51 protein-coding genes (2 of these 51 running past the window's edge) are annotated in these 55682 nt (G+C 73.5%); 21 read left to right on the top strand and 30 right to left on the bottom strand.

The window, feature by feature from the left end; genetic code table 11:
* From FGE12_RS27625 to fumC, 3 genes are all read right to left on the bottom strand, one after another.
* Positions 1–861, bottom strand: the 5' portion of a protein-coding gene (locus tag FGE12_RS27625) for a DUF952 domain-containing protein (RefSeq protein WP_153869624.1). 51 nt of this gene lie to the left of the window's left edge; 861 of the gene's 912 nt are visible here — the first part of the coding sequence; the start codon lies at positions 859–861; its stop codon lies beyond the left edge, outside the window.
* An 8-nt stretch (positions 862–869) separates the two neighbouring features.
* Positions 870–1481 (bottom strand): ATP-dependent Clp endopeptidase proteolytic subunit ClpP, encoded by a 612-nt coding sequence (gene clpP / locus FGE12_RS27620; protein ID WP_153869623.1) that lies wholly within the window; start codon positions 1479–1481, stop codon positions 870–872.
* 110 nt (positions 1482–1591) lie between these two features.
* Positions 1592–2989 carry a class II fumarate hydratase gene (gene fumC, locus FGE12_RS27615; protein ID WP_194798338.1) on the bottom strand — a complete coding sequence of 466 codons (1398 nt, stop codon included), beginning with the start codon at positions 2987–2989 and terminating at the stop codon, positions 1592–1594.
* Positions 2990–3190: 201 nt separating this feature from the next.
* Here fumC and FGE12_RS27610 point away from each other — a divergent pair, with 201 nt between their 5' ends.
* The 3 genes from FGE12_RS27610 (at position 3191) to FGE12_RS27600 (ending at position 5147) form a co-directional block, all read left to right on the top strand.
* A complete protein-coding gene (locus FGE12_RS27610) occupies positions 3191–3661 on the top strand; it encodes an MOSC domain-containing protein (protein ID WP_194798337.1) in 471 nt (156 codons plus the stop codon).
* 116 nt (positions 3662–3777) lie between these two features.
* Entirely contained in the window at positions 3778–4593 is an 816-nt protein-coding gene (locus tag FGE12_RS27605) for a hypothetical protein (RefSeq protein WP_153869621.1), read from the top strand.
* Between the two features lie 125 nt (positions 4594–4718).
* Positions 4719–5147 carry a hypothetical protein gene (locus tag FGE12_RS27600; RefSeq protein WP_153869620.1) on the top strand — a complete coding sequence of 143 codons (429 nt, stop codon included), beginning with the start codon at positions 4719–4721 and terminating at the stop codon, positions 5145–5147.
* A gap of 251 nt (positions 5148–5398) precedes the next feature.
* Here the strand turns inward: FGE12_RS27600 and FGE12_RS27595 are convergent, their stop codons facing one another.
* Entirely contained in the window at positions 5399–5767 is a 369-nt protein-coding gene (locus FGE12_RS27595; protein WP_153869619.1) for a PspC domain-containing protein, read from the bottom strand.
* Positions 5768–6042: 275 nt separating this feature from the next.
* On the opposite strand from FGE12_RS27595, the gene aceB reads away from it, so the two are divergent.
* Positions 6043–7701: a malate synthase A gene (gene aceB, locus FGE12_RS27590; RefSeq protein ID WP_153869618.1), complete on the top strand. Its 1659-nt coding sequence runs from the start codon at positions 6043–6045 to the stop codon at positions 7699–7701.
* Between the two features lie 97 nt (positions 7702–7798).
* Positions 7799–9085 carry an isocitrate lyase gene (gene aceA, locus FGE12_RS27585; RefSeq protein WP_153869617.1) on the top strand — a complete coding sequence of 429 codons (1287 nt, stop codon included), beginning with the start codon at positions 7799–7801 and terminating at the stop codon, positions 9083–9085.
* A 73-nt stretch (positions 9086–9158) separates the two neighbouring features.
* On the opposite strand, the gene FGE12_RS27580 is transcribed toward aceA, so the two are convergent.
* The 3 genes from FGE12_RS27580 to FGE12_RS27570 form a co-directional block, all read right to left on the bottom strand.
* Positions 9159–10796, bottom strand: coding sequence for a methyl-accepting chemotaxis protein (locus tag FGE12_RS27580; protein ID WP_153869616.1), 1638 nt, complete (start codon positions 10794–10796; stop codon positions 9159–9161).
* Positions 10793–11632: a phosphate ABC transporter substrate-binding protein gene (locus FGE12_RS27575; protein ID WP_153869615.1), complete on the bottom strand. Its 840-nt coding sequence runs from the start codon at positions 11630–11632 to the stop codon at positions 10793–10795. The genes FGE12_RS27580 and FGE12_RS27575 overlap by 4 nt, the downstream gene beginning before the upstream one ends.
* A 130-nt stretch (positions 11633–11762) precedes the next feature.
* On the bottom strand, positions 11763–12980 hold the full coding sequence (locus tag FGE12_RS27570) for an MFS transporter (RefSeq protein ID WP_153869614.1): 1218 nt from the start codon (positions 12978–12980) through the stop codon (positions 11763–11765).
* Between the two features lie 141 nt (positions 12981–13121).
* On the opposite strand from FGE12_RS27570, the gene gcvA reads away from it, so the two are divergent.
* Positions 13122–14021, top strand: coding sequence for a transcriptional regulator GcvA (gcvA, locus tag FGE12_RS27565; RefSeq protein ID WP_153869613.1), 900 nt, complete (start codon positions 13122–13124; stop codon positions 14019–14021).
* Positions 14022–14082: 61 nt separating this feature from the next.
* Here the strand turns inward: gcvA and FGE12_RS27560 are convergent, their stop codons facing one another.
* The gene (locus FGE12_RS27560) at positions 14083–15582 is read right to left on the bottom strand and encodes a pyridoxal-dependent decarboxylase (protein WP_153869612.1); all 1500 of its coding nucleotides are present in this window, start codon (positions 15580–15582) and stop codon (positions 14083–14085) included.
* 174 nt (positions 15583–15756) lie between these two features.
* On the opposite strand from FGE12_RS27560, the gene FGE12_RS27555 reads away from it, so the two are divergent.
* Positions 15757–16782 (top strand): arginine N-succinyltransferase, encoded by a 1026-nt coding sequence (locus FGE12_RS27555; protein WP_153869611.1) that lies wholly within the window; start codon positions 15757–15759, stop codon positions 16780–16782.
* A gap of 3 nt (positions 16783–16785) precedes the next feature.
* Here FGE12_RS27555 and pssA read toward each other — a convergent pair whose 3' ends face one another.
* The 4 genes from pssA to FGE12_RS27535 form a co-directional block, all read right to left on the bottom strand.
* A complete protein-coding gene (gene pssA, locus FGE12_RS27550; protein ID WP_153869610.1) occupies positions 16786–17430 on the bottom strand; it encodes a CDP-diacylglycerol--serine O-phosphatidyltransferase in 645 nt (214 codons plus the stop codon).
* A 61-nt stretch (positions 17431–17491) separates the two neighbouring features.
* Positions 17492–18520 carry an inorganic phosphate transporter gene (locus FGE12_RS27545; protein WP_153869609.1) on the bottom strand — a complete coding sequence of 343 codons (1029 nt, stop codon included), beginning with the start codon at positions 18518–18520 and terminating at the stop codon, positions 17492–17494.
* Positions 18520–19146: a DUF47 domain-containing protein gene (locus FGE12_RS27540; protein ID WP_153869608.1), complete on the bottom strand. Its 627-nt coding sequence runs from the start codon at positions 19144–19146 to the stop codon at positions 18520–18522. Before FGE12_RS27540 ends, FGE12_RS27545 begins: the two co-directional genes overlap by 1 nt.
* 157 nt (positions 19147–19303) lie before the next feature.
* Positions 19304–20314, bottom strand: a complete 1011-nt coding sequence (locus FGE12_RS27535) for a lasso peptide biosynthesis protein (RefSeq protein WP_153869607.1) — start codon at positions 20312–20314, stop codon at positions 19304–19306.
* A gap of 72 nt (positions 20315–20386) precedes the next feature.
* Between FGE12_RS27535 and FGE12_RS27530 the strand changes: the two genes are divergently transcribed.
* The gene (locus FGE12_RS27530) at positions 20387–23530 is read left to right on the top strand and encodes an ABC transporter substrate-binding protein (protein WP_153869606.1); all 3144 of its coding nucleotides are present in this window, start codon (positions 20387–20389) and stop codon (positions 23528–23530) included.
* Here the strand turns inward: FGE12_RS27530 and FGE12_RS27525 are convergent.
* On the bottom strand, positions 23527–23907 hold the full coding sequence (locus FGE12_RS27525) for a hypothetical protein (protein ID WP_153869605.1): 381 nt from the start codon (positions 23905–23907) through the stop codon (positions 23527–23529). The genes FGE12_RS27530 and FGE12_RS27525 overlap by 4 nt on opposite strands.
* 184 nt (positions 23908–24091) lie before the next feature.
* Here FGE12_RS27525 and FGE12_RS27520 point away from each other — a divergent pair, with 184 nt between their 5' ends.
* Positions 24092–24544 (top strand): hypothetical protein, encoded by a 453-nt coding sequence (locus FGE12_RS27520; RefSeq protein ID WP_153869604.1) that lies wholly within the window; start codon positions 24092–24094, stop codon positions 24542–24544.
* Positions 24545–24608: 64 nt separating this feature from the next.
* The gene (locus FGE12_RS27515; protein ID WP_153869603.1) at positions 24609–24890 is read left to right on the top strand and encodes a hypothetical protein; all 282 of its coding nucleotides are present in this window, start codon (positions 24609–24611) and stop codon (positions 24888–24890) included.
* Here the strand turns inward: FGE12_RS27515 and FGE12_RS27510 are convergent.
* The 10 genes from FGE12_RS27510 to FGE12_RS27465 all read right to left on the bottom strand — a co-directional run bounded on the left by FGE12_RS27510 (position 24887) and on the right by FGE12_RS27465 (position 32702).
* Entirely contained in the window at positions 24887–25351 is a 465-nt protein-coding gene (locus FGE12_RS27510; RefSeq protein ID WP_153869602.1) for an FBP domain-containing protein, read from the bottom strand. The genes FGE12_RS27515 and FGE12_RS27510 overlap by 4 nt on opposite strands.
* A gap of 111 nt (positions 25352–25462) precedes the next feature.
* Positions 25463–26086 carry a DedA family protein gene (locus FGE12_RS27505; RefSeq protein ID WP_153869601.1) on the bottom strand — a complete coding sequence of 208 codons (624 nt, stop codon included), beginning with the start codon at positions 26084–26086 and terminating at the stop codon, positions 25463–25465.
* 16 nt (positions 26087–26102) lie between these two features.
* Entirely contained in the window at positions 26103–26507 is a 405-nt protein-coding gene (mscL, locus tag FGE12_RS27500; RefSeq protein ID WP_153869600.1) for a large conductance mechanosensitive channel protein MscL, read from the bottom strand.
* Between the two features lie 125 nt (positions 26508–26632).
* Positions 26633–28756, bottom strand: coding sequence for a glycogen debranching protein GlgX (gene glgX / locus FGE12_RS27495; RefSeq protein ID WP_153869599.1), 2124 nt, complete (start codon positions 28754–28756; stop codon positions 26633–26635).
* 105 nt (positions 28757–28861) lie between these two features.
* Complete coding sequence (locus FGE12_RS27490; protein WP_153869598.1) at positions 28862–29482, bottom strand: hypothetical protein; 621 nt, start codon at positions 29480–29482, stop codon at positions 28862–28864.
* An 81-nt stretch (positions 29483–29563) separates the two neighbouring features.
* Positions 29564–29878 carry a divalent-cation tolerance protein CutA gene (gene cutA, locus FGE12_RS27485; RefSeq protein ID WP_153869597.1) on the bottom strand — a complete coding sequence of 105 codons (315 nt, stop codon included), beginning with the start codon at positions 29876–29878 and terminating at the stop codon, positions 29564–29566.
* Complete coding sequence (locus FGE12_RS27480) at positions 29875–30963, bottom strand: radical SAM protein (RefSeq protein ID WP_194798336.1); 1089 nt, start codon at positions 30961–30963, stop codon at positions 29875–29877. Before FGE12_RS27480 ends, cutA begins: the two co-directional genes overlap by 4 nt.
* Positions 30964–31033: 70 nt before the next feature.
* Positions 31034–31294 (bottom strand): anti-sigma factor, encoded by a 261-nt coding sequence (locus tag FGE12_RS27475; protein WP_153869596.1) that lies wholly within the window; start codon positions 31292–31294, stop codon positions 31034–31036.
* Between the two features lie 99 nt (positions 31295–31393).
* The gene (locus FGE12_RS27470; RefSeq protein WP_228531156.1) at positions 31394–32053 is read right to left on the bottom strand and encodes an RNA polymerase sigma factor; all 660 of its coding nucleotides are present in this window, start codon (positions 32051–32053) and stop codon (positions 31394–31396) included.
* Positions 32054–32087: 34 nt separating this feature from the next.
* The gene (locus tag FGE12_RS27465; RefSeq protein WP_194798335.1) at positions 32088–32702 is read right to left on the bottom strand and encodes a DNA-3-methyladenine glycosylase; all 615 of its coding nucleotides are present in this window, start codon (positions 32700–32702) and stop codon (positions 32088–32090) included.
* Positions 32703–32827: 125 nt separating this feature from the next.
* Between FGE12_RS27465 and FGE12_RS27460 the strand changes: the two genes are divergently transcribed.
* Complete coding sequence (locus FGE12_RS27460; RefSeq protein ID WP_153869595.1) at positions 32828–34378, top strand: 4-alpha-glucanotransferase; 1551 nt, start codon at positions 32828–32830, stop codon at positions 34376–34378.
* Here FGE12_RS27460 and FGE12_RS27455 read toward each other — a convergent pair whose 3' ends face one another.
* Positions 34379–34678: a hypothetical protein gene (locus FGE12_RS27455; RefSeq protein WP_153869594.1), complete on the bottom strand. Its 300-nt coding sequence runs from the start codon at positions 34676–34678 to the stop codon at positions 34379–34381.
* A 137-nt stretch (positions 34679–34815) separates the two neighbouring features.
* On the opposite strand from FGE12_RS27455, the gene FGE12_RS27450 reads away from it, so the two are divergent.
* The 6 genes from FGE12_RS27450 (at position 34816) to FGE12_RS27425 (ending at position 44500) form a co-directional block, all read left to right on the top strand.
* Positions 34816–37038, top strand: a complete 2223-nt coding sequence (locus FGE12_RS27450) for a POTRA domain-containing protein (RefSeq protein ID WP_194798334.1) — start codon at positions 34816–34818, stop codon at positions 37036–37038.
* Entirely contained in the window at positions 37035–41675 is a 4641-nt protein-coding gene (locus tag FGE12_RS27445; RefSeq protein WP_153869593.1) for a translocation/assembly module TamB, read from the top strand. Before FGE12_RS27450 ends, FGE12_RS27445 begins: the two co-directional genes overlap by 4 nt.
* Positions 41676–41789: 114 nt before the next feature.
* Positions 41790–42479 carry a MotA/TolQ/ExbB proton channel family protein gene (locus FGE12_RS27440; protein WP_153869592.1) on the top strand — a complete coding sequence of 230 codons (690 nt, stop codon included), beginning with the start codon at positions 41790–41792 and terminating at the stop codon, positions 42477–42479.
* Positions 42480–42483: 4 nt separating this feature from the next.
* Positions 42484–42921 carry a biopolymer transporter ExbD gene (locus tag FGE12_RS27435; RefSeq protein WP_153869591.1) on the top strand — a complete coding sequence of 146 codons (438 nt, stop codon included), beginning with the start codon at positions 42484–42486 and terminating at the stop codon, positions 42919–42921.
* 11 nt (positions 42922–42932) lie between these two features.
* Complete coding sequence (locus tag FGE12_RS27430) at positions 42933–43727, top strand: energy transducer TonB (protein WP_153869590.1); 795 nt, start codon at positions 42933–42935, stop codon at positions 43725–43727.
* A 137-nt stretch (positions 43728–43864) separates the two neighbouring features.
* Complete coding sequence (locus FGE12_RS27425) at positions 43865–44500, top strand: DUF2378 family protein (protein WP_153869589.1); 636 nt, start codon at positions 43865–43867, stop codon at positions 44498–44500.
* A 3-nt stretch (positions 44501–44503) separates the two neighbouring features.
* On the opposite strand, the gene FGE12_RS27420 is transcribed toward FGE12_RS27425, so the two are convergent.
* From FGE12_RS27420 to FGE12_RS27410, 3 genes are all read right to left on the bottom strand, one after another.
* Entirely contained in the window at positions 44504–45400 is an 897-nt protein-coding gene (locus FGE12_RS27420; protein WP_153869588.1) for a YXWGXW repeat-containing protein, read from the bottom strand.
* Positions 45401–45579: 179 nt separating this feature from the next.
* Positions 45580–46506, bottom strand: coding sequence for an ROK family protein (locus FGE12_RS27415; RefSeq protein ID WP_153869631.1), 927 nt, complete (start codon positions 46504–46506; stop codon positions 45580–45582).
* 1 nt (position 46507) lies between these two features.
* A complete protein-coding gene (locus FGE12_RS27410) occupies positions 46508–47881 on the bottom strand; it encodes a phosphomannomutase/phosphoglucomutase (RefSeq protein ID WP_153869587.1) in 1374 nt (457 codons plus the stop codon).
* Between the two features lie 186 nt (positions 47882–48067).
* Between FGE12_RS27410 and FGE12_RS27405 the strand changes: the two genes are divergently transcribed.
* Positions 48068–49966, top strand: coding sequence for a penicillin-binding transpeptidase domain-containing protein (locus tag FGE12_RS27405; RefSeq protein WP_370459170.1), 1899 nt, complete (start codon positions 48068–48070; stop codon positions 49964–49966).
* A gap of 31 nt (positions 49967–49997) precedes the next feature.
* Here FGE12_RS27405 and FGE12_RS27400 read toward each other — a convergent pair whose 3' ends face one another.
* Positions 49998–50789: a glutathione S-transferase family protein gene (locus FGE12_RS27400; RefSeq protein ID WP_153869585.1), complete on the bottom strand. Its 792-nt coding sequence runs from the start codon at positions 50787–50789 to the stop codon at positions 49998–50000.
* Positions 50790–50802: 13 nt separating this feature from the next.
* On the bottom strand, positions 50803–51321 hold the full coding sequence (gene yjjX / locus FGE12_RS27395; RefSeq protein WP_153869584.1) for an inosine/xanthosine triphosphatase: 519 nt from the start codon (positions 51319–51321) through the stop codon (positions 50803–50805).
* Between the two features lie 72 nt (positions 51322–51393).
* Between yjjX and FGE12_RS27390 the strand changes: the two genes are divergently transcribed.
* A complete protein-coding gene (locus FGE12_RS27390) occupies positions 51394–51672 on the top strand; it encodes a hypothetical protein (RefSeq protein WP_153869583.1) in 279 nt (92 codons plus the stop codon).
* Between the two features lie 85 nt (positions 51673–51757).
* Here the strand turns inward: FGE12_RS27390 and FGE12_RS27385 are convergent, their stop codons facing one another.
* Positions 51758–53638, bottom strand: a complete 1881-nt coding sequence (locus FGE12_RS27385; protein ID WP_153869582.1) for a serine/threonine-protein kinase — start codon at positions 53636–53638, stop codon at positions 51758–51760.
* A 269-nt stretch (positions 53639–53907) separates the two neighbouring features.
* Here FGE12_RS27385 and FGE12_RS27380 point away from each other — a divergent pair, with 269 nt between their 5' ends.
* Together FGE12_RS27380 and FGE12_RS27375 are read left to right on the top strand one after the other, a co-directional pair.
* Positions 53908–54834 (top strand): lipoate--protein ligase family protein, encoded by a 927-nt coding sequence (locus FGE12_RS27380; RefSeq protein WP_153869581.1) that lies wholly within the window; start codon positions 53908–53910, stop codon positions 54832–54834.
* Positions 54835–54908: 74 nt separating this feature from the next.
* Positions 54909–55682: the 5' portion of an efflux RND transporter periplasmic adaptor subunit gene (locus tag FGE12_RS27375; RefSeq protein WP_153869580.1), read on the top strand. It continues 549 nt past the right edge of the window; 774 of the gene's 1323 nt are visible here — the first part of the coding sequence; its start codon is at positions 54909–54911; the stop codon falls past the right edge of the window.

The raw sequence follows: 55682 nt of genomic DNA, 5'->3' as shown, positions 1-55682 counted from the left end.
GCGCGCTGCCTCGGCGCCCTCGAGCCGCTCGACCAGGTGCAGGCCCACGTCCAGGCCGCAGGTCCCCCCCCCTCCCGTCACCCGCTGGCCGGAGTCGACGAGTCGCGCCTCGACCGCCTCCACGCCCAGGGCCCGCAGCTCCTCGAGCGCGCGGGCATGGGTCGTCGCACGGTGTCCCCGCAGCTTCCCCGCCGCGGCGAGCAGGAGCGACCCCGTGCACACGCTGGCGAGCAGGCGGTTGTCCGGAACCTCTGCGAGCCACTCCCGGAGCGGAGCGTCCTCCACGAGGGCTCGGGTCCCGGGGCCCCCCGGAACCACCACGACGTCGTACGCGTGGAGGGGCGGGCGGACGCGCTCCACCTCGACGCGCGCGCCGCTCTGGGCCCAGACGACGGGCCCCGTGTAGCCCACCACCTCGCAGCTCGCCGAGGGGTCGATGCCCATCGAGCGGATGCGGGAGAGCGGGTCGAGCACCGCGACCAGGTCCAGCAGCGTCATCCCCTCGAAGGCGACGAGCGCGAAGCGGGTCCCGGTGACGCGGTCAGGCCCTGCCGCAGCCACCTCCGGAGCGAGCCGCGCGCGGATGGCGTCGCGCGGGAGGGGCCCGTGGATGTGAGGCATGGGGCCGCGCGGGGTGAGAGCCTCCTCCACGCGGACGTCGAGCCGGCGCGGGTCCACCTGCAGCGCGGTGAGGGGCGTGCCGGGAGCGAAGTACAGGCGCGCGCTCTCGAGGAGCGCGGGTCCGTAGGAGGCGTGGATGAAGCCTTCGCGGGCGAGCGAGGGCGGGGCATAGGGCGCCCCGCTCTCCTGCTCCAGCCCTGCAGCGGCTGCGCTGGGCAGCAGGTGGTAGAGCCAGCGCAACGGCCGGGTCAGCGGGACTCGGTGGGGGTGGGCGGCGCGAAGGGCTGGCGCTCGACCACCTCGTCGATGATGCCGTACTGGCGCGCGTCCGCTGCGCTCATGAAGTAGTCGCGCTCGGTGTCCTTCTCGACGCGCTCGATGGCGTGGCCCGTGTGCTTCACGATGAGGCCGTTGAGGTACGAGCGCAGGCGCAGGATCTCCTTCGCCTGGATGTCGATGTCCGTGGCCTGGCCCTGCGCACCGCCGAGGGGCTGGTGGATCATGATGCGCGCGTTGGGCAGCGCGTAGCGTTTGCCCTTCGCCCCGGCCAGCAGCAGCAGCGCGCCCATGGAGGCGGCCTGGCCCACGCAGATGGTGGCCACCGGCGGGCGCACGTACTGCATGGTGTCGTAGATCGCGAGCCCCGCGGTCACGCTGCCGCCCGGGCTGTTGATGTAGAGGCTGATGGGCTTCTCGGGGTCCTCGCTCTCCAGGAAGAGGAGCTGCGAGACGATGACGTTGGCCACGTCATCGTTCACCGGGGTGCCCAGCATCACGATGCGGTCCTTGAGGAGCCGGCTGTAGAGATCGTAGGCCCGCTCGCCGCGGTGGGTGTTCTCGATGACGTAGGGGATGTTCATGGCTCCCCTACGCTAACCGTCCCCCGCGCCGGATGCGCGCCCGTTGTGCAGCAGTGGGGCCGGGCCGTGCGCTGGACCACGCTTGGCCCGCCCCCCTGCCCGCTCGGCTGCTAGAGGTTGCCGGTCATCTTCTCCGGGCGCACCCACTGGTCGAACTGCTCGGCAGTGAGCAGCCCGAGCTCGACCGCGACCTCCTTGAGGGTCTTGCCCTGCTTGTGGGCGGTCTTCGCGATCTTCGCCGCGTTGTCGTAGCCGATGTGCGGGTTGAGCGCGGTGACGAGCATGAGCGAGCGCTCGAGGTTCTCCTTGATGCGCGGCATGTTCGGCTCGATGCCCACGGCGCAGTTGTCGCGGAAGCTGCGCGCCCCGTCTCCGAGCAGCCGGCAGCTCTGCAGGAAGTTGTGGATCATCAGCGGCTTGTAGACGTTGAGCTCGAAGTTGCCCGAGGCGCCGCCGAGGCTGATGGCCACGTCGTTGCCCATCACCTGCGCGCAGAGCATGGTCATCGCCTCGCACTGGGTGGGGTTCACCTTGCCCGGCATGATGGAGCTGCCCGGCTCGTTCTCCGGGATGGTGATCTCGCCCAGGCCCGAGCGGGGGCCGCTCGAGAGCCAGCGGATGTCGTTGGCGATCTTGAAGAAGGCGGCCGCGAGCCCCTTGAGCGCGCCGTGCGCCTGCACCACGGCGTCGTTGGCGGCGAGCGCCTCGAACTTGTTGGGGGCGGTGACGAAGGGCAGGCCGGTGAGCTGGGCGATCTCCTTCGCCACGCGCTCGGCATAGCCCTTGGGGGCGTTGAGGCCGGTGCCCACGGCGGTGCCGCCCAGGGCGAGCTCGCACAGGTGCGGCAGCACGCGCTCCAGGTGGCGCAGCGCCTGGTCGATCTGCGCGACGTAGCCGCTGAACTCCTGGCCGAGGGTGAGCGGGGTCGCGTCCTGCAGGTGGGTGCGGCCGATCTTCACCACGCTCTCGAAGGCCTTCGCCTTTTGCGCGAGCGTCTCGCGCAGCGCCTTCACCTGGGGCACCACGCCGCGCACCACCGCCTCCACCGCCGCGACGCTCATCGCGGTGGGGAACACGTCGTTGGAGCTCTGGCCCTTGTTGACGTCGTCGTTGGGGTGCACCTTGCGCGACTCGCCGCGCTCGCCGCCCAGCAGCTCGGAGGCGCGGTTGGCCAGCACCTCGTTCACGTTCATGTTCGTCTGGGTGCCGCTGCCCGTCTGCCAGACGATGAGGGGGAACTCCTCGTCGTGCTTGCCGGCGAGCACCTCGTCCGCCGCCTTCACGATGGCCTCGCCGCGCTCCTTGGCGAGCGTGCCGTTCTCCACGTTCACGATCGCCGCCGCCTTCTTCACCAGCACGAGCGCGCGGATGAGCGCCAGGGGCATGCGCTCGGAGGAGATGTCGAAGTTCTGGCGGCTGCGCTGCGTCTGCGCGCCCCAGAGGCGGTCGGCGGGGACCTCGATGGGGCCGAAGGTGTCCTTCTCGATGCGAACGTTCTTGGTGCTCACGGTGGGAGCCTCCCTGAAAAGGTATTGGACGCCTGGCGCCATAACACGCCGCTCCCGGCCCGGGCGGTCCCTCTGGCGCGCCGGGTGCCTGCGCCGAACGCTCGGGGCATGAGCAGAACTCATCGCGGCTGGCGGCCCGCCGCACCCGCGCCGGGCAGGCAGGCTGCGCCCGCGGCCCGTGCGCTAGCCTCGCGCGAAGCGATGAGCTCCCCTGCCCCCGACCTCCCCCGCGTCCGCGCGCTGCTGCTGGCCCAGGAGCGCGGCACCCCGATGCGCCGCGTGCCCGAGGCGCTCGCGCTCGCCGGGCAGGGCTTCGCGGGCTGCCGCCACACGCGCCGCGCGCTCGGGCACAAGCGCCAGCTGCTGCTGTTGGACGAGGCGTCGCTCGCGCAGCTGGGGCTCGAGGTGGGGCAGCTCAAGGAGAACGTGGTCGTGGCGGGGCTCGCGCTGCAGGCGCTGCCGCCGGGGCAGCGGCTCGCGCTGGGGCCCGAGGTGCGCGTGGAGCTGAGCGAGCCGTGCGTGCCCTGCTGGAAGCTCGATGCGCTGCGGCCCGGCCTCCTCCAGGAGAGCTGGGGCCGGCGCGACCAGCACGCGCGCGCGGTGCTGGGAGCCGTGCTCTTGCTCGACGTCAACCCGGACGCGCCGCGGCCCATCGTCCCCAAGCTGCCCTGACGCGAAGGGCCCGGGCGCCCTGCCCCATTGCCCCGGGAGGGGAAGATCCGCTAGCAACGCGGGACGGCGGCGCATCCTGGCGCCCCCGTTTCCGGATTCCCGAGGGGGGAGAGGCAATGCAGAAGAAGGTCCTGATTGGCGTAGGCGTGGGCTGTGGCGTGGTGCTGCTGCTCATCGTGGGCGTGGTGGTGGCTGGCGGCCTGTACGTGAAGCACAAGGTCGAGGACACCACGGCGGGGCTCTCGCGCGTGAACGAGCAGCAGGCGTCGCTCGCCGCGCTCGACAAGCGCTTCCCCTTCAAGGACCCCGGCGAGGACGAGCTGCTCAAGCTCGACGAGAAGCGGCTCGAGGCCTACTTCGCCATCCGCGAGGAGGCGCTGCCGGTGTTCAAGTCCTACGAGGAGAAGAGCAAGGCCTTCGAGAAGAAGCACGGGAAGGCGGACTCCGAGCACGTGGACCTCGGCGCGAGCATGGAGGCGATGAAGATCCTGGGCGGGCTCGTGGCGGACATGCGCGCCTCCTACATCTCGAGCCTCGAGAAGCACGCGATGTCCCCGCGCGAGTTCCACGCCATCACCCGCACGCTCTACTCGACCTACGTGGCCGGGGCGATGCAGGGCCTGCAGGCGGCGACGGCGGCGCAGCGCGGCACGCTGGAGAAGGAGCTCGAGGCGCTCGACACGAAGCTCGAGGACGAGAAGCTGGACGACGAGACGCGCACCGGGCTGCAGGCCCAGCGCGATGCGATCCAGCAGCAGCTGGACGCGGCGGACCAGATGGTCGCCGAGCAGGCGCCCCCCAGCGAGAAGTCGCGCGAGGCGCTCGCCGCGAACACCTCGCTGCTGGAGAAGAACAAGGAGCGCATCCAGAACGCCGCGAACCCCGCGTTCGACGTCTTCCTCTTCAGCAACGACGAGGACCCGGGCCAGTAGCCCCACAGGCACCTGCATGCGCCGCTGGGCATCCAGCGGCGCTGACGCTTTCCCGCGGCAGCGAATGGGGTGGCCGCCGCGGGGAAGACCGGGTCTCCTACGGAGCTCCACCCCTGGAGGAATCCATGCGTCACCTGCTTCGCTCCTGCGTCGTTTCCATCGCCCTGCTCGGTGCAGTGGCCTGCGGCCCCGACAGCGCGCCCGCGTCCACCCAGAGCGCCGTAATCGAGGGTCAGGGCGACCTGCTCACCGGCGCCGACGGCGGAAGCTCCGGCAAGGTCGTCGTGTGCCACATCCCGCCCGGCAACCCCGCCAACGCGCACACCATCGTGGTGGGCGCGCCCGCGGTGGCGGCGCACCTGCGCCACGGCGACTCGCTGGGCGAGTGCTCCACCCCGGGGGGGGGCGGCGGCAACACCCCGGACGGCGGGGGCAACGGCGGCGGCGGTGGCGACCAGTGCCAGGCGGCCGAGGCGGCCTGCTCGGACACGGCCCACTGCTGCGCCGGGCTCGCCTGCAACGAAGCGGGCGTCTGCGTGACGGTGATCAACTAGGCCACCCCGGCGAGGGCTCGCGCGCGGCCGCCGCATCGCCCGCGCGGGCCGCGCTGCCCTGGCCCCGCCCGCGAGGGCCTCACTTCACCGCTGCGCCTGACCCCGTGCGCGGGGTCGCTCCGGCCGCCGCCGTCCCCGGATTCCTCTCGGGGCCGCGGCGGCCGATGCATGCCGTGGCGGCGCCGGCGCTGCTCCGGGGCTTACCCCCGAAGCGGCGCTGCGGCCGCTCCGGGCTTGCGCTCCTGCAGACCTCAGAGCCGGGTGGGGCCCTGCGGCTCCGCGACCGCGGGGCCGACGCGGGTGAGGTTCCCCAGCCAGTCCATCAGCCGCTTGGCGGGGGCCCTGCCGGTGGCGTTGGGCGGGGTGAGCACCCAGAGCAGGAAGTAGATCGAGAGGAAGAGGCCGCCGGAGAAGGCGAGCCCGACCACGAAGGCGATCTGCACCAGGGCGGCGTCCAGGCCGAACTGGCGCGCGAGCGCGGTGCACACGCCGGCGAGGGTGCGCCCGCCGCCGCGGTGGAGACCCGCCGTCTGACCCTGCACCGCGTGGCAGTGCGGGCACGTCGTGGCCTCCGGCTCCAGATCCAGGGCACAGGCCGAACAGCGCTTCGTCGTCTCCATCGCATCGCTCCGTCAGGGCCCAGACAGGGTGGGTCGGTGAGAGGGGCCCCTGCCCTTGTTACGCGCTGCCGCCGTGCCCATTGCCTAGGGCCCGGGGATCACCAGCGCCTGCCTGCCCGCCTGCCCTCCCGGTGCTTTACAGATTTATAGATTGTCCTGTTGACGGGCTTACACAAATTGACGAGATGCATTAACTCAGGCTTCCATCTGCCGGCGTCGTGCCGCAGTTTGCCGCTGGAAGAGCGATTTACAACGCAACACGTCAGGAGCCCAGGATGAGCGCAGCCGCCCCCGTACTCACCTCTCCCTCCATTGGAGCCACCGGTGGCTCTGTCCCGGCGCCGCAGGTGGCCGGCGTGGTGCTGAAGGGGCCGATGCTCGCGGACTACGCGGGGGTGCTGACGGCGGAGGCGCTGGAGTTCGTGGCGCGCCTGCAGCGCACCTTCAACGCGCGGCGGGTGAGCCTGCTGGAGCGGCGCCGGGCGGTGCAGGCGCGGCTGGACGCGGGCGAGCCGCTGCGCTTCCTGGAGGAGACGCGCAGCGTGCGCGAGGGCGACTGGAAGGTGGCGCCCCTGCCCCAGGACCTGCTGGACCGGCGCGTGGAGATCACCGGCCCGGTCGACCGCAAGATGGTCATCAACGGGCTGAACTCGGGCGCCAACGTGTACATGGCGGACTTCGAGGACGCGACGAGCCCCACCTGGGACAACGTGGTGCGCGGCCAGCAGAACCTGAAGGACGCGGTGGCGGGGACCATCGAGTTCACGGCCGAGGGCGGCAAGCGCTATGCGCTGCACGAGAAGACGGCGGTGCTCTTCGTGCGGCCGCGCGGCTGGCACCTGCTCGAGCGGCACGTGGAGGTGGACGGCGAGCCGATGAGCGGCAGCCTCTTCGACTTCGGGCTCTTCTTCTTCCACAACGCGCGCGCCCAGCTGCAGAAGGGCACCGGCCCCTACTTCTACCTGCCGAAGATGGAGAGCCACCTGGAGGCGCGGCTGTGGAACGACGTGTTCCACCTGGCCCAGGCGGAGCTGGGGATCGCCAAGGGCAGCATCAAGGCGACGGTGCTCATCGAGACGCTGCCGGCGGCCTTCGAGATGGACGAGATCCTGTACGAGCTGCGCGAGCACTCGGCGGGGCTCAACTGCGGGCGCTGGGACTACATCTTCAGCTTCATCAAGAAGCTGCAGGCGGACCCCGCGAAGGTGCTGCCGGACCGCAGCCAGGTCACGATGGACAAGGGCTTCCTCGCGGCCTACTCGCAGCGGCTCATCCAGATCTGCCACCGGCGCGGCGTGCACGCGATGGGCGGGATGGCGGCCTTCATCCCCATCAAGGGCGACGAGGCGGCGAACCAGGCGGCGCTCGCGAAGGTGCGCGCGGACAAGGAGCGCGAGGCGGGCAACGGCCACGACGGCACCTGGGTGGCGCACCCCGCGCTGGTGCCGGTGGCGCGCGCGGTGTTCGACGCGCGGATGCCGGGGCCGAACCAGATCTCCAACGCCCGCGAGGACGTGCGCGTGGGCGAGGCGGACCTGCTGCAGGTGCCCAGCGGCAGCCGCACCGAGGAGGGACTGCGCCACAACATCCGCGTGGGCGTGCAGTACCTCGCCGCGTGGCTGGGGGGCCTGGGCTGCGTGCCGCTCTACAACCTGATGGAGGACGCGGCGACGGCGGAGATCAGCCGCGCGCAGGTGTGGCAGTGGATGAAGCACCGCGCCCCGCTCGAGGGCGGCCAGGTGCTCACGCCGGAGCGCTTCCGCGAGGTGCTCGGCGAGGAGATGGCGCGCATCCGCCAGGAGGGCGCCGGCGAGCGCTACGGCGAGGAGCGCCTGGAGCAGGCGCGCGCGCTCTTCGAGCGGCTGTCCACGCTGCCCACCTTCGAGACCTTCCTCACCCTGCCCGCCTACGAGGCGCTGCTGACCCTGTCCTGAGGGACGGAGTTTGCGCCGCGCAGGCGGCCTGACCACCTTCGCCGTCCGAGTTTCCGAACCTTCACCGCATCAACCGCAGCAACCGCGAGGAGAAGCCATGTACGACGCCGTCCCCACGACCCCTGACAACTCCCCCCACGCGAAGCTGCACGCGAAGCGCTTCGAGGGCATCACCCGCACCTACTCGCAGAAGGACGTGGAGAAGCTGCGCGGCTCGGTGCGCATCCAGTACACGCTCGCGGAGATGGGCGCGCGCAAGCTGTGGGAGCTGCTGCACACGGAGGACTACATCAACGCGCTCGGCGCGCTCTCCGGCGGCCAGGCCGTGCAGATGGTGCGCGCGGGCCTGAAGGCCATCTACCTGTCCGGCTGGCAGGTGGCGGCGGACGCGAACACCGCGGGCCAGATGTACCCGGACCAGAGCCTGTACCCGGTGGACTCGGTGCCGAACGTGGTGCGCAAGATCAACGCGTCGCTGCGCCGCGCGGACCAGATCGACCACGCCGAGGGCAAGGACGGTGAGCGCTACTGGTTTGCGCCGATCATCGCGGACGCGGAGGCCGGCTTCGGCGGCCCGCTCAACGCGTACGAGCTGATGAAGGCGATGATCGAGGCGGGCGCCGCGGGCGTGCACTTCGAGGACCAGCTGGCGAGCGAGAAGAAGTGCGGCCACATGGGCGGCAAGGTGCTGGTGCCCACCAGCCACTTCATCCGCACCCTGACGGCGGCGCGGCTCGCGGCGGACGTGATGGGCGTGCCCACGCTGGTGGTGGCCCGCACGGACGCGGACAGCGCCAAGCTGCTGATGAGCGACGCGGACGAGCGCGACCACGCCTTCATCGAGAAGGGCAGCCGCACGGCGGAGGGCTTCTACCGCATCAAGGGCGGGCTCGAGTGCGCCATCGCGCGCGGCCTCGCGTACGCGCCGTACGCGGACCTGGTGTGGTGCGAGACCAGCACCCCGGACCTGGACCAGGCCAAGAAGTTCGCCGAGGCCCTCCGCGCGAAGTACCCGGGCAAGCTGCTCGCCTACAACTGCAGCCCGTCCTTCAACTGGAAGAAGAACCTGGACGACGCCACCATCGCCAAGTTCCAGCGCGAGCTGGGCGCCATGGGCTACAAGTTCCAGTTCGTCACCCTGGCCGGCTTCCACTCGCTCAACTACTCCATGTTCGAGCTCGCCCGCGGCTACAAGGACGGCGGCATGGCCGCCTACAGCAAGCTGCAGCAGGCCGAGTTCGGCTCCGAGAAGGACGGCTACACCGCCACGCGCCACCAGCGCGAGGTGGGCACCGGCTACTTCGACCAGGTCGCCGAGGTCATCTCCGGCGGCCAGGCCAGCACGCTCGCGCTCACCGAGAGCACCGAGGCGCACCAGTTCTAGGCGGCGCGCGCTCCTGAAGTGCACGCGGCGGTCCGGGTCTCGTGCCCGGGCCGCCGTTTCACTTCGGGAGGACTCAGAGGCGGAAGCGGGTGAGGGACTCGGTGAGCTGCGCGGTGACGGTGCGCAGCTGGGCGGCCGAGGTGTGCATGGTGGTGACGGCGGCGGCCGCCTCGTCGGTGGTGCGCGACAGCTCGCTCACCGCGCCGAAGATCTGCCCCACGCCCTGGTGCTGCTGCTCGACGACGGCGGCGATGCGCTTGAGGCCGCTGCTGCTCTCCTCGAGCAGCGCGGCGAGCTCCTCGAGGCGCGCGCCGCCGGTGCGCACCTGCTCGAGCCCGGACTGCACGCGGGCGCGGCCCTGCTCGGTGATGCTCACGGTGTTGCGGATGGCGCCCGCCGTGAGCTGCATCTGCTTGCGCACCTCGAGCGTGGCCTGCACCGACTGGTCCGCGAGGCTGCGGATCTCGCTCGCCACCACCTTGAAGCCCTGGCCCTGCTCGCCGGCGCGCGCCGCCTCGATGGCCGCGTTGAGCGCGAGCATGTGGCTCTGGCCGGCGAGGTCGCGCACGGTGTCGGTGATGGCCGAGGCCTTCACGCTGCTCTCGGCGAGGTCCACCACGCGGTGGGCGATCTCGTCGATCTGCCCGCGGATGTCCTGGATGCCGCGCAGGCTCGCGGTGAGCGCCTCCATGCCGGAGCGCCCTACTTCATCCGCGCGGCGCGCGGAGCCGAGCACGTCCGCGGCCTGGCGGGCGGCGAGCGCGGAGGTCTGGCTGATCTCCTGCGCCGTGGCGCTGGTCTGCGAGAGGGCGGCGGCCTGGCGCTCGATGCTCAGCGCCTGCTCGTCCGCGGCGGCGGCGAGGCGCTCCACGGCCTGGGCGATGCCGAGCCCCGCCTCGCGCACCGCCTGCAGCAGCCCGCGCAGGTTGCCCACCATGGCGCCGAGGCTGCGGGTGAGCTGGCCCAGCTCGTCCGGGTGCGGGCTCTCCATGCGCACCGAGAGGTCCCCCTCCTCCACCTGGCGCGCGAGCGCGACGAGCGCGCGCAGCGGGCGGGTGATGGAGCGGCCCACGGCGGTGAGGAACACCCAGAGGAAGAGCGCGAGCGCGAGCCCCGCGGCGGCGAGCGCGAGGCGGGTGCGCCACAGCGCCTCCTCCACTCCGGCCTCGAGGCGCGCGGCGCGCAGGCGCAGCGTGTTGGCGGCCGCCTCGATGAGCTCCGAGAGGCGCTCGAGGCGGCGCGTGGAGGAACCGCTCACGAAGCGCGCGAGGGCCTGGGGCCGCTCGGCGTCCGGCACAGCGAACACCTGGGTGCGCACCGCGCGCGCGTACTGGCCCCAGGCCTCGCGGGCGTCCTGCACGTAGAGGTGGGCGTCCGGCGCGTTGGCGACCGAGAGCGCGCGCTCGAAGCGGGCGTCCACGCCGGCCGCCACCTCCTCCCACTCGCCGCGCAAGAGGCGCGCGCCGTCCGCGGTGGTGGGGGCGAGCATCAGGTGCAGCACGGCGCGCGAGGCGTTGAGCTCGCCGAGCAGGGACTGGAGGGTGTCGTAGGTGGCGGCCTCGTCCTTGAGCTGCCGGTGCCGCGGGCCTCCCACGCGGAACTCCTGCAGCGTGCGCACCTGCACGGCGTGGCTGCCGGCGAAGGCGAGCAGGATGACCCCGGTGAGCACCGTGAGCTTGCGGCGCATGTTGAGCTGGCGCAGGAGGGTCATGGGCTCACGTGCACGGGGACGAAGGAGCGCGCGACGATGGCCTGCCCCTCGGGAGACATGACGTGGTCGAGGAAGGCCTGCAGGGGCCCCTCGGGCACCTCGCGCGTGGCGAGCACGAGCGGGCGCGAGAGCAGGTAGTCCGCCGTGCGCACCGAGTCCGCGGTGGGCGCGACGCCCTCCACCTGCACCGCGCGCACGCCCTGCGGCGGAACGGAGAGCGAGCCGAAGGCGATGGCGCGCGGGTGCGCGGCGACGTAGGCCACCATCTCGCGCACGTCCGCGATCTCGTGGGCGGGGGCGAAGGCGGCGCCCTCGAGGACCTTCTCCCGGAAGAAGTCCGCCGTGCCCGAGCCGGTCGCGAGCTTGGTGGTGACCCGCTCCACGGGCACATCCGCGCCGCCCACGTCCTTCCAGCTGCGCGCCTTGCCGGTGAAGAGCTCCTTGAGCTGCGCGCGGCTGAGCGAGGCCACCGGGTTGTCCGGGTGCACGAAGATGGCGAGCGCGTCGTAGCCGATGATGACGTAGTAGGGGTGCTGCGCCTTCTCCGAGCTCTTGAGCGCGCGCGCCACGCCGGAGAGCATCACCTGGCCCTTCATCGCCGCGGCGAAGCCCGCGCTGGAGCCCACGTAGCCGTCGTAGGTGAGTGGCACGCCGCCGCGACGCACGAAGCTCTCGCTGAGCGGCGGCAGCACCGTGTCGCTCAGCGTCCCGGAGCCCGCGTAGCTGAGGTGGTCCACCCCGCGCGCGGCCGGGTCACAGCCGCTGCCACCGAGCAGGAGGAGCAGGCTGGCGGCGAGCCCGCGGACCAGGGCAGTGGAGGAGCGGGGAGGGGGCACGTCCGGGCCAGTGTAGCGGAGGCCGCCGCGCGACCGAATCCCCCCCACCGGCCCGGGTCCCCAGCGAGGGGGCGTGCGGCGCGCACCTCTCGCACACGGTGCGAGCGGGTGCGGGCCGCGTTGACCGGGCTCACCGGCTGTCCGGGGCTGCGGGCGCCGCCGCGGGGCGCGGCAGGGCGAGCGCGAGCGCGACGCCGAGCGGCAGCAGCGCGGCGAGGCCGAGCACGGGGCGCGCTCCCCAGCGCCCCAGCAGCGCGCCCGCGGCCCCGTTGCCCAGCGCCATGCCCAGCGCCCAGCAGGCGCTGTAGAGCGAGAAGCCCTCGGCCTGGCGCGTCCGGGGCAGCGCGCTCTGCAGCAGGAAGGTGAGCGTGCCGGAGAGGGGCGCGAGGAAGAGCCCCGCCAGGGTGAGCCACAGGGCGAGCGAGGCCAGGGAGCCCGCGCCCACCAGCGGCAGCAGCGCCGCTCCCCAGAGCGCGAGCAGCCCGAGGGCGCGGCGTGCGGCTGCCGCGGCGCCCGGCTCCCGCGTGCTGGCCGCTGCCGCGAGCCCACCCACGGCGCTGGCCGCGGCGAGCAGCGCCGCGAGCACGCCCCAGGCCGCCGCGCGCGCGCCCACCTCCTCGAGCCGCGGCGGCAGCCCTGCGTCCACTGCGCCCCAGCTCGCCCCCAGCACCAGCGAGAGCGCGAGCACGCGCGGCACGCCGGGCAGCCGCCACAGCGCCGCGCCCGCGCGCGGCGCCGGCTCGGCCCGCGGAGCTTCGGACTCGAAGCCCGGGCAGAGCAGGCTCCCGGCGAGCGCGCAGCCGGCCATCAGCCCCAGCGCGAGCAGCGGCGAGCCGGCGGCTGCCACCGCTCCCACGGCGAGCGGCCCCAGCACCCACTGCAGCTCGGTGAGGACGGCGTCGAGCGCGAAGGCACCCGGGCGCTGGGCCTCGGGCAGGGTGGCCGAGAGCAGCGCGCGCACCCCGCCCGGCACGCCCGCCGGCAGCACCCCGAGCAGCAGCGACGCGGCGAGCAGCAGCGGCAGCGGGGCGCGCAGTGCGGCGAGCGCCGCGAGGCCGAGCGCTCCGAGCGCGAGCCAGTGCAGCCCCTCGCGCACCCCCTGCTGCAGCGGCGCGCGGTCCAGGCGCCGGCCGCGCCACGGCGCTGCCACCGCGAGACCTCCCGCGTACACGCTCGCCATCCACGCGCCCTTCGCGTACGAGCCGGTGCAGGCGTGTCCCACCAGCAGCAGCGCGAAGGCAGCCATGGTCCCCGGCAGCCGCGAGAGCAGCGCGAGCGCCACCCAGCGCCGCCACGCGCGCTCGCGCCAGAGGTCTCTCGCCGGTAGCTGGAAGGTGATGGCGGCCACGGTGCTTCTCCCCTGCCCTGCCCCGAAGCGGAGAGAAGCTCACGCGTCGCGAGGGCGAGGGGAAGAATGCGAGCCGGGCCTCGTCGGGACAATCGAGTAAGGTGCCCGGCATCGGTGAGCTTTTCTCACAGGAGTGAGCCCATGTCCTCCCTGCCCCCGCTCAATGCCCTGCGCACCTTCGAGGCCGCCGCCCGCCACCGGCACCTCGGCCGCGCCGCCCAGGAGCTGCATGTCACCCACGGCGCGGTGAGCCGGCAGGTGAAGAACCTGGAGGCGCACCTGGGCGTGCGGGTGTTCGCGCGCGCAGGCCGCGGGCTCGAGCTCACCGAGGCCGGGCGCGAGCTGTACGAGCGCGCCACCCGCATCTTCGAGGAGCTGGCGGTGGCCGTGGAGCGCGTGTCCTCCCACCCCACGCCCACGGTGCTGCGCGTGGGCGCGCCCCGGGCCTTCAGCGCCCGCTGGCTCGCGCCGCGCCTCGGCGACTTCTGGGATGCGCATCCGTGGATCGAGCTGCGCCTGGACAGCTCGCGCGACGAGGCGGACCTCGGCCGCGGCGAGGCCGACGTGAGCATCCGTTTCGGCGAGGGGCCCTGGCCCGGCGTCCAGGCGGATCCGCTCGGCACCGAGCGCCTGTTCCCCGTGTGCGCGCCCGCGCTGCTGCACGGAGCGCGGCCGCTGCGGGAGCTCACGGACCTGCAGCGCCACACGCTGCTGCACTTCACCGACACCCCGGACTGGGAGAACTGGCTGCGCACCGTGGGGGCGCGCGGGGTGGATGCGCGGCGCGGGCCGCGCTTCAGCGAGCTGAGCGCCGTGCTCGCCGCGGCGGAGGCGGGACAGGGGATTGCGATTGCGCGCACCTCACTGGTGCGCAACGAGCTGCGGCGCGGGCGGCTCGTGCGGCCCTTTGCCGGGGAGAGCGCGGACGGGCGCAGCTATGTGCTGCTGGCCACGGCGCGGGCGCTGAAGCAGCCGAAGGTGGCGGCGTTCCGCGCGTGGCTGTTGCGGCAGGTGGCGGCGGATGGGGTGGAGGCGGGGTGACGCGGGTGGGAGTCCGGCACCCTCACCCCGACCCTCTCCCAGAGGGAGACGGAGGACGCGGTCAGGCCAAGCGCTGGAGTTCGTCCCAGGCTGCGCGCACGTGGCGCTCCTGGGTGGTGGTGGCGCCGATGGCCATGCGCAGCACGTAGCGCGGCGGCGTGCCCGGCAGCACCGTGTGGGTGAGGAAGGCGCGGCCGCCGGCGTTGAGCTGCTCGAGCAGGTGGCGGTTGCGCGCGTCGCACTCCGCAGCGGACTCACCGTCTCGCGGGGCGAGCCGGAAGCAGACGAGCGAGAGCGCGCGCGGCGCGGCGAGCTCGAAACGGGCGTCCGCGCGCACCAGCGACTCGAAGAGCTCGCCCAGGCGCAGGTGCTCGCAGATGTGGGCCTGCAGGCCTTCCACCCCGTAGTGGCGCAGCACGAACCAGAGCTTCAGCGCGCGGAAGCGCCGCCCCAGCGGCACCTGCCAGTCCCGGTAGTCGATGACCTGGCCGCTCGCGCTCGCAGCGTTGCGCAGGTACTCGGGCGTCACGCTCAGCGCGTCCAGCAGCGCCTGGCGGTCGCGGGTGAAGAAGGCGTCACAGTCGAAGTTCGTGAGCAGCCACTTGTGCGGGTTGAAGGCGAAGGAGTCCGCGCGCTCCACGCCGCTGAGCCAGCCGCGCTGCTCGGGGCACACCAGCGCGGCGCCCGCCCAGGCCGCGTCCACGTGCAGCCAGGCGCCGCGCGCCGCCACCCCCGTGCGCTCGAGCACCTGCGCCACCTGCAGCAGCGGGTCGAAGGCGCCCGACGACGTGGTGCCCAGCGTGGCGCAGACGAAGAAGGGCACGCGGCCTGCCGCCTGGTCGCTGCGGATCTCCCGCTCGAGCGCCTCGGGGTCCAGCGCGTGCCCTGCGTCCGTGGCCACCTGGCGCACGTGCACCGGGTCCTGTGCGTCCTGCGCCACGCCGCACAGGAGCGCCGCCTTGAGGATGGAGGAGTGCGCCTGGGTGCTCGCGTACGCCACGAGGGGGCCCTTCATGCCGCCCCCGCGCACGGCGACGCGGCGGCGCGCGGCCACCATCGCCACGAGCGCCGCTTCGCTCGCGGTGCCCTGGATGACGCCGCCGCCCGTGGGGGCGGTGGAGCGGAAGGAGGCGGGCAGGCCGAGCAGCTCGGCGAGCCAGTCCAGCACGCGCGTCTCCAGCTCGGTGGCCGCGGGGCTGGTGCTCCAGAGCATGCCCTGCACCCCGAGCCCCGCCGCGAGCAGCTCGCCGAGCACCGCGGGCCCCGAGGCGTTCGCCGGGAAGTAGGCGAAGAAGGAGGGGCTCTGCCAGTGGGTGAGCCCCGGCAGCACCACCTGCTCGAGGTCCCTGAACACGGCCTCCCAGCCCTCGGGGCCGCCGAGGCCCTGCTGCGGCGCGTGCAGCGGGAGCTTCGCGGCCGTCTCGCCGGGGGCCACCTGGGCGCGCACCGGGAAGGACTCGAGGCGGCGCCAGTAGTCTGCGACGAAGTCCACCATCCGGTGGCCGAGCGCGCGGAACTCCTCGGGGGTCAGGTGCGGGGGCGGGGACGGGGCGTCGGACATGTCCTGTCCCATAGCGCTCCCCCACCCCGCCCGGCGAGCGGCAGATGGGCGCGGCGTGGCTTATGCCGCACTGCGCCAGGCGCGCCTCGCGCTTCTGGATGACGTGGAGGGGGGGTGGTGTATGGTGCGACCCCTTCCGGGCCCCCCTCTGCTGGCGGCGCCCCCGGTGCACCCATGCTCGTCCTGCGCGACGTCCAGAAGACCGATCTGCCGGGCCTCAAGCGCCTGGCTGCCGTGCTCAACACCGTCAACCTGCCCAACAACGAGGAGACGCTCGAGGCGATCATCGACAAGTCGGTGAAGAGCTTCGCGGGGAAGGTGAAGAACCCCTTCGAGCGCGAGTACCTCTTCGTGCTCGAGGACGTGCGCAACGGGCTGCTCATCGGCACGTCGATGATCATCGCGCAGCACGGCACCTACGAGGCGCCGCACATCTACTACGAGGTGAGCGAGCGCGAGCACTACTCGGCGAGCATCGACCGGCACTTCCGGCACAAGGTGCTCTCCATCGGGTACAACTACGAGGGCCCCACGGAGATCGGCGGCCTGGTGGTGGACCCGCCCTACCGCGCGACGCCGGACAAGCCGGGCAAGCAGCTGTCCTACGTGCGCTTCCTCTTCATCGCGATGCACCGGCGGCTGTTCCGCCCCAAGGTGCTCGCGGAGCTGCTGCCGCCGCTGCTCCCGGACGGGCGCAGCCTCTTGTGGGAGGCGTGCGGCAAGAAGTTCACCGGCCTCACCTACCACGAGGCGGACCGGCTCAGCCGGCAGAACAAGGAGTTCATCAAGGAGCTGTTCCCGTCCTCGGACGTGTACACGAGCCTCTTCCCCGAGCGGGTGCAGAAGGTGCTGGGCGAGGTGGGCCCGAACACCAAGGGCGTGCAGCGCATGCTCGAGCGGGTGGGCTTCCGCTACGTGGAGCGCATCGACCCCTTCGACGGCGGGCCGCACTTCGAGGCGAACACCTCCGACGTGACGCTCATCCGCCGCTACCGCACGCTGAAGCTCGCGGAGGAGGACTTCGAGCTGGAGGGCGACGACGTGATGGTGGCCTTCGAGCACGACAGCGGGCGCAACCGCTTCCGCAGCGTGCGCTGCAGCGCGCGCCTGGACAACCAGGCCATCTACCTGCCGGCGAAGGCGAAGCAGGCGCTGGGCGCGGAGCCCGGCGCGAAGCTCAGCGTCATCCCCTTCGAGTAGTGCTCAGGGCTTGGGGATGCGCAGCGTCTTGCTGATCATGGCGCTGCCGCTCGCCACGTAGAGCAGCGTGAGCGGGTGCAGCTCGAGCGAGCCGAGGCTCCACACGCCGCCGGGCAGCGCGTCCCCGAGCCGCCCCTTCCAGGCGCACACCGCGAGCACCGCCACCAGCGCGAGGCTGGTGGGGATGGGGGTGCCCTCGAAGTACTTCACCTTGCCGGTGCCGGCGCTCAGCTGCTCGGCGGTGATGTTGAAGCGCGCGAGGCGGCTCACGCCGCAGCCGACGAAGTAGAGCAGCGCGGCCACGTCCAGCTCGCCGCGCAGGCCCACGGCGAAGGCGAGCGCCGCGGGGGCGACGCCGAAGGAGATGACGTCCGCGAGGCTGTCCAGGTCCGCGCCCAGGGGGCTGCTCTTGTAGCGCCAGCGCGCGATGCGCCCGTCCAGGGCGTCCAGCACGAAGGCCACGGGCAAGAGCGCGAAGGCGGTCCACAGCGGCCCCATGTGCCCGCTGACGAGGTACTGCATCAGGGCGAAGATGGCCGCGGTGCCGGCGAAGGCGTTGCCCAGCGTGACGAAGTCCGCGAGCGCGAAGGTGCGGATCATCGAGAAGTGACGACGGGGCCGCTTGGCTTCGGGCTCGCTCGACGACATCCGCGGGTGCCTCCGGGTGGGGGTGGGTGCGAGGGAAGATAGGGCGTGCGGCCCGCGGGGCCTAGCCCGAGATGAGGGACTCCAGGGCGCGCGTGGCCCAGTAGACGCCGAAGCCCATGAGGGCGGCGGCCGGGATGGTGAAGATCCAGGCCCACACGATGCGGCCGGCCACGCCCCACTGCACGGCGCGCGCGCCGCGGGTGGAGCCCACGCCGACGATGGCGCCGGTGACGGTGTGGGTGGTGGAGACGGGGATGCCCAGCTTGGCGAGCGCGAGGATGGTGACGCCGCCGCCGGTCTCCGCGCAGAAGCCGCCGATGGGCTGCAGCTTGGTGAGGCTGTGGCCCATGGTCTTCACGATGCGCCAGCCGCCGAAGTAGGTGCCCAGGCCGATGGCCAGGTGGCAGGAGACGATGATCCACCAGTCGATGTGGAAGGGCTTGTCCTTCCAGATGGTGCCGAAGAGCACCACGGCGATGATGCCCATGACCTTCTGCGCGTCGTTGGTGCCGTGGCTGTAGGAGAAGATGGCGCTGGAGACGAGCTGCAGGCGGCGGAACCACTTGTCCACGCGCATGGGGGTGCTCTTGCGCACGGCCCAGGTGGACAGGATCATCATCACGGTGCCGAGCACCATGCCGATGAGCGGCGAGAGGACGATGAACATCGCGATCTTGCCGATGCCCGAGAGCACGAGCCCGGGCACGCCGACGGCCGGGAGCGCGGCGCCGATCATCCCGCCCGCGAGCGCGTGGCTGCTGCTGGAGGGCAGGCCCCACCACCAGGTGAGCAGGTTCCAGACGATGGCGCCCATCAGCGCGGCAAAGATGACGGTGAGGACCGCGGTGGAGCCCTGGGCCTTGAGCAGCTCGAAGTCGAGCACGCCCTTGCCCATGGTGTTGGCGACCTTCACCTCGCCGCCGAAGGCCGCGACGAAGTTGAAGAAGGCCGCCCAGGCGACCGCGATGCGCGGGGAGAGCACGCGGGTGGACACCACCGTGGCGATGGCGTTGGCCGCGTCATGGAAGCCGTTGATGAAGTCGAAGAGCAGCGCAACGGCGACGATGGTGATGACGGCGGCGAGCAGCATCAGCTGTGCTCCAGGACCACGCCCTCGATGATGTTCGCCACGTCCTGGCAGCGGTCCGTGGCGGTCTCGAGCAGGTCGTAGACCTCCTTCCACTTGATGACCGTGAGCGCGTCCAGGCCGCTCTGGAAGAGGCGGGCCATGCCGGCGCGCAGCACCTCGTCCGCCTGGCTCTCCACCTTCTTGATCTCGCGGCAGCCGGCGAGGATCTGGTCCGGCTTCTTGATGTGGCGCAGCTCGCGCACCGCGGCCTGCACCTTCTCGCAGGCGATGATGAGCAGGCGGGCGAGCTCGATCGCGTCCTCCCGGGGCGCGGGCAGCTCGTAGTAGTTGAGCCGCGCGGCGACCGCGTCCGTGAGGTCCAGCACGTCGTCGATGCGGCCGAGGAGGCGGTGGATCTCGGCGCGGTCGAAGGGGGTGATGAACTGCTTGTGGAGGCGGTTGTAGGCCACGTGGGTGACCGAGTCCCCCTTGTGCTCCACCTCCTTGATCGCCTTCACCCGCTCGGCGAGACCCGTGAAGTCCTGCAGCAGCGCGTGCAGCAGCCGCGCCCCCTCCACCGTGACCGCGCACTGGGCATCGAAGTCGTCGAAGAACTCGTCCGACTTGGGCATCAGCTTCTCGAGCATGCGGCCTCCCTGGCGGCTGCTCCGGGGGTGCCCCGGGGCAGCGTCAAAGCCGGGCGCGTTCTACAGCGGCGTTGCGCCGTTGTGACAAGAAAACCCGCCCCCTCGGGCCGCCCCCTGCACTTGTCACACGGGCGTCACACAGCCCGGGTGGCGCTCCTTATCGGTCCCCCGGGCGGCGCGTGATGCGGTGCGCGCCTGCGAGCAGGGCGAGCCAGCGCTCGCCGGCGAGGCGCGCGGGGGCCCCGGGGGTGGCCAGCGCGAGGGGCAGGTGGGTGTCCGGCGTGACCTCGTCGAGCGAGGTGGGGTCCAGGTCCAGGGTGGCGCCGCCTCCGAGCCCCACGCGCACCCAGGCGTGCGGGTAGGCGCGCCCGTCCTCCAGGGCGAGCAGCCCGTGCACGAGCGCCACCCGCTGCCCCCGGGCCGCCGCGAGGCGCGCGAAGCGCAGCGCGTGGGCGAGGCAGCCCCCCGCGCCCCCCTCGTCCGCGGCGGGGTCGAAGTCCGCGGCCGAGGGACGCTTGTCGGGCAGCGCGGCGTGGACCTCGCGGGCGAGCGCGCGCGCAGGGCCCTCGCGCCAGGCACTGAGCGGTGGGGCGGGCTCGGTGGGCGGGGGCCACGGCGGCGAGAAGGCGAGTGCGCCGGTGGCGCCGCCCGCGATGGGCAGGCCGCGCGAGAAGAGGTCCGGCGGGGGCTGCAGCCGCAGGCGCGCGCCCACGCGCTGGAACTGCGCCGTGCCCACCTGCAGCGCCTGCAGCTCGCCGTCCGCTGCGTACTGCGCCTCGAAGGGCTCGCCCAGCAGCGTGCCCGCGACGGCGTGGGGCCCCCGCGCTCGCGCGCAGTGGGGCCCCACCCGGCCGGTGAGCTCCTCGCGCGCCTGGATGCAGCCGGGGGCGGGCGGGCCGTGCCACAGCCAGAGCGCCTGCGGGTGCACGCCGCCCGGTGCGAGGAGGCCCTGCGCGTCCACCGCCAGCACCTCCTGCTGCGTGCGCGCGCCGACCTCGTCCCCGCGCGTGTGCAGGTGCACGGAGCGGTAGCGGAAGGTGCGCCCGCCCTGCTCCAGGGAGAGGGTCACGGTGCCCACCGGCACGCCGCGCCAGCTGAAGAGGAAGCGGGCCTCGGCGGGCGGGGGAACCGCGGTGAGGAGCAGGAGGGTGGGCAGGAGCGCGAGCACGGGGGGCGGAGCGGCAGTGTGCCGGCTTCTTGGGCGCGGCGCGAAAATGCGGCTAGCGTGGGCCGCACGTTCATGAACACCAAAGGCTACCTCTTCGCCTTCGGCCTCGGCGGAGGGCTCGTCGCGGGCCTGCTGCTCGGCGGTCTGGTCCACGCGCTCAACGGCCAGCCCCTCACCGGCAGCGGCTGGGCCACGATGCTGCTCGCCACGCCCGTGCTCTTCCTGAGCGCGGGCTACTTCTTCTGGTACCGATGGAGCAGCCGGCGCTCGCGCAGCCGCGCGCGGGTGCTGGCGCGGCTCGCGCAGGGAGACCTGGCGACGACGGCGCGCGGCGACTTCGAGGGCCAGGCGGAGGTGCGCCGGCTCATCCTCAGCCTGCGGCGCGCTCTGGGGCAGGTGCAGCGGGTGACGGGCAACGTGCACCGCACCTGCAACGCGGTGGGCGAGCAGGCGCGCCAGCTGCTGGAGGCGGCGCGGCGGCAGGGCGGCGCGGTGGACCGCACGCTCTCGAGCGTGGGCCACATGGGCAACAGCCTGCAGGCGGCGGGCAAGCGCGTGGGGCAGCTGGAGACCTTCGCGCAGGACACGACGACGGCGCTCGCGGAGATGACCGAGCGCATCGAGCAGGTGGCGAGCGCGCTGGGCACGCTGGACGGCTTCGCGCACCGCACGAGCGACCTGGTGCAGCTGATGTCCGAGCGCGTGGGGCACATCGCGGCCTCGGGCGATGCGCTGGCGCGCTTCGCCTCGGAGGCCGAGGACTACGTGGCCGCGGTGGAGGGCGGCATCGAGAGCGTGCGCCGCCGCGCGACCGAGACGAACGAGCTGGCGGTCGCCGTGACCGAGACGGCCGAGCGCGGCGAGGCGCTGGTGGGCGACGCGGTGCAGGGCATGTACCGCGTGGAGGAGACGGTGCGCCGCGCGGCGGAGCTGGTGGACTCGCTGGGCACGCGCTCCACGGAGATCGGCCGCATCGTGGACGTCATCCAGGAGATTGCGGACCAGACGAACCTGCTCGCGCTCAACGCCGCCATCATCGCGGCGCAGGCGGGCGAGCACGGGCGGGCCTTCGGCGTGGTGGCGGACGAGATCCGCGGCCTGGCCGAGAGGACGGCGCGCTCCACGCGCGAGATCGGCAGCATGGTCACCGGCGTGCGCGAGGCGGTGGACACGGCCGTGGCGCTGGTGAGCGACGGGCGCGAGATGGCCACGGTGGGCGTGCAGCTGGGAGACCGCGCGGCCGGTGCGCTGAAGGAGATCCGCACCATCACCCGGCGCACCTTCGCCGCGGTGGAGGCGACGGTGGCGGAGACGCAGCGGCTGGACGAGCAGGGCTCGGGGGTGTCCGAGGCGAGCCGGCGCGTGGCGCGCCAGGTCTCGGACGTGACGCGCTCGGCGGTGGAGCAGGCGGGGCACGCGCGCGAGCTGGTGCGCCAGACGCAGGAGATGGCGCGGCTCGCGCAGAGCGCGAGCCAGAAGGCGGAGGGCCAGGCGCGCACGGGCCGCGACCTCTCGGACTCGGTGCTGCGGCTCACCGCCGCCATCGATGAGATCCGCGGCGCGCACGGCGTGCTCACCCAGGGCGACGCGAGCATCGGCGAGGAGGTGGCGCAGGTGCGCGAGGACGCGCGCCGGGTGCTGGTGGTGGGCGACGGGCTGAGCCGCACGGTGGAGCAGCTGGGGCACGAGGCGGAGAGCCTGGAGGAGGAGGTGTTCCGCTTCCAGCTGCCCACGGCGCGGGTGGGCGGCACGCTGCGCGCGGGCATCCACCAGGCGGCGGAGCTGGACGCGGTGCACGGGCTGGACCCGCTCTTCACGGTGGCCAACCAGCTGGTGGAGGTGGCCGCGTGCCTCTACGGCACGCTCCTGCGGCTGGAGGACGGCATCCTCGCGCCGGACCTGGCCGAGCGCTGGGAGGCGGACCCCACGGCGCGCCGCTACCGCTTCCACCTGCGGCGCGGGGTGAGCTTCACCGACGGCAGTCCCCTCACCGCGCGCGACGTGAAGCGCCACTTCGAGCGCCTGCTGGACCCGGCCGTGCACAGCCCGGACGCGTGGATCCTCAAGGAGGTGGAGGGCGCGGCGGCCTTCAGCTCAGGGCAAGCGCGCGAGGTGAGCGGCCTCGAGGTGCTGGACGAGAGCACGCTCGAGGTGCGCCTCGAGACCCCCAAGGCCTTCTTCCTGCACCTGGTGACGCTGCCGGCCATGGCGGTGGCGAAGCTGGACGGCCGCGGCCAGCTGCTGGGCACCGGCCCCTTCCGGCTCGTGCGCCTGGGGGCGGACGGCATCGAGCTGGAGCGCAACCCGACGTACTACGAGCCGGGCCTGCCGCTGGTGGACAGGGTGCAGATGCAGCTGCTGCCCACGCGCGCCGCGGCGATCGACGCGCTGCGCGCCGGCCGCCTGGACGTGGTGACGTACCTGTACGCGGAGCACGTGGAGGCGCCCGGGCTCGAGGGCCACCAGGTGGTGGCGAGCACCGCGCCCTCCACCTGGTTCCTCGCCTTCAACCTGAAGGACCCGAGCTTCCAGGACCCGCGCGTGCGCCAGGCGCTGCGCGCGGGGCTGGACCTGCAGGCAGCGGTGGAGCGCTTCCACTCCGGCGCGCGCACCGCGCGCACGCTCACCCCGCCCCAGCTGCTGGGTGAGACGGGGCTCGCGGCATCGCCGCGCCCGGACGTGGCGCAGAGCGAGCGGCTGCTGCGCGAGGCGGGCGTGCGCACGCTCAAGCTGACCCTGCACTACCCCGCGGGGCGCGACACGCGGGCCGAGGACGCGGTGCTGTTCGCGCCGCTGGTGGAGGCGCGGCTCGTGGAGCTGGACCACGTGGAGCTGCCCGCGGAGGAGTACCGCCAGCGCGAGCGCAGCGGGCGGCTCGGGCTGTGGCGCGCCGGGTGGATCGCCGACTACCTGGACGCGGACTCCTTCCTCTACTTCCTGCTGCACTCGAGCGCGCAGACCGTGTACCCGCTCGGCTACCGCAACGCGGAGCTGGACGCGCTGCTGAGCGAGGCGCGCGTGTCCGTGGACCCGGAGCTGCGCTACCAGCTGTACCGGCGCGCCGAGAAGCTCCTGCACCAGGACTGCCCCGTGGTGCCGCTGTACCACGAGCGCCTCTACGCGCTCGCCACCGCGGCCACCCAGGGCCTGCGCCTGCACCAGACGCCGCCGCAGGTGCGCTTCGAGAGCCTGTGGCTGGACCCCGAGGTGGACTAGGGCGAGGCGGGCGAGGCACTGCGCGCGGCACGGCCCCGGCGCAGCAGGTGGGCGGCCGCCACGCAGCAGGTGAAGGCGAGCGCCGGCGTGACGAGCACGTAGCCGAGCACGCCCACGAGGAAGAGCCCCCACGCGAAGGCGCGCACGGCGCGCTCGCCGCGGCGCTGCGCGAGCGCGAGTGCGGCGAGCAGGCCGAGGTCCACGAGCGCGACGAGGGCGCAGGTGCCCGGCGCGTGGAGCAGCACCCACAGCCCCGTGTGGCGCAGCAGGGGCAGCTCGAGCCCGAGCGCCGCCGCGCCCCCGAGCAGGCCGAGGAGCGGAAGGAGCAGGAGCAGGAGGAAGCCGTCGTCCCACAGGCGCTGCATCGCGTGGCGCATGGGGCGCGAGCATAGGTGCGGGACAATCGGGTGCGCCAGGTCGCCGGGAGGGCGAGCAGGACGGCCGTGGGGCGTGCCCTGCAGGCCGATGGCGGGCTCCGGGCGCGGGTGCCACGGGAGCGCCGGGCCCCGCGCGCGCGTGCCTGATGCCCGGGCGCAAGCGGGGTCCGATGGAGCGCCTCCCATGCGTCGCTTGCCCCTCGTCCTCGCCGCTGCCCTCACGCTCGCCCTGCTCCCCCGCGCGCTCGCGCAGAAGACCGCGGCCCCCTCCGGCCCCGCCCCTTGCGTGCTCGAGTACCAGCGCGCCGACACCATGTGGGCCGCCATCGGCCGGCCGGATGGAGCCCTCGGCACGGAGACGATCTCGCTGCAGCCCGGACAGACGAAGGTCTTCGTCACCGACTGGAAGTACGAGAAGAAGCGCAACGACGGGACGAACTACTACGGCAGCCACCTGCGGCTGGCCACGAGCCGCGGCCCGGGGGCGGTGCGGATCGTCGTGGTGGGCAACCCCATCTCCGAGGTGCAGGGAGCCGTGATGCAGGCGCTGGGGGGCCCCAATAAGGGACAGGCGACGCTCCAGCCAGGAGTGCAGGCCCAGTTCCGCCACGACCTGCAGGAGGTGAGCTGCCCCTGAGGTCGCACCCCGCTCGCCCGGCCGGAAACTGGCGCGGTGCTACAGGCCTGTCACTGTGGCGCGCATGCACTTCACCCCCCGCCAGCGCCGCTGCCTCACCGTGTGTTTCGACGGATTCCCTGCTGCCCCCGCGGAGGTGAGCGCCGCCGGGCTCTCGTTCGAGAGCAGCGCGGCGCTCGCCGAGGGCACGCCGCTGAGCGGCACGCTGGAGGTGGACGGCGAGCGCTTCCCCTTCGCCGGGCAGGTGAGCTGGGCGCGCGCAGGCAATGCGCGCCTGAGCCTGCGCGGGCGCACCGCCGTGCGCTTCACCGAGGCGCCCGACGCGCTCTGGGCGCGCCTGGGCTAGGCGGCGCCCAGCCCCAGCGCCTCGCGGGCGAAGCGGTGCATGCGCTCGAGCAGCGCGTGCGAGAGCTGCACGGGGCTCTTGCCCGCGAGGTTCGCGCTGGTCTCCAGCTTCTCCTTGCAGCGCAGGTCCAGGCAGAGCAGCACGCCCACGCGGTGCTTGCTGCTCACGTCCACGCAGAGCATCCCGATGTCCATGGACGAGCCGTAGGCGTGGCACCAGTCGCACACGCGCGTGGCGAGCCCCTTGTCCGCCTGGTTGTCGCGGCTGAACGCGACGCCCACGGGCTCCCGGCTGCCGGGCCGGGCGAAGACGAGGTTCACGTGGAAGCCGGAGCGCTCGGTCCACGCGAAGTAGTCCGGCACGTAGAGCGGGTAGCTCACGCCGCGCGGCGGCTCCAGGTGGCGGCGGTCGCGGGGGCGGAAGGCCTGCAGCAGCTGCTGCTCTGACTCGAGGCGGAACATGGCGCCGCGATTCTCGGGAGCTTCCGCGCTGCCTTGCAACCGGAGCGTGGGGTCGCCGCTGTCTGCAGTCCCGCTCCCCGTCCCGCTCCAGTCCCCCTGCTCTGGCCGCGGCTACGAGGCCTGCCGCCGGGCGCGGCTGCGGCGCACGAGCGCGCGCGCGACGAAGAACACCGCGACCCCGGCCACCGCGATGAGCACCCAGTGCTGGTAGCGGTTGAAGAGCGCGGTGAGGCGCTCGAGGTTGCCGCCCACCGCATAGCCCGCCCAGAGCACGAGGCCGGTGTGGGCGGTGGCGCTGAGCAGGCCGAGCACGAGGCAGCGCCGGATGGGCATGCGCGAGGCGCCCGCGGCGATGAACACCGCGCCCCGGATGCCGGGCAGGAAGCGGTTGATCAGCAGCAGCCAGCCGCCGCGCAGCCGCATGCGGTCCTGCAGGGACTCGAGCTGCGCGTGGGTGAGGCCGAAGAAGGCGCGGCTGCGGTCGCGGTCGAAGCGGCGCGCGAGCCAGATGCCGATGCGGTAGTTGCACAGCAGGCCCAGCGCGCTGCCGGCGAGCACCGCGAGGAACACGCCCCACCAGGGGTGGTCCCCGCGCACCGCGTACACGCCGCCCAGCAGCACCACCGAGTCGCCCGGGAAGGGGGGCACCACGTACTCGAGCATCGCGGCGAGGGCGAGCACGAGGTAGGCGAAGGGGCCCACCGAGGACATGAAGTGGTCGAGTTGCTCGATCATGGGGAGCGAGTACGCCTCATACCGTAGGCAGGGGGCTGGTGCAGGCGCGGCAGCGGCGGGCGGCGAGCGGCACCGGCTCGAGGCACTCGGGACAGGCGCGCGTGGAGGGGACGGCCACAGGCGCGGGCTCCGCGCGCGCGAAGCGCTCGAGCACCTTCTTCACCAGCAGGAAGAGCACCAGCGCGATGAGCAGGAAGTCCACGATGGCGCCGAGCAGGTGCCCGAGCTGCAGCTTGAGCGGGGACACCGTCCACGCGCGCCACTCGCCGCCAGGCAGCACGGCGTTGAGCAGCGGCATGAGCAGGTCGTCCACCACTGCCGTCACGATGCGCGTGAAGGCGTTGCCGATGACCACCGCCACTGCGAGCTGCAGCGCGTTGCCCTTCACCGCGAACTCGCGGAACTCCTTCACCATCTTCATGTGCGGAGCCTCCGGGAGCGCGGGGTCGCGGAGCAAGGGTCCTGTGTCAGGGCTTGCGACCGCGCGACAGATGCACGGCATCGCGCCCTTCCCTCTCCCAGGGGGAGAGGGAGGACACGTTCGGGCTACAGGCGCGCGCCGCGCAGCACCGCCATGCTGCGGCCGGTGAGCTCGAGGGCGCCCGCGATGGGCTCGCCGCTCTTGCGGTCGTCCGCGGTGTCGATCTCCAGCACCCACTGCTCGCCCTCGGCGGGGGGCGGCAGGGCGAAGCGCACCGGTTCGTGGTGGGCGTTGAGCAGCACGAGCAGCGCATCGCCCTTCACGCGCTGGCCGCGCTCGTCCGCGGTGGGGATGGCGTCACCGCCGAGCAGGAACGAGAGCGAGCGGACGAAGGGCTTCTGCCAGTCCTCGGGGGCCATCTGGGTGCCGTCCGGACGGAACCACTCGAGGTCCTTGTACTCGCTGTCCCACAGGTGCGCGCCCTTGAAGAAGCGGCGGCGCTGCAGCACGGGCTGCCCGTCGCGCAGGCGGATGAGGCGGCGGGTGAAGTCCAGCAGCGCCTGGCGGCGCTCGTCCAGGTTCCAGTCCACCCAGGAGATCTCGTTGTCCTGGCAGTAGGCGTTGTTGTTGCCGCCCTGGGTGCGGCCCATCTCGTCGCCGGCGACGAGCATGGGCACGCCCTGGCTCACCAGCAGCGTGGTGAGGAGGTTGCGCTTCTGGCGCTCGCGCAGGGCGACGACGTTGGCGTCGTCCGTCTCGCCCTCCACGCCGCAGTTCCAGGCCTGGTTGTCGTCCGCGCCGTCGCGGTTGTGCTCGCCGTTGGCCTCGTTGTGCTTGTGGCTGTAGGTGACGAGGTCGTGCAGGGTGAAGCCGTCGTGCGCGGTGACGAAGTTGATGCTGGCCTGCACGCGGCGGCGCGCGCCCTCGTAGAGGTCCGCGTTGCCGGTGAGGCGGTAGCCCATCTCGGCGGCCTGGTTCTCGTCCCCCTTCCAGTACTTGCGGATGGCGTCGCGGTACTTGCCGTTCCACTCGCGCCAGGGCGCGGGGAAGGCGCCCACCTGGTAGCCGCCGAGGCCCACGTCCCAGGGCTCGGCGATGAGCTTCACGCGGCTGAGCACCGGGTCCTGGGCGATGACCTGGAAGAAGGCGGCGCTGCGGTCGAAGCCGCCCTCCCCCGTGCGGCCCAGGGTGGTGGCGAGGTCGAAGCGGAAGCCGTCCACGTGCATCTCCTGCACCCAGTAGCGCAGGCTGTCCACGATGAGGCGCGCGGCCTCGGGCTTGCTCGCGTTGAGGCTGTTGCCGCAGCCGGTGAAGTCCAGGTAGTGGCGCTTCTCGGGCATGAGCCAGTAGTAGCTCGCGTTGTCCACGCCCTTGAGGCAGAGCGTGGGCCCCAGGTGGTTGCCCTCGCAGGTGTGGTTGTAGACCACGTCGAGGATGACCTCGATGCCGGCCGCGTGCAGGGCCTTCACCATGAACTTGAACTCGTTCACCTGCGCGCCCGGGGTGCGGTTGCTCGCGTAGCGCTGCTCGGGGGCGAAGTAGCCCAGGGTGCTGTAGCCCCAGTAGTTCTGCAGCCCCTTGTCCCCGAGGAAGGAGTCGTCCGCGCTCTCGTGCACGGGCAGCAGCTCCACGGCGGTGACGCCCAGGCTCTTGAGGTGCTCGAGCGCGGCCGGGTGGGCGAGCCCCGCGTAGGTGCCGCGCAGCGCCTCGGGCACGGCGGGGTGCAGCTTGGTGAAGCCCTTCACGTGCATCTCGTAGATGACGCTCTTGCGCCAGGGCACGTCCGGGCGGCGGTCGTTGCCCCAGTCGAAGAAGTCACTCACCACCACGCTCTTGGGCACGCCCGCCGCGCTGTCCTGCTCGTCGCGGGCGAGGTCCTGGTCCTTGTGCCCCAGGGTGTAGCCGAACACGGGCTGCTTCCAGTCCGGCTCGCCGTGCAGGGCCTTGGCGTAGGGGTCCACCAGCAGCTTGTGGGGGTTGCAGCGGTGGCCATTCTGCGGCTCGTAGGGGCCGTGCACGCGCAGGCCGTAGAGCTGGCCCGGGGCGAGGCCCGGCACGTAGCCGTGCCACACGAAGTCGGTCACCTCGGGCAGGGCGATGCGCTCGAGCTCCCGGGTGGGATCCTGGGGGTCGAAGAGGCAGACCTCGATTTTGGAGGCCACCTGCGAGAAGACGGCGAAGTTCACCCCCATGCCGTCGTACGTCGCCCCCCGGGGAAACGGCTTGCCCGGCCACACTTCGCGTTCCATCGAACCCACCCTGAAGAAGCTCTTCGCCCGCGGGCGCGGCGTGCGCCCGTGGGCGAAGGTGGGGGCGGGTGGGCCCGGCCACAAGCCCACCTGACCAGCAGTGGACTAGCGGTGCGCCTGGCGCAGGTCCTCGCGGCGCTCGCGCCCGTCCTCGCGCCGCTCGCGCAGGCTCTGGGCGACCTCCCAGTGGGCGCGGGCGGAGAAGTCCGCGAGCAGCGAGCGCTTCTCGCGCAGCGCGCCGCGGCCCAGGCGCCCGCTCAGCGCGGCGAAGTCCTGGCGGAGGGCGCGCACGCGGCGCAGGTCCGCGCTCTCCACGCGCGCGTCGCGCTGGTCGTCGCGCAGGTCGCGGCGATCATCCCGGCGGGACTCGGCGCGCGCGGGAGGCAGGCCGCGGCGGTCCCCCTGCAGCTCGCGCTCGGAGCGCACGACCTCCCGGCGCTCGTCGCGCAGCTCGCGGAAGCCCTCGGCGAGCTCGCGGTCCATCTGGCGCAGCGCCTCGCGCTCGAGCGAGAGGAGCTGGCCGCGCTCACCGCGGGCGAGCGCGGCGTCGTAGCGGCGCAGCAGGGTCGCGGCCTCGGCGCGGTCGCGCCGGTCGTCGCGCAGCTCGCGCCCGTCCTGGCGCAGCTCGTGGCGGTCCTGGGGCAGCTCGCGGGGCTGCGAGGCCGAGGCCGCGGTGGAGAGGAACATCAGGGCGACGAGGGAGCTCTTCAGGAGGAGAGGGCGCATGTCCTCTCAGACGGAGAAAGGGTCGCGGGATTCACATCACCCGAGCGACTTCGCTTCCCCGTGTGGGCACGCGTGTGCGCCTCAGCGCGCGCCCGCTACCCACGCGAGGTAGGGCGCGTGGCCCGCCTCCACCGCGAGCGCGAGCACCTCGGGGACTTCGTACGGGTGCAGCGCGACGACGCGCGCGCGCAGCCGCTCGAAGCGCTCGCGCGTGCTCTTGAGGAGGAGCAGGACTTCGGCCTCGTCCTCCACCCTCCCCTGCCAGCGGTAGATGGAGCGCAGCCCGGGGACGATGTTGCCGCAGGCCGCGAGGTCCTCTTCCACGAGCGTGCGCGCGAGCGAGGCGGCGACGTCCGTGTTCGGGCAGGTGACGAGGACGAGCTGGACGTCGGTCATGCCGCGGGCTCGAACAGGGTGCCGCCGCGCTGGCTCGCCTCGAGCGTGCCGCAGGCCGCGCCGATGTCCTTGCCGCCCGAGTAGCGCCGCGCGATGGGCGCGCCGAGGCACTGCAGGTGGTCGCGGAAGCGGCTGAGCTCCTCGGGCGTGGGCGGCAGGTACTTGCCGGTGGGGTCGGTCACGTCGATGAGGTCCAGCTTGATGGGGATGCCCTCGAAGGCGGCCTTGAGCGCGAGCGCGTCCTCGAGCCCCGTGTTGAAGCCGCGGATGGCCACGTAGGCCACCATCGCGCGCTCCTTGCGGGCGAGCGCGTACTCGCGAATCGCGGCGATGAGCTCGGGCAGCGGATGGGTGCGCTCGATGGGCAGCACCTGCACGCGCTTCTCCGGGATCGCGCTGGTGAGGCTGAAGGCGAGGCGGAAGGGCTGCTCCTCGCGGGTGTAGCGGCGGATGGCGGGCACCACGCCGGCGGTGGAGAAGGTGATGGCCTTGCCGCTGATGGCGAGCCCCGCCGGGTGGCAGAGGATGCGCGCCGCGCGCAGCGTCTCGGTGTAGTTGAGCAGGGGCTCGCCCATGCCCATGAAGACCGCGCCGCGCACGGGGCGGTCCGCCTCGGCGCGCACCTGCATCACCTGGTCCACGATCTCCCAGGTGCGCAGGTTGCGCTGGAAGCCGAGCTTGCCCGTCATGCAGAAGTCGCAGGCGAGCGCGCAGCCCACCTGGCTGCTGATGCACACCACGTACTTCTCCTCCGTCCCGGGCACGAAGAGCGGGATGCGCACCGCCTCCACGCGCCCGCCCAGGGGGCTCTCGAAGAGGTACTTCACGAAGCCGTCCTCGGCGCGGCGGCGCTCCACGATGCGCAAGGAGGGCAGCTCGGCGTGGGCGCGCAGGTGGTCCGCCACGCGCTTGGGCACCTGGGGCGCGGTGGCCACCGCCTCCACGTCCGCGGCGCCGTGGGCGAACACCCGGGCGAAGACCTTGGCCACCGCCGTGCGCGTGGGCGCGAGCGGCTGCAGCGCGGCCTCCAGCTCCGGCAGCGAGAGGGACTTGAGGTTGAGGGGGGCGGCGGGGGCGAGGCTCACGGGGAGCCTTCTACAGGCTTTGCGCCCGCCGCGTCAGGGGCGCCGGAGCGCCCGCGCTCAGGTTCCGGGCTCAGGTTCCGGAGGTGCCCGAGGTCCCGGACGGCTTGCACTTGGCGCGCAGGAACTCGGTCAGCTTGGCCGACACCTCGGCAGGCATCTTGCGGGCGAGCGCCTTCTTGCAGAGCCCGGGGGTGGCCCGGTAGCTGCGCAGGAAGTCCACACAGGGCGGGCAGCCGGACAGGTGCTCCTGGAGGTGGCGCTCCTCCTCGGCCGGCATCTCGCCGTCCAGGTAGTCGAGCAGCAAGTTGATCGAGTCTTTACAGGTGTACATCCAGACCTCAGCTGCCGTCTGCCGTGTGTGCAGGTTGATGCGTCGAGCCCCTCAGCGTTTCACGGGGTCCTGCACGCGCCACTTTCGAGCCCGATATTTTCAGGCCTCACTGTAGAAGCGGTCGATCTCTTCCCGAAGGGCCAGCCGGGCGCGGTGCAGCCGGCTCTTGATGGCGGGAATAGAGCTCCCGGTCACCTGTGCAATTTCTTCGTAGCTGAGCCCTTCCACGTCTTTCAAGAGGAAGACCTCCCGGTAGCCCTCGGGGAGGTGGTCGGTCGCCTGCTGGATGGCCTGCCCCAGCTCGGCGTCCAGGGCCTTCTCCTCGGTGCCGCGGCTCCACTCGTTCGAGGGGTAGCCGGTGAGGCTGCCGCGCTCGGTGAACTCGGGGGTCTTGAGCTCGTCCTCGTGGGCCTGGACGACGCGCCGGTGGCGCAGGCGCATCAGGGCGTGGTTCGCCGCGATGCGGTGCACCCAGGAGCCGAAGGCGGCGTCGCCCCGGAAGTCCTTGAGGTGCTGGTAGGCGGAGAGGAAGGTCTCCTGGGTGATCTCGGCGGCGTCCGCCTCCGAGCGCGTCATGCGCAGGGCGAGGCCGAAGACGCGGTCCTTGTGGCCCTCGACCAGGGCCTCGAAGGCGGCCATGTCGCCGTCCTGGGCGCGCGCGAGCAGGTGGCGGTCGGCGGCCCCCGGGTCTGCGTCCGGATTCCCGTCTGCGCCGGGCGGGGCGAGCAGCTCGCCCATCTCTTTGTGTAGGTCGGACATCTGGCGTCCAAGCTCCCAGCCGCGGTGTGAGCCGTCAAGGACGCTTTGCGCGGCGTCCGGAGGGCGCCTTGCTCACGTGAACATTGCCGCGAATCCAGAGCCGGTACGGCTCGGCGGCCCACGCGCCCGCATAGTCCACTCCCACGCGAGGGCCCCGCTCGACCCCGGACTCTCGGACGGGATCGCCCTTCAGCAGGTACAGCGGGGGGCCGAGCAGGCCGAGCCGGTTGTGGGAGAGGTCCAGCCCCATGCTGCGGCACAGGCGCCCGGGGCCGTCCGTGCGGGCGCCGGGAGCAAAGCCCTCGAGCGGCTCGAGCGCGCGCACGAGCACCGCGGCGGCGTAGCCCTCGGGGCCCGTGACGGCGTTGAAGCAGTGGTACATGCCGTAGATGAGGTAGACGTAGGCGCGGCCGGGCGGGCCGTAGAGGACCTCGGTTCGCTTCGTGCGCCCCTTCGCGGCGTGGCAGGCGAGGTCATGCTCGCCCACGTAGGCCTCCGTCTCCACGATGCGCCCCACCTTGCGCGGGGCGCCCGGGGACCCGGAGCCCTCCAGGACCAGGTGCGTGCCCAGCAGCTCGCGCGCCACGGTGAGCGCATCGCGCGCGTAGAAGGACTCGGGCAGGACGTTCTGGGAGGAGCGCGGGGACACGGGGCCTGTTCAACGTTGCCCTCCCTGGCCGGCCGAGCAATGGCGCCCGCCTGCCGGCCCGCTGCAGTGTCCAGCCGCACACCCCCCCAGTTCCCAGCTCCACAGGGCTGGTACAGATTGGCCCCATGCCCTCCTTCGGCCGGCTCTCCGGTCTGCTCCTCCCCCAGTTCTCGCTCCGCAGCCGCACCGACTTCGGCATCGGCGACTTCGGCGCGCTCGACGGCCTGTTCCGCTGGATGCAGGCGGGTCGCCAGCGGCTCCTGATGCTGCTGCCCCTGCTGCCCACGGCGCCCGGCGACCCCAGCCCCTACGCCACGCGCTCGGCCTTCGGGCTCAACGCGCTGTTCATCGACCTGGAGCAGCTGCCGGACTTCCACGCCACCGGCGGCGAGCGGGCGCTGGACGACTCGGAGCGCGCGCGCCTGGAGGAGGCCCGCAGCGCGCCGCGCGTGCGCTACGACCTGGTGTTCCCGCTCAAGAACGGGGCCTTCGCGCGCGCCTTCGAGCACTTCGACGCGCAGGAGTGGAGCACGAAGAGCTTCCGCGCGCGCGCCTTCGAGCGCTGGCGCGCGGAGCAGGGCGAGTGGCTCGCGAGCTACGCGCTGTTCAGCGCGCTCAGCGAGGAGCAGCAGCAGCGGGCCTGGTGGGAGTGGCCGGAGGCGCTGCGCGCGCGCCGGCCCGAGGCGCTCGCCGAGGCCGGGCGGCGCCTGGAGCGCCGGGTGCGCTACCACGCCTGGCTGCAGTGGGAGGCGGAGCTGCAGTGGGACGCGGCGCGCGCCCAGGCCCGCGCGCGCGGCATCCTCCTGTGCGGCGACGAGCCCTTCATCATCGGCCAGGACAGCGCGGACGTGTGGGCGCACCCGGACATCCTGCGGCGCGACGCGCGCCTGGGCGTGCCCCCGGACGACTTCAGCGCCACGGGCCAGGACTGGGGCCTGCCCTACTTCGACTTCGCCCGGATGCAGAAGGACGACTACGCGTGGCTGAAGAAGCGCGCGGCGAAGGCGGCGAGCTACTACGACCTGCGGCGCGTGGACCACGCGGTGGGCTACTTCCGGCAGTGGATCCGCGACGAGCGCACGCCCAAGGGGCGCTTCCTGCCCGAGGACGAGCCCACGCAGCGCGCGTACGGCGAGCGCCACTTCCGGCTGCTGAGCGAGGGCGCGGGGATCGTGGCCGAGGACCTGGGGGTCATCCCGCCCTTCGTGCGCGAGGTGCTCGGGCGCCTCGGACTGCCGGGCTACCGGGTGATGCGCTGGGAGCGCGATGGCGCCAAGTACCGCGACCCGCACGCCTACCCCGCCAGCTCCCTGGCCACCACCGGCACCCACGACACCGAGCCGGTGGTGGAGTGGTGGGAGGCGGCCACGGACGAGGAGCGGCGCGAGATGGCGCGCGCCTTCCCCGAGTTCGAGGGGGTGAAGGTGGAGCAGAAGTGCACGCCCGCCATCCACCAGGCCCTGCTCGCGGCGGCGCTGCAGTCCGGAAGCGACCTGTGCGTGCTGCCCTGGCAGGACGTGCTGGGCACGCGCGAGCGCATCAACCTGCCGGGCAGCATGAGCGACAGCAACTGGGCGTACCGCATCTCCCAGAGCGTGGACGCGCTGCTCACCACGCCGGAGACGCGCAGCGCGGCGGAGCGGCTCGCGCGCCTCTCCGTGGCGAGCCGGCGCTAGCTACCCGGAGCAGCGCACCTCGGCGGGGAAGGTGTCGAAGATGCGGCACTCCCCGCCGTTGTCGCAGGTGAAGCGGTCGCAGATCTCCAGGGGCACGCAGATGGGCGGCGAGCGCCCCGTGTCCTTGAGGAAGAGCTCCGCGCAGAAGGTGTCCAGGGGACAGCCGTAGGCGCAGTAGCGCAGGCCGTTGATGGTCTGCCCCTCCTTGAGGACGAGCTCCTCGGCCGGTCCGCAGGCCGAGAGCAGCAGGGTGGCGAGGCCCAGGGCGACGGCAGCACAGCGCGTGCGGAGAGGTGCCATATCAGCCACCACTCTGACGCGGCGCGGGCCCGGCTGCACGCGCCTTCGCACCCGGGCGGTGCGTTGCCGGACAGTCCCACGCGATTCTGCCGCGCAAGAGGGAAGCCAACCCCGCGCGCAGGAAGTAAATACGACGTGTGTACGCCGTCTCCCTCCCCCGCCCCCTGGCCCTGCTCGCCGTCCTGGTCCTGGCCGCCGCTGCGGGCTGCGCGAGCACGCGCCCTCCCCCCGGCCCCAAGGTGCACAGCCTCGAGGTGAAGGGGTCGAAGGAGGTGAAGGAGGGGGACATCAAGGCGAAGATCCTCACCACGGCCACGCCCTGGTACGAGCCCTTCTGGCCCTTCGACGAGCCGCGCTACTTCGACGCGAACGCGTGGCAGGCGGACCTGCGCCGCATCGAGCGCTTCTACGAGGCGGAGGGCTACTACCAGGCCCAGGTGCTGAGCAGCCAGGTGAAGCCGCACGGGGACAAGGCGGTGGACCTGAGCGTGCAGGTGCGCGAGGGGCCCGTGACCCGCATCGCGAGCATCGAGTTCCGCGGCTTCGACAAGCTGCCCGAGGACCACCGCAAGCGCGCGCTCGCGGACCTGCCGCTGGTGAAGGGGGACGTGTTCAAGGAGCTGGACTGGGAGGGCGTGAAGACGACCATCCAGGCGCGCCTGCGCGAGCTGGGCTACGCCGAGGCCGAGGTGAGCGGGAGCACCACGGTGGACGTGGCCACCCAGGAGGCGAAGGTGCTGGTGGTGGCGGACCCGGGCAAGCGCTACCGCTTCGGCAACACCTTCGTGGCCACGGACGCGAACCCCAAGGTGAACCACCGCCGCGTCATCGAGCAGGCGCAGGGCGCGGTGAAGAAGGGGGCGTGGTACAGCGAGAGCGCGCTGGTGGAGGCGCAGGCGCGCGTGTTCCGCATGGGCGTGTTCGGCGCCGTGAAGGTGAACCGCGGCGCGCCGGACCGCGAGGCGGGCACGGTGCCCATCGTGGTGGACGTGAGCGAGGCGCCCTTCCACTCCATCCGCGCGGGTGGCGGCGTCGGCGTGGAGAGCGTGCGGCAGGAGGTGCGCCTCCTGACGGAGTACACCGACCGCAACTTCTTCGGCGGCCTGCGCAAGCTCACCCTGCGCGCGCGCGTAGGCTACGCGTTCCTGCCCAGCGCGATCTCGGCGGTGCGCGGCAATGCGGATGACAGCGGCCCGGTGGCCAATGCGACGGCGGAGTTCGAGCAGCCGCGCTTCCTCTTCCGCGACGTGCGCGGGCAGGCCTCGCTCACCTTCGAGCGCGGCCTCGAGCCCGCCTACGCATTCAACACGGCGCGCCTGCGCACGGGCGTGGCCTGGCAGCCGCACCGCTCGCTCACGATCGCGCCGGCGTACAGCATCGAGATCGACCACTTCAGCGGCGACGAGCGCGCGACCCTCGGTGGAACGGCACCGGCGCTCGCCTTCGGCTGCGCCGACACGCTCTCCGCTTCCTGCACCATCGCACTGAGCTACCTGGAGCAGCTCATCACCTGGGATCGGCGCGACGACGTCTCCGAGCCGCGCAGCGGCTACTACATGGCGCTGGGGCTGCAGGAGGCGGGCAGCGTGCTGCAGGGGGACTTCACCTACCTGCGCGTGCTGCCCGAGGCGCGCGTGTACAGGACGGTGGACGACGCGCGCCGGCTCACCCTCTCGGCCCGCGTGCGGGCGGGCAAGATGTTTCCCATCGGCCAGAACGGAGGCGAGCCGAACAGCCCCATCATCACCCGCTTCTTCTCGGGCGGTGACCTGATGCGCGGCTTCAACAGCCGCAGGCTCTCGCCGCAGCTTGGGCAGATCCTCCCGAACAAGTGCATCACCAAGTTCGACGAAAACGGGAACCCGGTGTACCGGCCACCGGAGGAGTGCGACCCGAACAAGAAGGACAACCTGCCCTCGGCGGAGTTGGTGCCTATCGGAGGCGAGGGACTCCTCGAGACCTCCTTCGAGGCGCGCTACCGGGTTACCCAGAGCCTGGTGCTCGCCGCGTTCTACGAGACGGGCCTGGTGACGGCGCCCAAGGTGCCGCTGCGCGACAACGCTGGAGTGCCCCTGCCCACCGAGCCTTTCGGTGACCGAGACACGCTGCAGCACGCGGTGGGCATCGGCCTGCGCTACCTCACCCTCATCGGGCCCATCCGCCTGGACATCGGCTACCGGCCGCCCTTCGGTGGACCCCTGCGCGTCTACTCCGGCGCGACCACTCCAGCGGAGCAGCAGCTGGTCGAGGACCTCAACGACACCAGCTGCTTCGGGCTCTTCGGCAACAAGGGGACGAAGTACCCCGGTGCCCCTGAAGGTCGCTGCTCCTTCCACCTGTCCATCGGAGAGGCGTTTTGAGCGAGCCCGCGTCCACGCCCCCTGCCTCGCCCCCCGCGCGCCGCCACCCGTGGCTGCGGCGGCTCGGGCTCGGGCTGCTCGGGCTCGTGGGGCTGCTGCTGCTCCTGGTCGCCGGCGGGCTGGTGTTCCTCTCGCACGCGCCGGGGGAGCGCTGGCTCAAGAAGGTGGCGCTCAACGCGGCAGGGGACGCGCTCGCGGGAAGGCTGGACTTCGAGCGCCTGGACCTGCGCGGCAACGGGCTCACCGTGTACGGGCTCAAGCTCTACGACCCCGAGGGCGAGCTGGTCGCGGAGATCGAGCGCGTGGAGGCGGACCTCAGCTTGCGCGCGCTCGCGAGCCGCTCGGTGGACCTGACGCGGGTGCAGATCCTCCGCCCGCGCCTGTACCTGCTGCAGGACGAGCGCGGCCTCAACCTCGCGCGCGCCGTGGCGCCGCGCACGCCCAAGCCCGAGGAGCCGGCCACGCAGAGCCAGCTCAAGCTCACCCTGCGCGGCCTCACGCTGGAGCAGGGCTACGTGGACCTGCGGATGGAGCCGCAGAGCGCAGATGCAAACGAGTTGCACCTGCGGCTCGAGGACCTGGGCGCGAAGGGCAGCGCCGCCTACGCCGCCGCGAAGCCTGCGTACGAGGCCGCGCTGGAGGCGGCCGCGCGCCTCACCCTGCCCGTGCAGGGGCCGGTGAAGCTGAGCGTGAAGGGCTCGGGCGAGGGCGAGGGCGCGCAAGGAGCTCTCTCACTGCAGGTGGCCGGGGCGGGCGTGGACGCGGAGCTCGCGATGCAGGACCCGCTGCACCTGAGCGTGCAGCTGAAGCGGCTGGAGGCGGAGCCGGCCACCGTGCGCGCCTTCCTGCCCACCTGGCCGCTGCAAGTTCCGGTGACGGCGCAGGGCACGGGCGCGCGCGAGGGGAGCAAGGCGAGGCTCTCGCTCCAGGTGCAGGCGGCGTCGGCGCGCCTGAGCGCGGAGGGCTCGGGGGACATCGACGCGCAGCGTGCGGACGCGCTGCATGTCACGGCGCAGAACGTGAACCTGAAGGAGCTCATCGAGGACGGCCCGGTGACGAGCCTCTTCGCGGACCTCAAGGCCCACGGCGGCGGCACCCGCCTGGACACGCTGGACGGCGCGGTGGACCTGCGGGTGAGCCCCTCGCGCTTCCGCGGCCAGCCGCTGGGCCCGGTGGAGCTGCACGCGAGCGCGAAGGACGGGCGTTACAGCGTCTCCGAGCTGCGGGCGCTGATGCCGGGCGTGAGCCTGGGCGGCGAGGGCCGCGGGACGCAGGAGCGCTTCCGCTTCCAGGGGCACCTGGACGCGGGCAACCTCGCGCTCTTCGCGGATGCGCTCGCGCGGCTCTCCGGCAACCCCGCCCTGCCGCTCAAGGGCAGCGGCGGCCTGGACTTCACGCTGGAGGGGCCGCTGCGCCACCCCGGGGTGAAGCTCCAGGGCAGCTTCGCGAGCCTGGGCTACGGCACCACGCAGCTGCAGGGGCTCACCCTGCGCGCGCAGCTGCCGGACGTGCAGCGCCCGCTGGAGACGGACGCGGCGCTGGTGGTGAACCAGCTCAAGAGCGGCGAGCGCACCTTCAAGGACCTGGCGCTGACGCTCGTCACGCAGGGCCGCCAGCTCAAGGCCACCGCGCGCGCGCAAGGAGCCGCGGACCTGGGCCTGCAGCTCGCGGGCCTGGTGGACGCGGACGGCCAGGGGCTCGCCATCCAGCAGCTCAGCGTGCACTACCCCGAGGCGACGTGGACCTCGCAGGGGACGAGCCAGCTGCGCTTCCCCACGGGGCTCTTCTCCCTCACCCCGCTCACGCTGAAGAGCGGCGCGCAGCGGCTGCTGTTCGAGGCGCGGCTCGCGGGCCAGCGGGTGGACGGGCGCGTGGAGGTGGAGGCGCTGGACCTCGCGCGGCTGCCCAAGGTGTTCGTGCCGCCGGAGCTGGGGCTCGCGGGCACGCTGGACGTGCGGTTGCGCGCGAGGGGCGCCCTGCCGCGGCCCGACGCGGAGCTGAGCGTGAAGCTCGAGGGCGGGCGCTTCCAGCGCTACCAGGACCTGGGGCTGCAGCTGGACGCGCGCTACGTGAAGGACCGGGCGAGCGGCACGCTGCGCGCGAGCGCGCCGCCCGCGCAGCTCGCGAGTGACTTCGACGTGCCGGTGCAGGCGCTGCTGCGCCGCCGCCGCGAGCCGGTGCACCTGAAGCTGCAGCTCGAGCGCATGGACCTGGCGCGCGCGATGAAAGCGCTGGGCCGCCCGGAGCCGCTCACCGGCAGCCTCGAGGCGAGCCTGCTGCTGGAGGGGCTCGCGAGCGACCCGCGGCTGGACGCGCGCATCCGGGCACTGCAGCTGAACCTGCGCCAGGGCACGGCCGCGACGCTGCCGCCCGCGGACCTGGAGCTCACGGCGAAGAGCCGCGCGGAGGACGGCGCGCTGGGCGTGCGGCTCGCGCTGCTCAACGTGGTGCAGAAGGGCTACGTGCAGCTGGAGACGCCCTACACCGTGAGCGGGCTCATCACCCGGCCGCCCACGGTGGAGGCGGCGATGCGCACGCCGATCAAGCTCGCGTCGGAATTCATCGGGCTGCCGCTCAAGCTCTTCGCCCAGCCGGGCGCGTCCACCGCGCGCGCGGACGGCCTCGCGTCCCTGCGGCTCGAGGCCTCGGGCACGCCGGCGGCGCCCGTGGGCCGGCTGGACGTGATGCTCGACGGGGCCACGGTGCGAAGGCAGCCGCCGCTCGACGCGCTGCTCACGGTCATCGCGGGAGAGAAGGACGTGAAGGCGAACCTGGGGGTGCGCCGCACGCAGGGGCACGCGCCGCTGGTGGCGCTGGCCTTCGGGGCGAAGGCGCCGCTCTCGGCGCTGATGGACGTGAAGCGCCTGCCCGAGGTGCCGCTGGAGCTCGCGGCGCGCACCGAGCCGGTGGCGCTGCGCGACCTGCCCGGGATGGCGGTGGACCCGGAGCTCGCGAACAAGACGCTGGGCGCGGTGCTCGGCAGCGAGCTGCACTTCACGGGCACGCTGCAGGCGCCGAAGCTCTCGCTGGACGCGACGCTGGAGAAGCTGGGCGTGGGCAAGCTCGCGCTGGGCCGCGGCACGGTGAGCTACCGCTACGCGCAGGCGCGCTCCACGCTGGATGCGCGCCTGCAGGCGCCGGGCGGCGGCAGCCTGCAGCTGCAGGGCACGCTGGGGCTGGACCTCTCGTGGGCCGCGATGCAGAAGCCGATGACGGTGGGGGCCGCGCCGCTCACCGCGAGCCTCAAGGCGCAGAACTTCGACCTCGCCTTCCTCTCCGGCGGCGTGCCGGGGGTGACCGAGCTCGCGGGCATCCTGGTGGCGGACGCGAAGGCGAGCGGCACGGTGGCGAGCCCCGGCTTCCAGGGGCAGCTGGAGCTGAGCCGCGGCGTGCTCGCGTACGAGGGCTACACCCCGCTGCGCGAGCTGCACCTGGCGCTGCAGGGCAACAACGAGCGGGTGGAGGTGAAGGACCTGAGCGCGCGCAGCGGCGCGGGCAGCGTGCAGCTGAGCGCGCTCGCCACGCGCACGGGCGGCAGCCGCTTCGACATCACCGGCAAGGGCAAGGCGCAGGACTTCCCCATCGTGTACGAGGACCAGCTGGTGGGCACGCTCTCCACGCGCCTCACGCTGGAGGGCGAGGCCACCGAGCGCCTCATCAACCTGCGCAACCTCGCCATCCCCGAGGCGCACCTCACGCTGCCGGAGCTCGCGCGCAAGGACCTGCAGCCGCTCGCGCGCCCCGAGGACGTGGTGGTGGTGCGCCGCGGCCGGCCGGTGAACCGCGAGCAGGCGCGCAAGCTGAAAGTCCTGCAGGGCCAGCTGCGCGAGGCGCAGGGGCTCAAGCCCATGCCCGAGGAGGCGGCGGAGGCGGTGGTGAAGGGCCCGCCGGCACGCCGCATCTGGATCACCATCAACGCCCCGCGCAACCTCTGGGTGCACGGCTCGGACGTGAACGCCGAGGCGGGGCTGAGCGAGGACTTCCGGGTGGAGTACACCACCGAGTCGCGCATCTATGGCGAGGTGCGCCTGCTGCGCGGGCAGGTGACGGTGCTGGGGCGCCGCTTCGACGTGCAGCGCGACAGCACGGTGCGCTTCACGGGCCCCGCCGCGACGCCCTTCCTCAACGTGACGGCGGAGCACGTGGTGGAGCAGGAGTCGCCGCCCATCACGGTGTTCGTGACGGTGCGCGGCCAGGGCACCGAGGTGAGCTTCAAGCCCACCAGCCAGCCGCCGCTGCCGGAGACCGAGATCTACACGCTGCTCGCCACCGGGCGGCGCACGCTGCGCCGCGGCTCGGGCGCTTCCAGCAGCGGCAGCGCGCAGGCGGCCTCGATCGTGGGCTCGCTGCTCGCCTCGCAGGCCAAGAAGGTGATCAGCGACAAGCTGCCGCTCGACGTGTTCTCCATCGAGGCGGGAGACAAGGGCCTCGACCTCGCGACGCTCGAGGTGGGCAAGTACATCGGGACGAAGGTCTACATCGGCTACACCGGCCAGTTCAACGCGGACCGCACCCGCGGTGAGAACGCGAATGCGGTGCGCTTCGAGTACCAGTTCCTGCCCGCCTGGAGCTTCGAGCTCGGCTACGGCGACGCGGGCTCGGGCGGCGCGGACATCATCTGGACGAAGGACTACTGAAGCGGCAGCCGGGCAGTGGAGCGTCCGTGCGCCGATTCGTTTGACTTTGCGGGGCCCGGCGGCAACAGATGCGGCGGAACGGACGGGCCGTTCGCTCTGGAGACCCCGCTGCCCATGAACTTCCCCCTTCTCCTCGCCCAGCTGCCCAACGAGAACCTGGGCTGGCTCAGCCACAAGCTGCTGGGCGTCACGCTCGGCAGCGCCGAGTGGGTGCTGTGGGTGCTGGTGTCGCTCTCCGTGGCGTCCATCGCGCTGATGCTGGAGCGTGCGGTGTACTTCGCGCGCCACCGCCTGCCCAACTCGGAGGCGCTCGCGCTGCAGCTGGCGCGCGGCGAGTTCGATGCGGTGCGCAGCGCCGTGGGCGACCGCCCCGGCATGGAGGCGGCCGTGGTGCGCGAGGGGCTCGCGAGCATCTCCAAGGGCCCGGACACCGTGGAGCAGGTCATCGCCTCCACCGTCGCCCGCGAGCGCCCGCAGTACGAGCGCTTCCTCTCGTTCCTGGGGACGCTGGGCAACAACGCGCCCTTCATCGGCCTCTTCGGCACGGTGCTCGGCATCATCAAGGCCTTCAACGACCTGGGCCGCAGCGGCGCCAAGGGCGGAGCCATCCAGCAGACGGTGATGGCGGGCATCTCCGAGGCGCTCGTGGCCACGGCGGTGGGCCTCGCGGTCGCCATCCCCGCCGTCGTCGCCTTCAACCTCTTCAACCGCCAGCTCAAGACGCTCACCAGCCGCACCAACGCGCTGGGCTTCGCGCTGGTGGGTGCGCTGCGCGCCGAGCGGCGCACGGGCGAGGGGAAGTAGCGCCATGGCGGGGGTTCAGCAGGGCGACGCGGACGAGGAGATCGTCGGCATCAACGTGACGCCGCTCGTGGACATCACGCTGGTGCTGCTCATCATCTTCATGGTGACGGCGAACTTCATCGTGAAGGAGACGGTGGAGGTGGACCTGCCCAAGGCGGCCAACGGCGGCGAGACGGTGCAGGGGCTCGTCAACGTGGTGCTGGACAAGGCGGGGCAGCTCTACTTCGACGGCGCGCCGGTGACGGAAGGCGAGCTGCAGCAGAAGGCGGCCGCGCAGCTGCAGAAGGACCCGCAGACGCGCGCCATCATCAGCGCGGACCAGTCGCTTCCCTACGGCCGCGTGATGCACCTCATCGACGTGGTGAAGGGCCAGGGCATCGCCCGCTTCGCCCTCAACATCGAGAAGGACGTGGCGCCCTCGGCGCGCCCCGCCTCGCCGTAGCGCCCGCACCGATGCCCTCCGCTGCTGCCCACGAGACCGAGCTGCTGCAGAAGGATCGCGGCCGCGCGCGGCGCTCGCCGTGGCTGTTCCTGCTCGTCTCGGTGGGCCTGCACGCGGCCGCCTTCGTGGCGATGAGCCGGATGGAGGCGCGCGCGCCGGCGCCCCTGAACAAGGCCGTGGAGCTGGTGATGGTGGAGGTGCAGAAGCCGCCCCCGCCGCCGCCACCCGCAGAGCCCAAGAAGGAGGAGCCGCCTCGCCCCGCGCCCCGGCCGGTGCGCCCGCCGCCGGTGAAGGTGGCCGCCGCGGCGAAGCCTCCGCCCCCACAGCCCGAGGCGCCCCCGCCTCCGAACGACGCGCCGCCCCCGCAGCCCGCCAAGGCGCCGCTGGTGGTGGGCATCTCCATGTCCTCCACCACCACCGCGGGCACCTTCAGCGCGCCGGTGGGCAACACCGCCTACGGCAAGACGGCGGACAAGGCGCAGGCCCCCGCCGCGGTGAAGCCCTACTCCGCGGCGCGCTACGTGCCGGTGTACCAGGTGGACTCGGCGCCCGCGGTGCTCTCCGAGTACAAGCCCCCCTACCCGCCCGAGGCGCGGCGCGCGCAGGTGGAGGGCCAGGTGGTGCTCTCCATCACCGTGGACTCGGACGGGCGCGTGGTGGCGGTGAAGGTGCTGAGCGGCCCGGGCTACGGGCTGGACGAGGCCGCGCGCGACGCGCTGCGCCGCTTCCGCTTCCGCCCCGCCACCAAGGGCGGCGAGCCGGTGGCGACCGAGCTCAAGTACACCTACACCTTCCAGCTCGACTAGGCCGCCGCCGCCGCCCGCTTTCGGACGTTGCAAAGGCGCGTGCACCGGCAGGCGGGCCAGCGGGGGTGCACCCTGGGGACATTGCACCTCGGGGCACAGATGCCCACCTGCAGAGGAGAGAGAGGGGGGCTCCCCACGTGAACGCACCGGACGTCCAGATGGCAGCGGAGCGCGAGGCGCTTCGGCGCAGTCTCGCCTGGCTCGGACCCGAGGACCGCACCTGGGGGGCGCTGTTCTGTGCGCTGCAGGGCGTGGTGCGCGCGTGGGGCGGTGAGGGCGCGGTGCGGGGGCTCGCGCAGCAACCCCCGGGCGGCGGCTGGGCCGCGGCGCAGCGCTACCCCGCGCAGGACTTCCTGCGGCTGCTCGCCGCGAGCGCGGACTACCTGGAGGAGATGCTGGGCTCGCGCGAGCTCGCGCTGCAGTGCCTGGGCGCGGAGAGCGCGCGCGTGTACTTCGGCGCGCTGAGCGGGCCGCTGGCGGGCGCGGTGGCCGCGCGCGACCCGGTGGCCCTGCTGGACCGGCTGCCGGCCACGCTGGACCGGGCGCTGGGCTTCGGGCAGCACCGGATGCACGCGCTCGGCCTCGGGCACCGTCGCCTCAGCTGCAGCGCGGACCCGCTGCCCGCGGACTTCTACCTGGGGCTGCTGCAGCGGCTGCTGCTCGAGGTGGACGTGGACGGCGAGGTGCGCGCGCAGCCGCGGGGCCTCGGCGAGGTGAGCTACGAGTGCACGTGGACGGCGCCCGGTGCGCTGCAGCGGCCCGGGCGCGCCTGACGCTCAGCGGTGGCCGTGTCCACCGCCGTGCCCTGCCCCGTGCGAGTGCCCGTAGGGGCGGCCGACGTAGCGCGGGGCGTAGACGTGCGGCGCGTAGTAGCGCGGCCCGTAGTAGCGCGGGTAGCCGTAGCGATACCCGTACCCGTAGCCGTACCAGGGCCGGTGCCACAGGTGCACGGGGTAGTAGGGGTTGCCGAAGCCCACGGACACGTAGGCGTGGCGGTAGATGGGCACCGCCACGTGCAGCCCCACGCCCACGGCCCAGCCGCCGCTGCGGAAGTACCAGGCGCCGCCGCTCGCGTACCAGGTGGGGCCCACGTATGCCCAGCCGACGGCGGGCCGCGCGAGCCAGGTGCCCGGAATCCACGCCCAGCCGCGGTCACTCCAGTACCAGTAGCCTGCGGCCCACACGGCGTCCGGGGCCGGCGCGGGAGGCTGCGTCTCGGCCTGGGCCGGCGGCGGGGGCTCGGGGCTGCGCAGCGTGCCGTCGGCCACGGCCGTGGCGGGAATCTCCACCTCGAGTGAGCCGGGGCGCGCCCAGCCGCCCTCCACCCAGCGCCACTGCGCCGCGCCCTCGAAGTGCCAGTAGCCGTTCACGTAGTGGTAGCCCGGCAGGGTGGCAATCCACGCGCCCGGCTTGAAGCGCCAGGTGCCGTGGTCCCAGTACCAGCTGCCCGAGGTCCAGGTGGCTCCCGCGAAGGGCGGGGGGCCGCGCTGCTCGTGGGGAAGCGCCGGGGGCGCCTCGGGGGCGGTGACGGGCGCTGCGTCCTCCGCGCTCGCGTCGGTCTGCTGCTGCGGGCCGCTCGTCTCGGCGGGCACCGGCTCGGTCTGCGCGCGGGCACCCGCAGCGCCGAACAGCACCGCCGCCAGCACCGCCCACCCCGTCCACATCGACTTCATTGCCACATCCTCCAGCGCGTCGTGCGCGCAGGCGCCCGGCCGTGCCCCGGACGCCTCACTCCCCTCTTCACGAGAGATAACCCCCGGCGGCCGCGAGCGTTGCGGGAGCGCGCCCGGTGCCTGCCTGGTGGACAGAGCGGCGGGCACGCGAGGACGGCAACCGTCCGGTAGGCGTCGGCTCAGGCCAGCAGCGCCGCGCCGATGAGTCCGCTGTCGTCACCCAGCTCGGCGTCGAGCACCAGCAGCCCCTCGCGCGCGGTGCGCCCGCTCCAGTCCTGCACGCCCTGCAGCACGCGCTCGCGCAGGCCCGGGCAGTGGGTGAGCACGCCGCCGCCGAGGATGAGCCGCGCGGGGTTGAGCACCGTCACCTGGTTGGCCACCGCGAGCGCGAGCAGGTGGGCCGCCTGCGCGTGCACGCGTGTGGCCTCGGCGTCCCCCTCGCGCGCGGCCTGCTCGAGGTGCACGGGGGTGAGGCGCGCGGGATCTTCGGCGCACAGCCGCGCGAGCGCGGGCGAGGCGCCCCGCTGCAGCAGCTCGCGCGCCTGGGCGACGAGGTGGTGGCCGCCCGCGTAGGCCTCGAGGCAGCCCTTCTCGCCGCAGCCGCAGGCGCGCCCTCCGGGCACCGCCTTCACGTGGCCCAGCTCCGCGCCGACGCCATTGGCGCCCTGCAGCAGCTGGCCGTTGGCCACGATGGCGCTGCCCACGCCCGAGCCCACGAAGACCACCAGGAGGTCCTGCGCGCCGCGGCCCGCGCCCACCCGCAGCTCGCCCCAGGCGGCGGCGGACAGGTCGTTCACCAGGCGCACGGGGCGCCCGAGCCGCGCCTGCAGCAGTGCGCCCAGGGGCACGTCGCGCCAGCCGAGGTTGGGCGCCACGGCGATGCGGCCCTCGGAGGGAATCTGCGCCGCGGCGCCCACGCCCACCGCGCGCACGGGCACGCCGGCCAGGCGCAGCGCCTCCTCGGCCGCGCGCCCGATGCACTCCACGACCGCCGGGGGGCTGCGCTCGCCGAGCGCCGCGCGGGACGCGGCGAGGATGCGCCCCGCCTCGTCCACCACGGCGGCCCGGGCGAAGGTGCCGCCCAGGTCGATCCCCAGCGTGGCCAGGCTAGACGCCCGCCTCGCGCTGGGCGCGCGCGACGGTGGCCTCGATGAGCGCCTGCACCTCCTTGAGGCGCGCCTCGCTGCTCGCCTCGTAGCGCACCACGAGGATGGGCTGGGTGTTGGAGGAGCGGATGAGGCCCCAGGCGCCATCCGGCAGGGTCACGCGCACGCCGTCCACGTCCACGATCTGGTGGCCCGCCTGGCGCAGCAGCTCGGTGGCGCGGCGCACCACCTCGAACTTCTTCTCCTCCACCGTGTCCACGCGCAGCTCGGGGCTGGCGAAGGTCTTGGGCACGTCCGAGAGCAGGCCGGAGAGCTTCTGCTTCTCGTGGGTGAGGATCTCCAGCAGGCGCGCGGTGGAGTAGACCGCGTCGTCGAAGCCGAAGTAGCGCTGCTTGAAGAAGATGTGGCCGCTCATCTCGCCGGCCAGCTCCGCGTGCTCCTCCTTCATCTTCGCCTTGATGAGCGAGTGGCCCGCCTTCCACATCACCGGCTTGCCGCCGTGCTTCGCGATGTCGTCGTACAGCGTGTAGCTGCACTTGACCTCGCCCACGATGGCCGCGCCCGGGCTCTCCTTCAGCACGTAGCGGCTGAAGAGGATCATCAGCTGGTCGCCCCAGAGGATGTTGCCCTGGTCGTCGATGACGCCGATGCGGTCCGTGTCGCCGTCGTACGCGATGCCGACCTCGGCCTTCTCGCGCTTCACCGCCTGGATGAGGTCCTGGAGGTTCTCCACCACGGTGGGGTCCGGGTGGTGGTTGGGGAAGGTGGCGTCCATCTCGCAGAAGAGGGGCACCACGTCGAAGCCCATGCTCTGGAACAGCGGCACGGCGACCGCGCCGCCGGTGCCGTTGCCCGCGTCGATGACGATCTTCATCCCCTTGCGGCCCACCTTCACCGTCTGGCGGACGAAGTGGTTGTAGGGCGTGACGATGTCGTAGGGGGTGACGGTGCCGGGCTTCACGCCCTTCACGAAGTCCTTCGCCAGGATGAGCTTCTTGAGCTCCTGGATCTCGTGGCCGTGGAAGGTGGTCTTGCCGGCGCCGATCTTGAAGCCGTTGTACTCGGGCGGGTTGTGGCTGCCGGTGATCATGGCGAGCCCGTCCACCGGGAGCGTGTTGGCCGCGAAGTAGGTCAGCGGCGTGGGCACCACGCCCACGTCCAGCACGTTGAGGCCGGTGGAGGTGAGGCCCTTGCAGAGCGCGTCACGGAAGCGCGTGGAGGACTCGCGGCAGTCGCGGCCCACCACGATGGAGCGCCCGCCCTTGCGGGCGACGATGGTGCCGAGCCCCTGGCCCAGCAACTCCACCACCTCCATGGTGAGGTCCTTGTCGACGAGACCCCGGATGTCGTACTCGCGGAAGATATGGGTGTTCATGCGGGCGGCACTGTACACGCCGCCCTCCGGGAGGCCAGCCCCCTTCTCCGCCCCGGCGCTCCCCTCCCTGCAGGCCTCCAGAAGCCGCCCCCGGGAGCCTGCTCGCCTGCCCTGGACCCCGGCGGACGCGGGGCGGAGGGGGAAAGCGCTCGCACGCCCCGGGCCGCGCGGGCCACAGTGCGCGCCGTGCACGGCTGCAGCCTCCTGAACCGGGCGGGGTCCCGGCCCCTCCTCCTCGCCACCCTCTCGCTCCTCGCGGCCTGCGCTCCGCGCGCAGGGCTCTCGCCCCTTCCCGGCGGGCCGCAGGAGGCGGCGCAGGCCTACCTGGACGCGTGGGCGCGAGGCGACCTCGCCACCCAGGCGCGGCTGCTGGTGGCGCCACCCGCGGACTTCGCGGCGCAGCAGGAGCGCTGGCGGCAGGGGCTGGGCATCGGGGCCTCGCGCTTCGAGGTGCGCGACCTGGAGGGGGGAGCCCGCGCGGGCGAGGCGCGGGTGCGCGTGCGCGCGGTGCACAGCGTGCGCGGCCTGGGCGACTGGGAGGTGGAGAGCACCCTGCCCTTCGAGCAGCAGGCGGACGGCAGCTGGCGGCTGCGCTGGAGCCCCGCGGTGCTGCACCCCGAGGCGCGGGCCGGAGACCGCTTCCAGCGCACGCGCGAGTGGGGCCCGCGGGGGGCGCTGCTCGATGCCCGCGGCGAGCCGCTCACGGTGGAGGGGGACGTGGTGCGCATCGGCGTGGACCCGCGCCGCGTGCAGGACCCCGCGCAGGTGGCCGCCGCGCTGCAGGAGCAGCTCGGGGTGGAGCCCGCGCGCGTGCAGGGCGCGCTGGGGGTGCGCACGGCGGACGGCTTCGTCCCGCTCATCGACGTGCGCCCCGAGCGCTATGCGCAGGTGCGCCCCGCGCTCGCGCCGGTGCCGGGCATCTTCTTTCGCCGCGCCCGCGCCCGGCTCGCACCCGCCGAGGGCTTCGCCGTGCACACCCTGGGGCGCGTGGGCGAGGTGACCGCGGAGGCGCTCGCGGCGCTCGGTGCGCCCTACCAGGCGGGGGACCGGGTGGGCTTGAGCGGGCTGGAGCGCGCGCAGGAGCGCAGGCTCGCGGGCGCGCCCTCCGGGGAGCTCGCGCTGGTGCGCCCCTCGGGAGAGCGGGTGCGGCTGCAGCGCTTCGAGGGGCGCGGGGGCGAGGCGGTGCGCACCACGCTGCGGCGCGAGGTGCAGGGGGCGGCGGAGGCGGCGCTGGAGGGCGTGGCCCAGCCGGCCGCGCTGGTGGCGGTGGACGCGGGCAGCGGCGCGGTGCTGGCCATCGCGAGCCGGCCGCTGGGCGCCCCGCTGCACCGCGCGCTCACGGGGCGCTACCCGCCCGGCTCCACCTTCAAGGTGGTGACGGCCGAGGCGCTGCTGGCGGTGGGGATGCAGCCCGGTGCCCCCGCGCAGTGCCCGGCGGAGGCGGTGGCCGGCGGCAAGCGCTTCCGCAACTTCGAGGCCGAGGTGCTGGGCGACGTCACGCTGCGCGAGGCCTTCGCGCACTCGTGCAACACGGCCTTCGTGCTGCTGGGGGCGCGCCTGGACCCGCGCGCGCTCGAGGACGCCGCGGCCCGCTTCGGCTTCGGGGTGGCCTACGACGCGGGGCTGCCCTCGCCAGGCGCCACCTTCCCGCCGCCCCAGGACGACGCGGAGCGCGCGGCCGCCGCCATCGGCCAGGGGCGCGTGCTCGCCACGCCCCTGCACATGGCCTCGGTGGCGGCCGCGGTGCAGGCGGGGCGCTGGCGGGCGCCGCACCTGCTCGAGGACCCGGACGTCGACGTGCCGGACGCGAAGCTCTCCTCCGGCACGGCCTCCGCCCTGCGCACGCTGATGCGCGCGGTGGTGACGGAGGGCACGGGGCGCGCGGCGGCCGGGGTGCCGGGGCTCATCGGGAAGACGGGCACCGCGGAGTTCGGCCACGCCGTGCCACCCGAAACGCACGCCTGGTTCATCGGCGTGCACGAGGGCGTGGGCTTCGCGGTGCTGGTGGAGGGCGGCGGCGTGGGCGGCAAGGTGGCCGTGCCCATTGCCGCGCGCTTCGTCGAAGCGCTGCGCGCAACGCGCTGAGTGCGGCGCGCTGCATGCGGCGCGCTGAGTGCTACGCTCCGAGCCGCGCCGGGCGTTCCTCGGCGAAGAGGCGCAGGGCGAAGCGGCCCGCAGGGCGCTCGCGGCAGTGCGCAATGAGCGCAGCGAGCTCCGGGGGCACCTCTTCGGGCGGCGGGTAGTCCCGGCTCATGCAGTCGGGCACCAGCACCGGCGCGGCGAGCGACGCGAAGGTGAGGTCCGCGGCGCTGAAGCGCTCGCCCGCGAGGTAGCGGCGCCCGTCGGCGAGCAGCGCCTCCACGCGCCCGAAGACCTCGTCCAGCGCGGTGCGCGAGCGCTCGGCTCCGGCAGCGTCCAGGCGCAGGCCGCGCACCATCATCGCGCGCAGCAGCGGGAACAGGCGCCTCGCGAGCCGCGCCTCCAGGCCCTCCCCCGCCGAGGCGAGGAAGCGGCGCACCAGCTCCGGGCGCTGCAGCAGGTAGAAGTAGGCGAGGCGCCGCGTGGCCGGACCCAGCCGCCGGTCGAACTCCTCCTCCAGCGCCGTCACCTCCTCGCCCGCCGTGCCGGGAGGAAAGAGGGGCGCGGCGACGGCCGCGTGCGCATCCGCCCAGCGCAGGATGTCCGTGGAGTCCGCCACCACGCCCGAGGACGTCACCAGGCAGGGCACGGTGCGCTTGCCGCCCGACCCCAGGCTCGCGCGCCACGAGAAGATGGGCACGTGCGACTCCTCCCGGTACGCGATGCCCGCGCGGTCCAGCGCCCAGCGCGCCTTCTCGCAGAAGTGGCTGAAGCGGATGGTGACGAGGCGGGGAAGCGCAACGGCGGAAGGGCTCGTCGAAGTACTCATGGGGTGACCCTCGTCAGCGCGGATAGAGCTCGGGGTGCAGGAAGGGGATGAGCGCGCACGCGAGCGGCCCCTGCCACATCTGCGCGCGGGTGAAGAGGCCATCGGTGAGGATGCCCACCGCGCCCAGCGTGCGCTTGCTCTGCTGAAGTCCCGTCAGGGCGTCCATCACCGGACCCAGCTCCTCGCCCGCGAGCACGCGCTGCGCCACGCCCGGCGGCAGGGGGAAGCTCACCCCCCAGGCGAGGTTCTCGCGCCCGTCCGCCCCCAGCACCGCCACGCAGTTGATGAGCCGCCCCTGCGCGTCCACGCCTCCCTCCAGGCCCACGCCGAGCGCCGCGCCCTCCACCGCCGCGAGCGCGCCGCGCGCGCGGGTGCGCGCCCCCGCCGCCGTCTCCTCCTCGCCGATGGGCTGCGCCCGCACGCCGCTGGGCACCTCGCGCTCGAGCAGCTCGCACTGTAGAAAGGCCTGCACGCACACGGCGCGCACGGCAGAGGTCTTCGCGGGATTCGTGGAGCCGACGACGATGCGCATGGGCAGAGCGTATACCCGTGCCTAGCTTCACCGCTGCGCGCGATTTTCCCGCGCACTCGTGGAGGAGCACCCTTGACCAAGGTCACCCGTCAGCCCTCCGGCGTCACCGCCGGTACCATGGACGATTCCCGCCAGACTCAAGCCATCCCCGCCTCCGCCGCCACCGGCCAGGCCGCGGGGAGCGCGCTCGCACGCCGGCGGCACGCCGCCGAGCGCGCCGCGAAGCTCGACGCGAAGAAGGCCGCGGCCCCCGCGCGCAAGGGCGTGCGCACGAAGGTGACGTCCCTGCCGGCGCCCGCGAAGAAGACGGTGCGTGCGGCGCCTGCAGCGAAGAAGGTCCGCGCGCGCTGAGCTTCATGGGTGCACGGGTGGGGGCGCACTTCCCTCACCCGGACCCTCTCCCTCCGGAACTTGGAAAGGAGAGGGGACGGGCCTGCTAGTGGCGCTCGGGGCTGCCGGCCACGCCGCGCGTGAGGCGCTGCAGGCCCCAGTAGTGGCGCTGCAGCTGCGCGTTGAGCGGGTCCAGCGCGAGCGCCTCCGCGTAGCGCGCGAGCGCCGCGTCGTAGAGGCCGCCCCCACGCGAGGCCTGCTGCTCGAGCGCCTCACCCGCGCGCCACAGGGCCGCGGCGCGCGCCTCCACGCCGGGGCGCGCCTGGAGGAAGGCGTGGCGCAGCCGCTCCAGCGTGTCCAGCGGGATGCCCGCCGCGAGGCAGCGCGCCACGCCGGCCACGTTGCCGCGCACCGCATCCAGCCCGGCGCGCGCCGTGGGGTCACCGAGCGCCTGCCGCGCGTGCTCCACCCGCTCGAGCGCCGCCTGCAGCGCCTGCACCTGCTGGGTCGGCAGCGGCCGCGCGAGGGACTCCGAGAGCCGCTTCACGGCGGAGTCCGCGCGCCGCTGCACCTCGGCGAAGCCCGCATGGGGTGCGAGCTCCAGCAGCGCGTACGGGTCGGTGCTCCCGCCGGCCGCGCGCGCGAGCAGCGAGGCGAGCTCCGGGTCGAAGGGCTGCGTGGCCTGCGCGGCCGGCGCGGGCGGCGCCGCTGCGAGCGCCTGCTGCAGCCGCAGCGCGAGCTCACCCGCGGGGTCGTCGAAGTGGACGAAGAAGCCCGGGGCCACGCCCCAGGCCCGGGCCTCCTCGGCGCACACGTGGCGCACCACGTGGGCCCAGGTGCCGAGCAGCTGCCCGTGCACGCGCAGCTGCAGCGCGAGCCGAGAGGCGAGCGGGGGCAGCGCGCCCGCGTGCTTCACGTAGAGCCCCGCGGGGGTCACGTCCTGCACCTGCACGTCCACCGGTGCGAAGCCCACGCGCAGCGCCGCGCGGGCGCTGAGCCCCGCGGGGGCCGGCTGGGACGGCGGGGGAGCCTCCGCGAGCGGCGCATACGCGGAGCCCGTCCCGGGGGCCGCGCGCAGCCCGGCGGCGAGCCCGGTGCGCAGCGCGGCGCCGAGCGCGCCGCGGAACTCGGACGCGCTGGAGAAGCGGTCGCCGGGCGAGGCCGCGAGCGCGCGCAGCAGCACCTGCGAGAGGGCCTCGGGCACGCGCGCGTCGAGCAGGTGCGGCGGCGGGGCCTGCAGCCCGCGGCCGCGCGAGCGCACCTGCGAGGGCGAGAAGGGGGCGCGGCCGGTGACGAGCTGGTAGCCGATGACGCCCAGCGCATAGAGGTCCGCCCGCGCGTCCACCGCGCGGCCCTGCGCGGCCTGCTCCGGCGCGAGGTAGGCGGGGTTGCCCCCGGCGGTGCCGGCCGCGAGCTCCTCGGCCGTGAAGGCCTCGGCGAGCACCGCGGCCATGCCCAGGTCCAGCAGCTTCACCCGCCAGCCGCCCACCCGCGGCTGCAAGAGCAGCTGCTCGGGGCGCAGGTCGCGGTGCACGAGGCCGCGCGCGTGCGCCGCGGCGAGCCCCTCGAGCGCCTGGCCGAGCAGGTCCACCGCCGCGCCCGGGCTGAGCACCTGGCGCAGGTCCTTGAGCAGCTCGCCCTCCACGTGCTCCATCACCAGGCAGTGGTGGCCCGCGGCGGTGCGCGCCGCGTGCAGCACGCGCACCAGGTTGGGGTGCTGCAGCGCCTGCATCGCGCGCGCCTCGGCGTAGAAGCGGGCGAGCAGCGCGGGGTGGGCCGCGAGGTGCGGGTGCAGCACGCGCACGGCGAAGCGCGAGCCGCCGCCCTCGGCCAGGTACACCGTGCCCACCGCCCCCGCGCCCAGCCGCCGCAGCAGGGTGAGCGCGCCCAGGCGGGTGCCCTCCAGCCCCTCGCCGGTCACGGGCTCCTGCGAGCCCACGCAGGCGCTGGCCGCCGCGTGCTCTGCCCTGCACCTGTCGCAGCCCATCGCCGCCTCCCTCGTCCGGGGCCCTGAACGGCGCCCTGGAAGCCGGCCCCCGGGCCTGCAACCCACGTGCGCGCGCGCAAGTGCCCGGAACTGCGGGACCTGGCGGCCGGCGAGGCGCGGCGCGGCGGAACCTTTTTCCGGATCAGGCGGGTAGAAGGTTCCGGGAGGGGCTCCAGAGCCCGGGGGGAGCCCGGGGGTGCACGCACCGGGGTGCGAGGGGGCGACAAGGGGGTTGTACGGCCCCGGGCGCCGCGGTTAGGCAACCCGCCATGAGCCCCTCCCCTCCCGACGCCCCGGCACCGGCTGCCCCCGTGTGGAACCTCCTCGAGCAGCTGGAAGGGGCGAGCGGCGCCTGGCAGATGGCGCTGGACGAGGCGCTGCTGGAGGAGGCGGCGGCGAACCCGGACTTCCGCCCCACGCTGCGGCTCTACGTGTTCTCCCCCGGCTGCCTCAGCCTGGGGCGCACCCAGAAGCTCGCGAGCGTGGACGCGGAAGGGGCGCGCGCCGAGGGGCTGCACCTGGTGCGGCGGGTGACGGGCGGCTCGGGGGTACTGCACCACGGCGAGCTCACCTACAGCGTGGTGGCGCGCACGGCGCCGCCCTTCGCGGACGACATCGAGCAGAACTACACCCTGCTGTCGCGCGCGCTCGCGGCGGGGCTCGCGCGCCACTTCGGCGTGAGCGCGGAGCTCGAGCCCTCGCGGCCGGCCGCAGGCCCGGGCGCGGCGCACGGGGCCTGCTTCCTCACGCCGGCGCTCAAGGAGCTCAAGGTGGGAGGGCGCAAGCTGGTGGGCAGCGCGCAGCGGCGGGTGCGCGGGGCGCTCTTGCAGCACGGCGCCCTGCCGCTGCGCACGGACTACGCGCTGCACGGGCGGCTGTTCGGGCTCGCCCCGGAGCGGCTGCGCGGCGCGATGGTGGACCTGGAGGAGGCGGCGGGCCGGGCGGTGAGCCACGCCGAGGCGGCCCGGGCGCTGCGAACGGGCTTCGAGGAGCAGCTGGGGGTGCGCTGGAGCGAGGGGGGCTTGGGCGCCGGGAGCGAGGCCCGGGTGCGCGCGCGCGCCGAGCAGCTCGTGGCCGGGCGCTACGGGCTCGAGGCCTGGACGCGCGAGGGCCAGGACGCGATGTCGAATCCGGCCGCGCTCGATCGTCCTCTTTCCGATGGCGGTTTTGCAGCCAAGGCCCCCCGCGTCGAGTAGATCATGCCCCGCGCACGCCGCGACCCTCTGCGCACGCGCCCTTCCTCACGTCCCCAAGCCTCCCGAGGTCCCCCATGTCGTCGCTCCCGCCCTCTTCCCGGCCCGCGCTCTCCGGCTTGCTGGTGGGCCTCGCCCTCGCGCTCGGCTGTCACGGTGGTGGCGGTGGCGGCGGTGAGGGAGGCCCCGGCGGCGGCGGCGGCGGTCCGCCCCAGGGCATGCCGCCCCCGGCCGTCACGGTAGTGACGCTGCACGCCGGCCCCGTGATGCTCACGCGCGAGCTGCCCGGGCGCACCAACCCCTTCCTGGTGGCGGAGGTGCGGCCCCAGGTGAACGGCATCGTGGAGAAGCGCCTCTTCACCGAGGGCGGGGTGGTGAAGGCGGGCCAGCCGCTCTACCAGCTGGACGACTCCACCTACCGCGCGGAGCACGCGAGCGCGCAGGCGCAGCTCGAGCGCGCGCAGGCCACGCTCACGCAGCAGGAGCTCAACGCGAAGCGCGCGGGCGAGCTCGCGCGCATGGGCTCCATCAGCACCGCGGAGCACGAGCGCGCGGAGGCGACGTTCCGCCAGGCGCAGGCGGACGTGAAGGCGGCGCAGGCGGCGGTGCAGCGCACGGCGGTGACGCTGAGCTACGCGCGCATCGTCTCGCCCATCTCCGGGCGCATCGGCAAGAGCTCGGTGACGCAGGGGGCGCTGGTGACGGCGAACCAGCCGCAGGCGCTCGCCACGGTGCAGCAGCTGGACCCCATCTACGTGGACCTCACCCAGTCCAGCGCCGAGCTGCTGGAGCTGCGCAAGGCGGTGGCCGCCGGCACGCTGGAGCGCGCGGACAGCGCCCCGGTGACCGTC

The organism is Aggregicoccus sp. 17bor-14 (assembly GCF_009659535.1).
Classification (GTDB): Bacteria; Myxococcota; Myxococcia; order Myxococcales; family Myxococcaceae; genus Aggregicoccus.
The sequence above is the reverse complement of the archived record's forward strand: the minus strand, read 5'-3'. Positions and strand labels throughout refer to the sequence as shown.

What these genes read in the sequence shown, in the direction of transcription:
- FGE12_RS27455 (WP_153869594.1), bottom strand. Translation starts at nt 34,678, where the DNA reads ATGGCACCTCTCCGCACGCGCTGTGCTGCCGTCGCCCTGGGCCTCGCC.
- FGE12_RS27600 (WP_153869620.1), top strand. Translation starts at nt 4,719, where the DNA reads ATGCGTCACCTGCTTCGCTCCTGCGTCGTTTCCATCGCCCTGCTCGGT.
- FGE12_RS27490 (WP_153869598.1), bottom strand. Translation starts at nt 29,482, where the DNA reads ATGCGCCCTCTCCTCCTGAAGAGCTCCCTCGTCGCCCTGATGTTCCTC.
- FGE12_RS27435 (WP_153869591.1), top strand. Translation starts at nt 42,484, where the DNA reads ATGGCGGGGGTTCAGCAGGGCGACGCGGACGAGGAGATCGTCGGCATC.
- aceA (WP_153869617.1), top strand. Translation starts at nt 7,799, where the DNA reads ATGTACGACGCCGTCCCCACGACCCCTGACAACTCCCCCCACGCGAAG.
- pssA (WP_153869610.1), bottom strand. Translation starts at nt 17,430, where the DNA reads ATGTCGTCGAGCGAGCCCGAAGCCAAGCGGCCCCGTCGTCACTTCTCG.
- FGE12_RS27460 (WP_153869595.1), top strand. Translation starts at nt 32,828, where the DNA reads ATGCCCTCCTTCGGCCGGCTCTCCGGTCTGCTCCTCCCCCAGTTCTCG.
- FGE12_RS27510 (WP_153869602.1), bottom strand. Translation starts at nt 25,351, where the DNA reads ATGTTCCGCCTCGAGTCAGAGCAGCAGCTGCTGCAGGCCTTCCGCCCC.
- cutA (WP_153869597.1), bottom strand. Translation starts at nt 29,878, where the DNA reads ATGACCGACGTCCAGCTCGTCCTCGTCACCTGCCCGAACACGGACGTC.
- clpP (WP_153869623.1), bottom strand. Translation starts at nt 1,481, where the DNA reads ATGAACATCCCCTACGTCATCGAGAACACCCACCGCGGCGAGCGGGCC.
- gcvA (WP_153869613.1), top strand. Translation starts at nt 13,122, where the DNA reads ATGTCCTCCCTGCCCCCGCTCAATGCCCTGCGCACCTTCGAGGCCGCC.
- FGE12_RS27560 (WP_153869612.1), bottom strand. Translation starts at nt 15,582, where the DNA reads ATGTCCGACGCCCCGTCCCCGCCCCCGCACCTGACCCCCGAGGAGTTC.
- glgX (WP_153869599.1), bottom strand. Translation starts at nt 28,756, where the DNA reads ATGGAACGCGAAGTGTGGCCGGGCAAGCCGTTTCCCCGGGGGGCGACG.
- FGE12_RS27610 (WP_194798337.1), top strand. Translation starts at nt 3,191, where the DNA reads ATGAGCTCCCCTGCCCCCGACCTCCCCCGCGTCCGCGCGCTGCTGCTG.
- FGE12_RS27470 (WP_228531156.1), bottom strand. Translation starts at nt 32,053, where the DNA reads ATGTCCGACCTACACAAAGAGATGGGCGAGCTGCTCGCCCCGCCCGGC.
- FGE12_RS27385 (WP_153869582.1), bottom strand. Translation starts at nt 53,638, where the DNA reads ATGGGCTGCGACAGGTGCAGGGCAGAGCACGCGGCGGCCAGCGCCTGC.
- FGE12_RS27525 (WP_153869605.1), bottom strand. Translation starts at nt 23,907, where the DNA reads ATGCGCCACGCGATGCAGCGCCTGTGGGACGACGGCTTCCTCCTGCTC.
- aceB (WP_153869618.1), top strand. Translation starts at nt 6,043, where the DNA reads ATGAGCGCAGCCGCCCCCGTACTCACCTCTCCCTCCATTGGAGCCACC.
- FGE12_RS27520 (WP_153869604.1), top strand. Translation starts at nt 24,092, where the DNA reads ATGCGTCGCTTGCCCCTCGTCCTCGCCGCTGCCCTCACGCTCGCCCTG.
- mscL (WP_153869600.1), bottom strand. Translation starts at nt 26,507, where the DNA reads ATGAAGATGGTGAAGGAGTTCCGCGAGTTCGCGGTGAAGGGCAACGCG.
- FGE12_RS27515 (WP_153869603.1), top strand. Translation starts at nt 24,609, where the DNA reads ATGCACTTCACCCCCCGCCAGCGCCGCTGCCTCACCGTGTGTTTCGAC.
- FGE12_RS27545 (WP_153869609.1), bottom strand. Translation starts at nt 18,520, where the DNA reads ATGCTGCTCGCCGCCGTCATCACCATCGTCGCCGTTGCGCTGCTCTTC.
- FGE12_RS27440 (WP_153869592.1), top strand. Translation starts at nt 41,790, where the DNA reads ATGAACTTCCCCCTTCTCCTCGCCCAGCTGCCCAACGAGAACCTGGGC.
- FGE12_RS27380 (WP_153869581.1), top strand. Translation starts at nt 53,908, where the DNA reads ATGAGCCCCTCCCCTCCCGACGCCCCGGCACCGGCTGCCCCCGTGTGG.
- FGE12_RS27400 (WP_153869585.1), bottom strand. Translation starts at nt 50,789, where the DNA reads ATGAGTACTTCGACGAGCCCTTCCGCCGTTGCGCTTCCCCGCCTCGTC.
- FGE12_RS27580 (WP_153869616.1), bottom strand. Translation starts at nt 10,796, where the DNA reads ATGACCCTCCTGCGCCAGCTCAACATGCGCCGCAAGCTCACGGTGCTC.
- FGE12_RS27410 (WP_153869587.1), bottom strand. Translation starts at nt 47,881, where the DNA reads ATGAACACCCATATCTTCCGCGAGTACGACATCCGGGGTCTCGTCGAC.
- yjjX (WP_153869584.1), bottom strand. Translation starts at nt 51,321, where the DNA reads ATGCGCATCGTCGTCGGCTCCACGAATCCCGCGAAGACCTCTGCCGTG.
- FGE12_RS27540 (WP_153869608.1), bottom strand. Translation starts at nt 19,146, where the DNA reads ATGCTCGAGAAGCTGATGCCCAAGTCGGACGAGTTCTTCGACGACTTC.
- FGE12_RS27595 (WP_153869619.1), bottom strand. Translation starts at nt 5,767, where the DNA reads ATGGAGACGACGAAGCGCTGTTCGGCCTGTGCCCTGGATCTGGAGCCG.
- FGE12_RS27530 (WP_153869606.1), top strand. Translation starts at nt 20,387, where the DNA reads ATGAACACCAAAGGCTACCTCTTCGCCTTCGGCCTCGGCGGAGGGCTC.
- FGE12_RS27505 (WP_153869601.1), bottom strand. Translation starts at nt 26,086, where the DNA reads ATGATCGAGCAACTCGACCACTTCATGTCCTCGGTGGGCCCCTTCGCC.
- FGE12_RS27605 (WP_153869621.1), top strand. Translation starts at nt 3,778, where the DNA reads ATGCAGAAGAAGGTCCTGATTGGCGTAGGCGTGGGCTGTGGCGTGGTG.
- FGE12_RS27555 (WP_153869611.1), top strand. Translation starts at nt 15,757, where the DNA reads ATGCTCGTCCTGCGCGACGTCCAGAAGACCGATCTGCCGGGCCTCAAG.
- FGE12_RS27430 (WP_153869590.1), top strand. Translation starts at nt 42,933, where the DNA reads ATGCCCTCCGCTGCTGCCCACGAGACCGAGCTGCTGCAGAAGGATCGC.
- FGE12_RS27420 (WP_153869588.1), bottom strand. Translation starts at nt 45,400, where the DNA reads ATGAAGTCGATGTGGACGGGGTGGGCGGTGCTGGCGGCGGTGCTGTTC.
- FGE12_RS27475 (WP_153869596.1), bottom strand. Translation starts at nt 31,294, where the DNA reads ATGTACACCTGTAAAGACTCGATCAACTTGCTGCTCGACTACCTGGAC.